52 protein-coding genes and 1 tRNA gene (2 of these 53 running past the window's edge) are annotated in these 57,671 nt (G+C 44.6%); 23 read left to right on the top strand and 30 right to left on the bottom strand.

Annotated features, from left to right (window positions below):
- The 6 genes from ACSAZL_RS19330 to acnA form a co-directional block, all read right to left on the bottom strand.
- Window positions 1-903, bottom strand: partial view of a site-2 protease family protein gene (locus tag ACSAZL_RS19330; protein ID WP_440946196.1) — the 5' portion only. It extends 204 nt beyond the left edge of the window; the window shows 903 of its 1,107 coding nt (coding positions 1-903); it begins with the start codon at window positions 901-903; the stop codon falls past the left edge of the window.
- Between the two features lie 144 nt (window positions 904-1,047).
- On the bottom strand, window positions 1,048-1,482 hold the full coding sequence (locus ACSAZL_RS19325; RefSeq protein ID WP_440946195.1) for a DUF126 domain-containing protein: 435 nt from the start codon (window positions 1,480-1,482) through the stop codon (window positions 1,048-1,050).
- On the bottom strand, window positions 1,469-2,674 hold the full coding sequence (locus ACSAZL_RS19320) for an aconitase X (protein ID WP_440946194.1): 1,206 nt from the start codon (window positions 2,672-2,674) through the stop codon (window positions 1,469-1,471). The genes ACSAZL_RS19325 and ACSAZL_RS19320 overlap by 14 nt, the downstream gene beginning before the upstream one ends.
- 230 nt (window positions 2,675-2,904) lie before the next feature.
- Window positions 2,905-4,173: a UbiD family decarboxylase gene (locus ACSAZL_RS19315; protein WP_440946193.1), complete on the bottom strand. Its 1,269-nt coding sequence runs from the start codon at window positions 4,171-4,173 to the stop codon at window positions 2,905-2,907.
- 216 nt (window positions 4,174-4,389) lie between these two features.
- Entirely contained in the window at window positions 4,390-5,457 is a 1,068-nt protein-coding gene (locus tag ACSAZL_RS19310) for a citrate/2-methylcitrate synthase (RefSeq protein ID WP_440946192.1), read from the bottom strand.
- 414 nt (window positions 5,458-5,871) lie between these two features.
- Complete coding sequence (acnA, locus tag ACSAZL_RS19305) at window positions 5,872-8,670, bottom strand: aconitate hydratase AcnA (RefSeq protein ID WP_440946191.1); 2,799 nt, start codon at window positions 8,668-8,670, stop codon at window positions 5,872-5,874.
- An 894-nt stretch (window positions 8,671-9,564) separates the two neighbouring features.
- On the opposite strand from acnA, the gene ACSAZL_RS19300 reads away from it, so the two are divergent.
- Window positions 9,565-9,711, top strand: coding sequence for a hypothetical protein (locus tag ACSAZL_RS19300; protein ID WP_440946190.1), 147 nt, complete (start codon window positions 9,565-9,567; stop codon window positions 9,709-9,711).
- Window positions 9,712-10,499: 788 nt separating this feature from the next.
- Here the strand turns inward: ACSAZL_RS19300 and ACSAZL_RS19295 are convergent.
- The gene (locus ACSAZL_RS19295) at window positions 10,500-11,879 is read right to left on the bottom strand and encodes a COG1470 family protein (protein WP_440946189.1); all 1,380 of its coding nucleotides are present in this window, start codon (window positions 11,877-11,879) and stop codon (window positions 10,500-10,502) included.
- 389 nt (window positions 11,880-12,268) lie between these two features.
- On the opposite strand from ACSAZL_RS19295, the gene ACSAZL_RS19290 reads away from it, so the two are divergent.
- Window positions 12,269-13,000 (top strand): hypothetical protein, encoded by a 732-nt coding sequence (locus ACSAZL_RS19290; RefSeq protein WP_440948908.1) that lies wholly within the window; start codon window positions 12,269-12,271, stop codon window positions 12,998-13,000.
- Window positions 13,001-13,012: 12 nt separating this feature from the next.
- Here the strand turns inward: ACSAZL_RS19290 and ACSAZL_RS19285 are convergent, their stop codons facing one another.
- Window positions 13,013-14,737 carry a vWA domain-containing protein gene (locus tag ACSAZL_RS19285; protein ID WP_440946188.1) on the bottom strand — a complete coding sequence of 575 codons (1,725 nt, stop codon included), beginning with the start codon at window positions 14,735-14,737 and terminating at the stop codon, window positions 13,013-13,015.
- Window positions 14,738-14,781: 44 nt separating this feature from the next.
- The gene (locus ACSAZL_RS19280) at window positions 14,782-16,296 is read right to left on the bottom strand and encodes an AAA family ATPase (RefSeq protein ID WP_440946187.1); all 1,515 of its coding nucleotides are present in this window, start codon (window positions 16,294-16,296) and stop codon (window positions 14,782-14,784) included.
- A 480-nt stretch (window positions 16,297-16,776) separates the two neighbouring features.
- Between ACSAZL_RS19280 and ACSAZL_RS19275 the strand changes: the two genes are divergently transcribed.
- On the top strand, window positions 16,777-17,520 hold the full coding sequence (locus ACSAZL_RS19275; protein ID WP_440946186.1) for a HesA/MoeB/ThiF family protein: 744 nt from the start codon (window positions 16,777-16,779) through the stop codon (window positions 17,518-17,520).
- Window positions 17,521-17,730: 210 nt separating this feature from the next.
- A complete protein-coding gene (locus ACSAZL_RS19270) occupies window positions 17,731-18,669 on the top strand; it encodes a hypothetical protein (RefSeq protein ID WP_440946185.1) in 939 nt (312 codons plus the stop codon).
- Here the strand turns inward: ACSAZL_RS19270 and ACSAZL_RS19265 are convergent.
- Both ACSAZL_RS19265 and ACSAZL_RS19260 read right to left on the bottom strand, forming a co-directional pair.
- Complete coding sequence (locus ACSAZL_RS19265; protein ID WP_440946184.1) at window positions 18,658-18,801, bottom strand: hypothetical protein; 144 nt, start codon at window positions 18,799-18,801, stop codon at window positions 18,658-18,660. The two genes, ACSAZL_RS19270 and ACSAZL_RS19265, sit on opposite strands and share 12 nt — an antisense overlap.
- A 528-nt stretch (window positions 18,802-19,329) precedes the next feature.
- Window positions 19,330-20,136, bottom strand: coding sequence for a right-handed parallel beta-helix repeat-containing protein (locus ACSAZL_RS19260; protein WP_440946183.1), 807 nt, complete (start codon window positions 20,134-20,136; stop codon window positions 19,330-19,332).
- Window positions 20,137-21,121: 985 nt separating this feature from the next.
- Between ACSAZL_RS19260 and ACSAZL_RS19255 the strand changes: the two genes are divergently transcribed.
- Together ACSAZL_RS19255 and thiC are read left to right on the top strand one after the other, a co-directional pair.
- Complete coding sequence (locus tag ACSAZL_RS19255; protein ID WP_440946182.1) at window positions 21,122-22,186, top strand: hypothetical protein; 1,065 nt, start codon at window positions 21,122-21,124, stop codon at window positions 22,184-22,186.
- Window positions 22,187-22,531: 345 nt separating this feature from the next.
- Window positions 22,532-23,779, top strand: a complete 1,248-nt coding sequence (gene thiC, locus ACSAZL_RS19250) for a phosphomethylpyrimidine synthase ThiC (RefSeq protein WP_440946181.1) — start codon at window positions 22,532-22,534, stop codon at window positions 23,777-23,779.
- Window positions 23,780-24,235: 456 nt separating this feature from the next.
- Here thiC and ACSAZL_RS19245 read toward each other — a convergent pair whose 3' ends face one another.
- Both ACSAZL_RS19245 and ACSAZL_RS19240 read right to left on the bottom strand, forming a co-directional pair.
- Window positions 24,236-25,318: a hypothetical protein gene (locus ACSAZL_RS19245; protein WP_440946180.1), complete on the bottom strand. Its 1,083-nt coding sequence runs from the start codon at window positions 25,316-25,318 to the stop codon at window positions 24,236-24,238.
- A 559-nt stretch (window positions 25,319-25,877) separates the two neighbouring features.
- Window positions 25,878-25,951: transfer RNA gene (locus tag ACSAZL_RS19240), tRNA-Thr, on the bottom strand.
- A gap of 194 nt (window positions 25,952-26,145) precedes the next feature.
- Here ACSAZL_RS19240 and ACSAZL_RS19235 point away from each other — a divergent pair.
- The 4 genes from ACSAZL_RS19235 (at window position 26,146) to ACSAZL_RS19220 (ending at window position 29,957) form a co-directional block, all read left to right on the top strand.
- On the top strand, window positions 26,146-26,694 hold the full coding sequence (locus tag ACSAZL_RS19235) for an aldolase (RefSeq protein ID WP_440946179.1): 549 nt from the start codon (window positions 26,146-26,148) through the stop codon (window positions 26,692-26,694).
- Between the two features lie 213 nt (window positions 26,695-26,907).
- Window positions 26,908-27,519, top strand: a complete 612-nt coding sequence (locus tag ACSAZL_RS19230; RefSeq protein WP_440946178.1) for a CDP-alcohol phosphatidyltransferase family protein — start codon at window positions 26,908-26,910, stop codon at window positions 27,517-27,519.
- 192 nt (window positions 27,520-27,711) lie between these two features.
- On the top strand, window positions 27,712-28,152 hold the full coding sequence (locus ACSAZL_RS19225) for an archease (RefSeq protein WP_440946177.1): 441 nt from the start codon (window positions 27,712-27,714) through the stop codon (window positions 28,150-28,152).
- A 302-nt stretch (window positions 28,153-28,454) separates the two neighbouring features.
- A complete protein-coding gene (locus ACSAZL_RS19220; protein WP_440946176.1) occupies window positions 28,455-29,957 on the top strand; it encodes an RtcB family protein in 1,503 nt (500 codons plus the stop codon).
- Window positions 29,958-30,112: 155 nt separating this feature from the next.
- Here ACSAZL_RS19220 and ACSAZL_RS19215 read toward each other — a convergent pair whose 3' ends face one another.
- The 9 genes from ACSAZL_RS19215 to mtrE all read right to left on the bottom strand — a co-directional run bounded on the left by ACSAZL_RS19215 (window position 30,113) and on the right by mtrE (window position 37,452).
- On the bottom strand, window positions 30,113-31,255 hold the full coding sequence (locus ACSAZL_RS19215) for a hypothetical protein (RefSeq protein WP_440946175.1): 1,143 nt from the start codon (window positions 31,253-31,255) through the stop codon (window positions 30,113-30,115).
- Window positions 31,256-32,513: 1,258 nt separating this feature from the next.
- On the bottom strand, window positions 32,514-33,464 hold the full coding sequence (gene mtrH, locus ACSAZL_RS19210) for a tetrahydromethanopterin S-methyltransferase subunit H (RefSeq protein ID WP_440946174.1): 951 nt from the start codon (window positions 33,462-33,464) through the stop codon (window positions 32,514-32,516).
- 12 nt (window positions 33,465-33,476) lie between these two features.
- A complete protein-coding gene (mtrG, locus tag ACSAZL_RS19205) occupies window positions 33,477-33,698 on the bottom strand; it encodes a tetrahydromethanopterin S-methyltransferase subunit MtrG (RefSeq protein ID WP_048131344.1) in 222 nt (73 codons plus the stop codon).
- Between the two features lie 18 nt (window positions 33,699-33,716).
- Window positions 33,717-33,941 (bottom strand): tetrahydromethanopterin S-methyltransferase subunit F, encoded by a 225-nt coding sequence (mtrF, locus tag ACSAZL_RS19200; RefSeq protein WP_440946173.1) that lies wholly within the window; start codon window positions 33,939-33,941, stop codon window positions 33,717-33,719.
- The gene (gene mtrA, locus ACSAZL_RS19195) at window positions 33,941-34,663 is read right to left on the bottom strand and encodes a tetrahydromethanopterin S-methyltransferase subunit A (protein WP_440946172.1); all 723 of its coding nucleotides are present in this window, start codon (window positions 34,661-34,663) and stop codon (window positions 33,941-33,943) included. Before mtrA ends, mtrF begins: the two co-directional genes overlap by 1 nt.
- 1 nt (window position 34,664) lies before the next feature.
- On the bottom strand, window positions 34,665-34,991 hold the full coding sequence (locus ACSAZL_RS19190) for a tetrahydromethanopterin S-methyltransferase subunit B (RefSeq protein ID WP_440946171.1): 327 nt from the start codon (window positions 34,989-34,991) through the stop codon (window positions 34,665-34,667).
- Window positions 34,988-35,791 carry a tetrahydromethanopterin S-methyltransferase subunit MtrC gene (gene mtrC / locus ACSAZL_RS19185; RefSeq protein WP_440946170.1) on the bottom strand — a complete coding sequence of 268 codons (804 nt, stop codon included), beginning with the start codon at window positions 35,789-35,791 and terminating at the stop codon, window positions 34,988-34,990. Before mtrC ends, ACSAZL_RS19190 begins: the two co-directional genes overlap by 4 nt.
- The gene (mtrD, locus tag ACSAZL_RS19180; RefSeq protein ID WP_440946169.1) at window positions 35,792-36,541 is read right to left on the bottom strand and encodes a tetrahydromethanopterin S-methyltransferase subunit D; all 750 of its coding nucleotides are present in this window, start codon (window positions 36,539-36,541) and stop codon (window positions 35,792-35,794) included.
- Window positions 36,538-37,452, bottom strand: a complete 915-nt coding sequence (mtrE, locus tag ACSAZL_RS19175; protein ID WP_440946168.1) for a tetrahydromethanopterin S-methyltransferase subunit E — start codon at window positions 37,450-37,452, stop codon at window positions 36,538-36,540. The genes mtrD and mtrE overlap by 4 nt, the downstream gene beginning before the upstream one ends.
- A gap of 779 nt (window positions 37,453-38,231) precedes the next feature.
- On the opposite strand from mtrE, the gene ACSAZL_RS19170 reads away from it, so the two are divergent.
- On the top strand, window positions 38,232-39,038 hold the full coding sequence (locus ACSAZL_RS19170) for a sugar phosphate isomerase/epimerase family protein (protein ID WP_440946167.1): 807 nt from the start codon (window positions 38,232-38,234) through the stop codon (window positions 39,036-39,038).
- Between the two features lie 195 nt (window positions 39,039-39,233).
- On the opposite strand, the gene ACSAZL_RS19165 is transcribed toward ACSAZL_RS19170, so the two are convergent.
- On the bottom strand, window positions 39,234-41,153 hold the full coding sequence (locus ACSAZL_RS19165; RefSeq protein ID WP_440946166.1) for a sodium:solute symporter family protein: 1,920 nt from the start codon (window positions 41,151-41,153) through the stop codon (window positions 39,234-39,236).
- Between the two features lie 482 nt (window positions 41,154-41,635).
- Here ACSAZL_RS19165 and wtpA point away from each other — a divergent pair, with 482 nt between their 5' ends.
- From wtpA to ACSAZL_RS19145, 4 genes are all read left to right on the top strand, one after another.
- Complete coding sequence (gene wtpA, locus ACSAZL_RS19160; RefSeq protein ID WP_440946165.1) at window positions 41,636-42,643, top strand: tungstate ABC transporter substrate-binding protein WtpA; 1,008 nt, start codon at window positions 41,636-41,638, stop codon at window positions 42,641-42,643.
- Window positions 42,644-42,756: 113 nt separating this feature from the next.
- On the top strand, window positions 42,757-43,575 hold the full coding sequence (locus ACSAZL_RS19155) for an ABC transporter permease subunit (protein ID WP_440946164.1): 819 nt from the start codon (window positions 42,757-42,759) through the stop codon (window positions 43,573-43,575).
- Window positions 43,562-44,608: an ATP-binding cassette domain-containing protein gene (locus ACSAZL_RS19150; RefSeq protein ID WP_440946163.1), complete on the top strand. Its 1,047-nt coding sequence runs from the start codon at window positions 43,562-43,564 to the stop codon at window positions 44,606-44,608. Before ACSAZL_RS19155 ends, ACSAZL_RS19150 begins: the two co-directional genes overlap by 14 nt.
- 14 nt (window positions 44,609-44,622) lie before the next feature.
- Window positions 44,623-45,210 carry a TOBE domain-containing protein gene (locus tag ACSAZL_RS19145; protein ID WP_440946162.1) on the top strand — a complete coding sequence of 196 codons (588 nt, stop codon included), beginning with the start codon at window positions 44,623-44,625 and terminating at the stop codon, window positions 45,208-45,210.
- Between the two features lie 188 nt (window positions 45,211-45,398).
- Here the strand turns inward: ACSAZL_RS19145 and ACSAZL_RS19140 are convergent, their stop codons facing one another.
- Genes ACSAZL_RS19140 through ACSAZL_RS19130 form a run of 3 tightly spaced genes read right to left on the bottom strand, consistent with a single transcriptional unit; the run spans window position 45,399 to window position 49,856 of the window.
- Window positions 45,399-46,460, bottom strand: coding sequence for a COG1361 S-layer family protein (locus tag ACSAZL_RS19140; protein WP_440946161.1), 1,062 nt, complete (start codon window positions 46,458-46,460; stop codon window positions 45,399-45,401).
- On the bottom strand, window positions 46,453-47,598 hold the full coding sequence (locus ACSAZL_RS19135) for a COG1361 S-layer family protein (protein WP_440946160.1): 1,146 nt from the start codon (window positions 47,596-47,598) through the stop codon (window positions 46,453-46,455). Before ACSAZL_RS19135 ends, ACSAZL_RS19140 begins: the two co-directional genes overlap by 8 nt.
- Window positions 47,595-49,856, bottom strand: coding sequence for a hydrophobe/amphiphile efflux-3 (HAE3) family transporter (locus ACSAZL_RS19130; protein WP_440946159.1), 2,262 nt, complete (start codon window positions 49,854-49,856; stop codon window positions 47,595-47,597). The genes ACSAZL_RS19135 and ACSAZL_RS19130 overlap by 4 nt, the downstream gene beginning before the upstream one ends.
- Before the next feature lie 332 nt (window positions 49,857-50,188).
- Between ACSAZL_RS19130 and ACSAZL_RS19125 the strand changes: the two genes are divergently transcribed.
- The 3 genes from ACSAZL_RS19125 (at window position 50,189) to ACSAZL_RS19115 (ending at window position 52,133) form a co-directional block, all read left to right on the top strand.
- The gene (locus ACSAZL_RS19125) at window positions 50,189-50,962 is read left to right on the top strand and encodes a TrmB family transcriptional regulator (RefSeq protein WP_440946158.1); all 774 of its coding nucleotides are present in this window, start codon (window positions 50,189-50,191) and stop codon (window positions 50,960-50,962) included.
- 104 nt (window positions 50,963-51,066) lie between these two features.
- Window positions 51,067-51,726 (top strand): MBL fold metallo-hydrolase, encoded by a 660-nt coding sequence (locus ACSAZL_RS19120; protein WP_440946157.1) that lies wholly within the window; start codon window positions 51,067-51,069, stop codon window positions 51,724-51,726.
- 83 nt (window positions 51,727-51,809) lie between these two features.
- Window positions 51,810-52,133: a ribonuclease P protein component 4 gene (locus ACSAZL_RS19115; protein WP_440946156.1), complete on the top strand. Its 324-nt coding sequence runs from the start codon at window positions 51,810-51,812 to the stop codon at window positions 52,131-52,133.
- Between the two features lie 23 nt (window positions 52,134-52,156).
- On the opposite strand, the gene ACSAZL_RS19110 is transcribed toward ACSAZL_RS19115, so the two are convergent.
- The 3 genes from ACSAZL_RS19110 to ACSAZL_RS19100 are packed head-to-tail and all read right to left on the bottom strand — an operon-like array spanning window position 52,157 to window position 53,021.
- Complete coding sequence (locus ACSAZL_RS19110; RefSeq protein ID WP_440946155.1) at window positions 52,157-52,426, bottom strand: hypothetical protein; 270 nt, start codon at window positions 52,424-52,426, stop codon at window positions 52,157-52,159.
- Window positions 52,427-52,485: 59 nt separating this feature from the next.
- On the bottom strand, window positions 52,486-52,791 hold the full coding sequence (locus ACSAZL_RS19105; protein WP_440948907.1) for a signal recognition particle protein Srp19: 306 nt from the start codon (window positions 52,789-52,791) through the stop codon (window positions 52,486-52,488).
- A gap of 38 nt (window positions 52,792-52,829) precedes the next feature.
- Window positions 52,830-53,021 carry a hypothetical protein gene (locus ACSAZL_RS19100; protein ID WP_440946154.1) on the bottom strand — a complete coding sequence of 64 codons (192 nt, stop codon included), beginning with the start codon at window positions 53,019-53,021 and terminating at the stop codon, window positions 52,830-52,832.
- A gap of 107 nt (window positions 53,022-53,128) precedes the next feature.
- On the opposite strand from ACSAZL_RS19100, the gene ACSAZL_RS19095 reads away from it, so the two are divergent.
- The 5 genes from ACSAZL_RS19095 to ACSAZL_RS19075 all read left to right on the top strand — a co-directional run bounded on the left by ACSAZL_RS19095 (window position 53,129) and on the right by ACSAZL_RS19075 (window position 56,782).
- On the top strand, window positions 53,129-53,386 hold the full coding sequence (locus ACSAZL_RS19095) for a hypothetical protein (RefSeq protein ID WP_440946153.1): 258 nt from the start codon (window positions 53,129-53,131) through the stop codon (window positions 53,384-53,386).
- A 245-nt stretch (window positions 53,387-53,631) separates the two neighbouring features.
- Entirely contained in the window at window positions 53,632-54,492 is an 861-nt protein-coding gene (locus ACSAZL_RS19090) for a DUF5803 family protein (RefSeq protein WP_440948906.1), read from the top strand.
- A gap of 140 nt (window positions 54,493-54,632) precedes the next feature.
- On the top strand, window positions 54,633-55,277 hold the full coding sequence (locus ACSAZL_RS19085) for a type IV pilin (protein ID WP_440946152.1): 645 nt from the start codon (window positions 54,633-54,635) through the stop codon (window positions 55,275-55,277).
- Window positions 55,278-56,111: 834 nt separating this feature from the next.
- Window positions 56,112-56,282 (top strand): hypothetical protein, encoded by a 171-nt coding sequence (locus tag ACSAZL_RS19080; protein ID WP_440946151.1) that lies wholly within the window; start codon window positions 56,112-56,114, stop codon window positions 56,280-56,282.
- 119 nt (window positions 56,283-56,401) lie between these two features.
- Window positions 56,402-56,782 carry a hypothetical protein gene (locus tag ACSAZL_RS19075; RefSeq protein ID WP_440946150.1) on the top strand — a complete coding sequence of 127 codons (381 nt, stop codon included), beginning with the start codon at window positions 56,402-56,404 and terminating at the stop codon, window positions 56,780-56,782.
- A 312-nt stretch (window positions 56,783-57,094) separates the two neighbouring features.
- Here the strand turns inward: ACSAZL_RS19075 and ACSAZL_RS19070 are convergent, their stop codons facing one another.
- A protein-coding gene (locus ACSAZL_RS19070) for a class I SAM-dependent methyltransferase (protein ID WP_440946149.1) crosses the window boundary here: on the bottom strand, window positions 57,095-57,671 show its 3' portion. Its footprint extends 191 nt past the window's final position; only the last 577 of its 768 coding nucleotides appear in the window; the start codon falls outside the window, past its right edge — the gene reads right to left on this strand; its stop codon occupies window positions 57,095-57,097.

Raw genomic sequence — 57,671 nt, 5'->3', positions numbered from 1 at the left:
ACCTATCAGGAAAAGGACCTTGGGCATCATTGAAGACACCCAATCCGCTTTTTTGCCGAGCATTGCCCTGAGCACGTGCCCGCCGTCAAGCTGTCCTGCAGGAAGTAGATTTAGAAGGGTTACGAACATCCCCACCCAGCCTGCAAAAGCTACGGGATGCAGATTGCTCCCCGTAACCCCGACAAGTTTCTGAAGCATTACAAAAAGAGGGGGTAAGCCAAGCTCAAACATCAGAGAGTCTGGCAAGGGTTTGACTGCAGGCGCATCAAGAGTTAGCCCGATTATGGTAACTGCAATTGAGACCAGGAGCCCTACCAGAGGCCCTGCAATTCCCACATCAAAGAGAGCTTTTCGGTCAGGGATAGGTCCCTTGTAACGGATTACTGCTCCCATCGTGCCAATGAAAGTCGGAAACGGGATAAAGTAAGGGAGGGAGGTTTTCATCCCGTGGTACCTCGCCATTGCATAATGGGCCATCTCATGAGAGCCGAGCACAGCCAGTATAGCAAAGGTGAAGGGTAAACCCTGGTAAATCTGCAGGGGATTACTCCAGATGTCAACCTCGGACATCCAGGCTCCGCAGATCATGGTTGTAAACACCGTTGCTAGGAAAAGTGCAAGGTTTACCCAGACCTTTTCCTTTGCCTTTTTTACAGGAGTAACAATCAAGACGTGCTCCCCAAGCTCGTACTTCAGAGTGACTCCAAGCCCTCGCTGTTCGAGGGGAGCCCAAAGTTCTCCCATTATATTTTCGGCATCAGTTTTAGGGGTGCCGAAAAAATAAAGAATCTCTCTGGATTTCTGGATCTCATATACGTCAAATACCTTCGCTATGAAAGGGTATATGCGTGAAATCATCTCTTCAGTATCCGAATTCCCCTGACCTTTTCTTCCCTGTTTCATTTTCGGTTTCACGTCTCTGAAGCTTGAGGTTTCTTTTAGGCTGTATCAGTACAATTTTCATGTTTTTAAGCTTAAAGGCATGGTGTTCGGGTTTAAAGTTTGACCTGCCTTATCATGGTGTTCGGGTTTAAAGTTTGACCTGCCTTATTCTTCTACTTTATTGCTTTTCGGTTCAAGCAATTCGATATATCCCTCACTGCCGTTTACCTGGACAACGTCCCCATCCTTTAAATACTCATATGGGCTTTTTTCCAGCATATCAACTAAGGGGATTTCAGATATAATTGCTCCTACCGCTACGATCGGTTCGGTTTCCAGATTGATAATCGCCACCGGAGCAGCTCCGTTTTTCTTCAACTGGTACATCACATAGGAACCAACAGTCGAGCCCTTCCCATGAGGAAAAACAAGCACTTTCCCTTTGATTGCTTTTCCTGCAAGGGAGTGTTTTTCCTCGACAACAATTCCGGTTTTGGGATCCACACTGCCAAGGAAGGATATGGGGTCTCTGGAAAGCAAAACTTCCCCTTTCGCACATCCCCTGGAAATTGTCCTGCCTTTGAGTTTAATAGGAACCACCTGCCTTATTCTCTTTCCCTCCGGTTGCCTCCTCGATGCAGGCTTCCATATTTCCGTATACACTTTCAGCCCCGCACATGCCGGGCACGTAGGCAAAGGCTTTTCCCGAATTCACCATGACGCAGGAGTAGCTATTGGTTGCCGGCGAGACAACCATACAGGTATCGCAGACGACCTTAGCCCCGCTTTCCTCAATGGTCCTGATATATTCGGGATAGCGTTTTGCAAGTTCCCGTGAGGTAAAGATCCAGGTTTCCTTTGAAACCGTTTTTCCTTTCAGGAGTTCAGCCGCTTTTTTAAGTTCCGCTGCAGAACAGTGGGGACAGCCGATGGTAATCAGTTCGGGGGCTTTTCCGGCTTCTTTTCTGCTCTCATAAACTTCATCAAGCTGGCTTCTCTCAATAATTATCTTTTCTTCAGGTTCTTCAAAGCCCAGCCTGCAGGCTTCGGGAGTCACTCCTTCCACATGATAAAGTGCCACTGCCCCGGATGCCGCCATTGCAGCTCCAAGGGCTTTAAGTTCGTCCTTTTCCGGAGTATCCTTCAAACGGAAAATAGGTACCTCGCTCCCGATTATTTTGCCTGCAACATACCCAAGGGCTCCGTAATCCGATTCTTTAAGTGAGCACTCCACACGAATGGAGACTTCAGGGACGCGGTTTTCCTCAAGATGGAACCCATAGTTTGCGGTTTTTCCCAGAAGTGCGGCCGAAAGGGCTGACGGTCCTCCTTCCCTGTTCGTCCGGGCTCCTATTACGGAATTTGCATATGAGATTGCTGAGGATTCGCTCCATGCCAGGTGGTCGCCGTAGCCCACGGAAAAGCCTTCGAGGGTATAGGGAGTGCAGGTACATTCACAGCGGATCCCGAGCTTTTTGTAAGCCTGAACAATTGCCTTCTGCTTTTCTGCAAATTCAGGGGAGATCCTCAGTCTTTCCCAGTCTTCCAGGTCCATCCCGGCCGGGTTCAGGATTGCCGGAACCTTTACCTGCCCCTTGAGGTCCGAGATCCATTCTAGCCCGGCATCGCCTATGGTCTTATAAGAGACTCCTGCAATCTGGGCGCTTTTGATAGGTATCAACCCGTCTGCCCCGTAGATGTCCCCGAGAGCCACAAGGATTTCAATTGCCTGCCTGAGAGTCTCTCCAGCCTCTCCGTTCAGGATTTGTTCTTCTTCTTTTGTAAGGTACATGAAAATTCACTCTTTAACTGCCAGATCGTAAACACAAGGTGCAAAATATTAGAGCAAACATATATTGAAGCAGATATAATTATTGATATACAAACTATTAAAGCAAATACGGAACACTGGGATGAGTATAAAATATTAAAGCAAGATCAGGGATTCTATACCCTGATTTGCAGTCCCTTAAAGTTTATCTGCCCTTTAAAAGTTCCGTATTTTTTAAAGTTTCATCTCAGTTATTCTTCAGGAATCACTGCCCTTTCGAAGTTCTCTTTTTCAATAAGGACCTTTGTAGCGTCGATTCCCACTTTAGTAGTCGTCCCGTCAGGGGCTCCTCTCGGGTCAAGGGAACTGCCGCGGACATTAGGAATAATGAGGATATCCATATCCCCTTTTACCCTTGTAGCAACTGCAAACTCGACATCGGCAGGGTCAAAGATATTTATGTCCTCATCCACGACCACTACATGCTTCAGGCTCGTATGGGCTGCAAAGGCTGCCATGATAGCGTTTTTAGCATCCCCTTCGGTCTGCTTTTCGATCTGTACGACTGCATGGAGGTAACAGCATCCTCCTTCTGTTAAGACCACGTTTTTGACAGTCGTAACTTCCCCTACGGCCCTGTATATTCTGGGTTCATAAGGCACTCCCATCATCAGGAGGTGTTCGGGACCGGCCGGCAGAATTCCATGATATATCGGGTCTTTTCTGTGGATTACCCGGGTAATGCGGATTACAGGTTCTTTCCTTACCACATCGTATGTCCCGGTGATGTCCACAAATGGCCCTTCATCAACTTTTTCCACAGGGTCAACGTACCCTTCGAGCACGATCTCGGAGTGAGGGACTTTTACCCCGTTTGAGCACTCAAAGAGTTCTATCGGAGCTCCCCTCAGGGCGGCTGCGTATTCGAACTCCTTTCCGACAGGTACCCTTGTAGAGGTTGCGTAAATAATCGTGGGGTTGCAGCCGATAACAATTGCGACAGGCAGAGGCTCGCCTTTTTCCGCAGCTTTTTTATGCAGGAGGTAGGTATGCCTCGGGGGGACAAGACGGACCGCGAGTTTGTCCTTTCCGATAAGCATAAGACGGTGGATCGAAGCATTCATAACACCTCCGTATTCGGAAACTACAATTCCTGCAGTTATATAGGGGGCGCCGTCTTTTTCAAAATGGGTAAGAATAGGAAGTTTTGTGAGATCAACCTCGTTTTCTATGACCTCAAGGGTAGGAGATTCTGAAACTATCCGGACTTCACCTTCAGGAGGGACTTCCGAAAGCTTCTTTATGATTTCTTCTTTAGGGACTCCGAGCATGGAAGCAAGCTCGTCCCTGGACCCGAGCAGGTTCATAATGACTTTTGAACCTGAAATGTCGTGGAAAAGAACAGGGGCTTTCGTTTTTCTTGCAATCCTTGAAGCCTCAAATCTCGGGGAAACGGGCTGCGGAATTTCTACCAGTTTTCCGTTTTCTTTTAACTGGTCTATAAAATCTCTATAACTCATGGGTATCTGGATATCAAAAAGCTGTCAGATGATAAAAAGATTATCTGATTCCAGGGCTTAACAGCTTCATGCCCTGTTAACCGATATCAATATTTTTTCGACTCAAAATATAATGAAAGAGGGTTTCAGTCACTGAAAAACCCTATTTTCTCTTTAATATCCGTCTATTGGCCTGTGCTGCCGGTACTGAGGCGTAACCAGGCTTTTTCTGAGGTTTCAACATTCATCGAGCATGAAGGCTCTGGGCCTTATGATCTTTTTCCTCTCATACTGGTCAAAGCAATGGGCTATCCAGCCTGAGATTCTCCCGATTGCAAAGATCGAGGTTGCAAGCTGCGGAGGAATTTCCATATATTTGTAGATGACTCCGGAATAGAAGTCAACGTTCGGATAAATCGGCTTTCCTCTCTTTTCTACAAGTTCGCGAACAACAACATTTTCGACTGCTTCGGCGGTTGCGTACCAGTGCATGTCCCCTTTGGATTCGGCCAGCTTCTTTGAGAGCTGCTTGAATATTACGCCCCTGGGATCATATGTCTTGTAAACTCTATGCCCGAATCCCATTATTTTTTCTCGCTGTGCGATTTTTTCAAGGACAAATTTCTCGGCATTTTCAGGACTGGCAACTTCTTCAAGCATGGTCATAACCTCTGACCTTGCTCCTCCGTGAAGGGGGCCTTTAAGGGTACAGAGCCCCGAAACAACTGCTGAGTAGAGGTCGGACATGGTCGAAGCCGTAACTCTGGAGGAGAAGGTGGAAGCGTTCAACTCATGCTCGGCACTGAGAATAAAGTCTTTTTCTATGACTTCGGCATCCAGGGGGTCTGGCTTACTGCCTTTTATCATATACAGGAAATTGGCTCCGTGGGAAAGGGAAGGGTCCGGGGGTAAAGGTTCCTTTCCGTTTGCCATTCTATAATAAGTAGCAACAATGGTTGGGACTATAGCAATTAACCGTATGGCTTTTCTCATATTTCCTTCGGGAGAACTGTCATTCAGGTCGGGATCGAATTGCGATATGAAAGAAATAACTGTACGCAGCGCTTCCATGGCATCTATATTGAAATTGCACATGCGGATAACGTCTATAACCTCCCTGTTGATTCCACGTTCCGCATGCAGGCGGGCTGAGTACTCGGCAAGTTCCTGTTCTCCGGGAAGCTTTCCCAGGATCAGCAGATAGGAAACTGCTTCATAAGGAAGTTCTACCAGCTCGCCGATGTCTACTTCCCTGTATTTCAGAACGCCCTCCAGCCCGTCGATGAAACATATATTTTTACTCATTTTCTACCTCACAGTTATGCCTAGAGGATTTTCAAAAAACTTTGAAATTGGGGAATCCTCTGATTATACGTGAAAGATTTAGCACGAGGACCTTTTCGAGTCCAAAAATAGGGTGACAATGCAATTGTATTATCATCGAATAAGTATATTAAATTTGTTGAAATTGTAAATTTAAATCGTTTTAAATATATTTCCTTAAGTCCAAATTCCTGCCTTCTGAATTTCTCCATCTACTTTAACTGTGAAGTCTAATATTTTTCGTAATGTATCCCTCTTCGAAATACCTCTTTGAACTAAAATAACAATGTCTCAATAAGGATAAAAAGAAAGGTTCCGGAAAAAAGAAGGAACCTTATTAAGGCTTGCTGAGCCTCTCTAAAAATCTTTTCACATCATCATGGCCTGAGCAACCTGTTATTTTTTCTTCACCGAATCCCGCAGGAACTTATGTAAAATTCCTCCGTTCCTGTAGTACTCTATCTCCACGGCAGAGTCCAGCCTCAATGCTACCCTGAACTCCGTTTCTTTCCCGTCATCGTCCGTTGCCCTTACGGTAAGCTCTCCGTGGGGCTCAATCTTCTCAATACCGAGGATATCGTAGCTTTCCTTTCCTGTAAGCCCGAGGGTATCTGCGTTTTCTCCTGTTTTATACTGCAGGGGAAGGACTCCCATGCCCACAAGGTTGCTCCTGTGGATGCGCTCAAAGGACTCGGCAATAACCGCCTTTACTCCGAGGAGGAAGGTGCCTTTTGCTGCCCAGTCGCGGGAACTGCCCGTTCCGTACTCTTTTCCTGCAAGCACTATCAGGGGGATCTCATTTTCCGCATAGAGCAGGGCTGCATCATAGATCGGGATTCCCTCGCAGGCTTCAGGCGGGAAGTCTTCTCCCTTGAGGTGGTAGACAGTCCAGCCTCCTTCCCTGCTTACAAGCCTGTTCCTGAGCCGGATGTTTGCAAAAGTCCCGCGCATCATTACCTCATGGTTGCCCCTGCGCGAGCCGTAGGAATTGAAGTCCTTCTGGTCCACTCCCCAGGATATCAGGTATCTGCCTGCCGGGCTGTCTGCCGGGATATCTCCCGCAGGGGAGATGTGGTCTGTGGTGATGCTGTCTCCGAAAAGGGTAAGGACCCTGGCGTTCCGTATATCTCCGGGCAGAGGCAAAGTAAGCGGGAAATCCACAAAATAGGGCGGCTCCTGAATGTAGGTGGATGTCGGGTTCCAGGCATAGAGGGTACCCTCAGGCACATCCAGCTCTTTCCAGAGTTTTGCGCCTTCCAGAACTCCAGAGTACTCTTTTTTGAACATTTCAGGCTTAACGCTGTTTTTTTCGACTTCCCTTATCTCATCGTTTCCGGGCCAGATGTCCCTGAGGTACACAGGGAGCCCGTTAGGGTCATAAGCTAGAGGGTCGGTTTCGAGGTTTATGTTCACCGTGCCCGCGATTGCATATGCAACGACAAGCGGCGGGGAGGCAAGGTAGTTTGCTTTTACATGGGGGTTGATCCTGCCCTCGAAGTTCCTGTTCCCGCTGAGTACGGCTGCAACCGTAAGGTCTTTTTCTTCAATTTCCTTTGCAACTTTTTCGGGCAGAGGTCCGCTGTTCCCTATGCAGGTCGTACAGCCGTACCCGACCTGGTGGAAACCGAGGGCTTCCAGATAGGGCAGAAGGCCTGCGGCTCCAAGGTACTCGGTAGCCACTCTGGAGCCCGGAGACAGGCTTGTTTTCACAAAAGGCTTAACCCTCAGACCCCTTTCAACCGCCTTTTTTGCGACCAGCCCTGCTCCGATCAGGACCGAGGGGTTGGAGGTATTGGTACAGGAAGTGATAGCTGCAATCACTACGGACCCGTGTGTGACCCTGAAGTTTTTCTCGTGGGGCTCAACCTCTTTTGCCTCTTCCATTTCGGTTTCTTCTACAGGGGCTCCTCCTTCTCCCAGCCAGCGAATATAAGCCGGGTCTCTGGTAAGCTCGGCGCCTCCAGCTTTCTTTCTTATAAAGGCCTGTCTCATTGTTTCACGGAAATTCTCCGGGACCTCGTTCAGGAAGAGCTGGTCCTGAGGACGTTTCGGGCCTGCAAGGCAGGGTTTTACGGTCCCCATATCAAGTTCGAGGTTGCTGCTGAAAAGAGGCTCGGGTTTGTGGATCGAGTAAAGCAGGTCCTGGGCTTCCAGGTACTTTTTAACAAGGTCAACCTGGTCGTCGCTCCTGCCTGTTCTCTTCAGGTAGTTTAAGGTCTCCATATCAGGCGGGAAAATCCCGAGGGTTGCCCCGTATTCCGGAGCCATATTTGAAATCGTTGCCCTGTCCGGGAGGCTTAAGGAGTTCAGGCCGGGTCCGTAGAACTCGACAAACTTGCCGACTACTCCGTGTTCTCTTAACATTTTGGTGATCGTAAGGACAAGGTCCGTGGCAGTTACTCCGGGTCCCAGTTTCCCGTAAAGTTTGAAGCCCACGACCTCAGGGACGGGCATATAGTAAGGCTGCCCGAGCATCACGGCTTCGGCTTCTATGCCGCCTACTCCCCAGCCAAGCACTCCTATCCCGTTGATCATTGTTGTGTGGGAGTCAGTCCCTACAAGGGTGTCAGGGAATGCAAATAACTCGCCTTCCTTCTCCTTCAGATGCACGAGCGGGGTCAGGTACTCAAGGTTAACCTGGTGAATAATCCCTCTTCCAGGGGGTACGACCCTGAAATTGTCAAAAGCTTTCTGTGCCCAGCGGAGGACGGTATAACGCTCCCTGTTGCGTTCAAACTCCTTTTTCTCGTTTTCCTCAAGGGCATATGCTGTCCCGTAGGAATCAACCTGAACCGAGTGGTCAATTACCAGGTCGGCAGGGATTACAGGGTTGATTTTGGCAGGGTCTCCTCCAAGGCGCTCCATTGCCGAGCGGAGAGCTGCCAGGTCAACTACCGCAGGCACGCCCGTGAAGTCCTGCATGATTACCCTTGAAGGAATAAACGGGATGTCCCTCTCGCTTATATTTTCAGGGCTCCAGCGGGCAAGGGCTTCCACATCCTCTGCAGCTATCAGGTGCTTTTCAGTATCCGCATGCCGGAGCAGGGATTCCAGCAGAATCCTTATAGAGTAGGGGAGCAGGGAAATCCCTTCAAAGCCCTTTTCTTCCAGTTTACCCAGTCTGTAAATCGTAGCTTTTCCGGCAGTTGTTTCGATGCTATCTCTTACCCCAAAGGGGTTCAGACCTTCTCTCATTGTACTTTTTACCTCCAGCAAAAATATGAAATTAAAACTATGATTTTATATGAATTTCTTTTTATCCTGTGAAAGACCCGTCTTATCTTTAAGACTATTTTATTCCTTCGGGCTTATTATCCCCTACTTTACGGATATGAAATTTTATGCATACTTAACAGATTTTTCTTTACTTTCTCATGAGTCCCAATAAATTTATGCTTCACCTAAATTATATGTCCCCTTCTATAATAACGTTGATTTATAATCTCGAAGCCTGAAGCATGCTGGCTCTTCAATCAAAATTCTTTAACATCCATTCCCTCAGCCCACGGCAGGAATATTGATCAAAAAGAAAGAATCCGGTGATCCGGGTGTTGTACCCTGAAATGATTTTGCAGATTCAAAAACATTCAAAGTTCAATACACGATACAACAGCAGGCGACGCAAAAGGTTAAACGCTGAGCAAATTCCAATTCCATTCCGGTACTGCGGAATGATAATGTAAAATGAAACAGATTTGAAGCTGAAGTAAAAAGTGAGTCATCTGTATACGATATATAACTGCATATAAATATAACTACCTATAAATATAGCTGCATATAAATATAACTGCATATAAATATAACTACCTATAAATATAGCTGCATATAAATATAACTGCATATAAATATAACTACCTATAAATATAGCTGCATATAAATATAACTGCATATAACTGCAATAAAAGAAATTAAAAAAGCGAAATAATTTTGGGATAAAACATTGTCCTTTTCAATCGTATTAGTAGCGATACGGGCGCCAACGGTCACATCTCCTCACCCAGTGCCAATGGATACACCGGTGATGCGGGCCCCAGCGGTCACACCTCTTCTCCCAGTGCCAATGAATACACCTGGGAGGACGTCTTCTTTGTGGTGGCGGCGATGTTATTTTTTTTGGGTTATCTGACGGTGATGGTGGCGTTATTTTTTTATCTGTTGGTGTTACTTTCTCGTTTGGAGGAGCTGCTGCGCCTGTTAACACGGCTGTCACTGATATTACAAAAAAGATTCCCATGAAAATACACAGTATTTTTTTTGTTCTGTCAAATATTTGTTTTCCCATTTGTATATGCCCCAAATTTTTATTCGATTTGATACAATTTTAATTTGACTTTCAGTCCACTTTCCGTAGGCAGATACATTGAGTAAATAATATTTTACCAATTAACCCCCATATTTTCTCTTAAAAAGTATGTTATTGGTAGATTCCATCTTATTTTATGTGCTGATGATTTATCTGCTGGCGAAAGGATTCATAATTGTATCAAAAGGGTATTATTATTCGAAGCATATAATATTTAGAGAAATATAATTAAGAACCCAATAATAATTATAAGTCGGAATCCTCTAGTCGAGTTCCCGTAGATATTTCTTCAACAATAGTATTCTTCGCAACTCTGCTCCACTTTACACAGAACTCCTCAAAAATGACACATATCTACTCAATCAAATAATGGGGTAAAAATTTATATCGCCTTATATAAATTATAATGGACATATCCGCAAATCTATTCGGCAACTGTGTACATTTTGTGGAGTGTGGCCTCTTTATCCTCAACCGTATACCTTTTTCTTAACTTTGATACTTTTTACTCTCTCATGGGATTGATCAATATTTAGGTTAATTTTCAGTATTTAGCAACTGCAATTATTCGCAAACTCCGAAAACCAACTTCACGTCGATGAATATTTTCCGGAAAACTGTACGGAAATAGGGCGACTTATAATGATTTTTCGCTAAGTAGAGGATGCAAGAATTCAAGTTGCAAATTAGTGAAATTGAACTGAAAAAAGATAGGGGCCGTTTATTCCTCAGCAGCCCCTATTGTAATGGAATATTCAAAGTTTTCAGTGTTTTTGGGCAGGATTGAAAGCGTCCATTCTCCTTCAGTTCCCGGAACCGTATAGGTCTCGACGAAAGTTGTAGTCCCTCCTCGGTAGCTTCCCTGGTTGGAAGTTTCCATGCCGCCTGCAATTCTTGCGGAGACATATGAAAGATAGGGCTGCGGGTATGTGTCATCTATTATGTTTATCGAGCCGCTGTATTTTGTGCTTATGAGAGTGGGCGTGACCTCCTTTCCTGAGGGGTCTTTCAGGTTTACCTCAAAAGAGGGAGTGCGGTCCCGGTTTCCTTCTGCGGCGTAGAGGTCGTATCCATACTGGTAAGCACTGATCTCTATGTCGATAGTCCCATTGGTCCCGGCTTTAAAGTTGGTCTCGTAAGGCTTTTCGGGAATAGGCAGAATACGGAAATTCAGGGAAACTTTCCCTTCATAGTCTCTGATCCCGGGGTCATCGATGTTAAGGTTGAGGCTTCCGGTGTAGCTGCCCTTTGCGTCAGCCGGAACTTTAAGTGTCAGCTTTACGGTGGCAGTTTCCCCTGCTTTTACTTTTTCCGGAGCATCAACGTTTATTGCATCATTTCCGAAGGCATACGTTATCCCTCCGTAAGGGGAGATGCTATCGTAATAGATGATGTCGCCTCCCTCTGTAAGTTCGGGGGAGATTGCAATATCCGTACTGCCCGTGTTCCGGAGTTTTATTTCATAAGTATAGGTCTTTCCCGCCTCTACAAGGTCGTTGATGTAAGGTGTAAGGATCTGGACTGTGGGCGGGACCCAGACCTGCAGGTTCAGCTGCATTGTGCCCGGAAAGTTCGGATAATAGCCTGCTACATCTCCCTCCGGCACATTTTCCGCAAAGGCGATGAGGACGGCATAGTTTCCGAGGTCCGCATCTTCAGGTATGTTTACCTCGACCTCAAACTCCTCTTTTTCCCCCGGAGCCAGGTCTTTTGCGGAGGGGCTTATGCTGACCCAGCTTTCATCTATGAAGTTTTCAGTATAAGGGATGATTACAAGTCTGGGATCCAGTGCGATGGTTTTATTGTCTTTGTTTTCAACAGTTACGGTAAAGTTTCTACTGTCTCCCGGTTTCAGTTCAAGGTACTGGTAGGCCGGATCTACACTGATTTTTTCAAATTCGGGATAAAAGTCTTCAGCATAAATCGCGGATGCAGCCACCGAACTGGCTGCCACTTTCATTTCCGTAACTTCAATCTCTGCAGGCTTCGCGGACACGGCTCTGTTCTCTGTTCCCGCCCCTGCGCAGGCAATCGAGAGAACGGATACGAGAAGGAGCCCGCATATGACTATTTTCAATGTCTTCATATTCTGTATGCTCATGCTTTTCACCTCGCCTGATACTCACTAAGGTATGGGACTTATAAAATAATTACTTAAACTACGAATCAATTTGCAGTTATTTTAAAAAAATAAGGATTTTAAATGCTTTTTCAGGATATATGTTTCTTTTATCTGCTTATTTGCGGAAAAAACTGTTTTTTCGCTCTTTTTTGGCTTCTATTTCCTTTTTAATATGATGTTTGCAATATATTCGTACTATGTTTCGATGTTTATCCCTGCAAGTGTTCCGGTATACAGTCTCCGGTTTACAATATTTCGATACGGTATTCCGGGATTTGGCGGCAACGTAAACAGAAAAAGATATTAATCCCGGAATGAAACCTGTTCTATAGAAATCGTATAGTTCTTGTTTATAAACAGGCATGGATGTGATTTTCTTGCTCAAAAACAAACAGGACATATTCAGGAAATTTTCAAGCTCTGGCTGCAGGGTCAGGAAAGCCCCCGGGTCCGGGAAGGGTTCTTTGCGCGACTCTCTCATGTGGTCCTGTCCTGTAATTGACGCCGATTTTGTCGAGGTCAGCGAAGCTTCTGCCTCTGATGAGGATGATTCTCCCGAACTGGATCCCGAATTGATAGCAAATCTCAGAGAGTACCTCCGAACGAGGTCTAAAGAGGAAATCGCCGAAATCTTTGAAGAAATTCGCAAAATTTTGGAAAGCAGAACATCCGGAGGCCGGTTTTCGAGAGACTCAATGGGAGGTTCTTCTGCTTACGAAAAAACACGGATGAAAGAGATCCCGGGAAGAGCTTTCAGAACATTTACGAAAACAGCTTCCTGCGGAAAGGCCAGGGTAATAAATATTTCAAAAACCGTCTCTTCAAAAGCTTCAACAATAGCATCCGAGGGCAGGGAGTCGGTAAAAGTCTCTTCGAAAAAACTCAATGATAGGTGGAGTAATCTAAGTCCCAATGACCGCAAGATGATTTCTGAGGTCCTGATCACGGTGATCGAGATCGGGTTGCTCAGGAATTCCTCTCGAGGCAGAAGAGCGGCATTTGTTGTTTTATCAAGCATTTACCGGCATCAACCGCCGGGCAGGAAAGATCTGGAAGAGTTCATAGACGAGGTGAGCAGGCGCTTTAAGCGCAGGCATTAAATTCTGCTCCGTTTAAAACACCCTCGCAGACCTGCTGACTGTTCTTATAAACCTTGCAGGGCTTTCCTCAACCTGCCAGCTCCCTGCATCATGGATAATATAGGTCTGGTCCGAGACCTGATCCAGTCCTCCTGCATCATAGTTTCCTATTATCAGGGAAAAGATGCGGGCTTTTCTTTCGGCTTTTATCTCATTCCATTCCCGGATAAGAGGTCTTTCCGAAAGTTCGGAAGCCCCGTCGGTCAGGAAAAGGAGGTCTGCTCCCTGAAAGACCTTTTCCTCTTTTACCGCTTTGAGCCCTGAGCGGAGTGCTGTGTTAAAGTCTGTCCCGCCCCCGAAAGTATATCTAAGAAACTCCAGAAACTCTTTGCCCATACGTTTTTTATCCGTAAGCTCTATCTCAACCGTCTGCCATTTCGATGAGAAGAGAATTACTTTAACATCCCTGTTTTCTCTTAACATCCTCCTCGCAATTGCCAGGACTACGGCTTTTGCAAGAACCTCAGGAGCTCCCCGCATGGAAGCCGAGGTATCGACAAGGGCGACAACAGGGCCTTTTCTCCTTTTGCCTGCGGAGTTCGAGTTCCAGTTTTTCCCTCGCAGCTGGTATGTAAGGAGCTTTTCTTCGAGCATGTCAGCATAGAACTTGCGCTTCAGGATGGGGTTTTTGAGTTTTACGGCTTCTATCGGAAGGAGAGTCTGGATTTCCCCTGAGAAAGTAATTGAGTGCACTTCAGTTCTGCTATGTGGTGATAACTGCAGTTTCTTTGAGCCGTACTCAAGCTCGATTCTGCCAACCTGTTCGAGAATCTCCCGCAGGTCGGAACTTTTCCTGAGAATTGCCGCATATTTTTCAAGGTTTTCAAAGTATTCCCTGTGCAGAGCCTGTAAGGAATAGTCCCACATTCTCCCCGGAAAGAGCATGGAGAGGATCTCAAGCATTTCAAGGTGGCCTTCGAGGGCAGGGATAAGGTCCTCAAACTTTGCAACTATCGTTTCCTCTACTAAAGAGTCAACCGCCTCTCCGGCCTTTTCACTGAACATGAATTCCCGCGTTATTGAGGCAAGTCTTTCCGATTCCTCTCTGTTTTCGGGCTCAAGGTTCGGGTCCTTTTCTTCCCGGGCTCCCAAATTTTTAAGAAAATTTTCCCGGTTATTCCCACCTTCTTTCTTTTTTTCCTGGAATTCGTCAGAATTTCTCTGCCATTCAGGGTATTTCGGGCTTTCAGGCCTTTCCAGCCTGTTTCTCTCCCATGTGGCCTGAGTTTCACTTATCAGCTCTTTCAGGGCTTTCAGGCTTTTTTCGAGCCCTTTCTGAGATTTCCTTAACAGATCAGGTTCTACTTTTTCGTATTCTCCGAGAAGCGTAAAAAGATGTTCCAGCAGGGTTCTCAGGATAAAAACTCCTGCCATCCGGTTGCTTCCTGCAAGGGTTTTTATTTCCCCCCAGACCTGCTGGTTTCTCATGTTGAGGAATATCGGATAAAAAACCCCGAATTTTTCCATAAAGCGTTTTTCGTCCTTTATTTCATAATCTTTTCCTGAGAGGAGTTCATAAATAAGCACCTCTGTAATTTCTTCCCTGAGTTTGTGAGGCACTTTTCGGGGGGTTGCCAGAAATTCCCGAAGTTCGATATTCAATATAGTAGACGGATTAAATGCCTGATCAAAAGATAATGCCCTGCCTGATCCTAACAGGTCTTTGAAATCTCTTTTCGAGCTTTTCAGGTCCTGCATATTTTCCTGTTTCCTTTCTTTTTCGGGCTTTTAAGAGCCCTTTTTCAGGCAACCTCTGCTTCTTCAAGTTCCACGTCAAATATCTTCGGTTTTTCGAGAAGAGCCCGGATTTCATTAAGATAATTTGCAATCTCGTAAATATCCGTGTTTTTGGAGCGATATTTCATCAGGATTTCCTTACTGTCTTGCCCGGAAACCCAGATGTTTTCCCTGAGGGTTTCCTCAAGGGCTTTTTCTTCTTCTTGCACATGCTTTCTGAAGTAATTCAACTTCTCTTCAAGGTTTTCATACTCCTTTTCATAGAGCTTCTTGTCTCCGTAGTCCAGGCTGAGCTTGAACTCAAACCCGTACTTCCGGCGGAACTGCTCTGCTACTGCTTCGAAGCTCAGTGAACCGTTAATGTTGTTTCTGTATTCAAGCCCGAAACTGTAGGTGTGGGTAGGAAACTCCGTATGGTGCTTTAGAAAATCAAGGGCATTATTGAATGTGAGGCTCTTCGGGGTTTTCACTCCTGCAAACCTGGAGCTCTTCATGCCACCGGTTGTCTTTTTCTCCTCTTCGAAGCATTTATTGCAGGATATCAGGTCCGGAAGTTCCTGCTGCAGGCAGCTGTAAACGGAATTTCTCAGGTCAAGCACATTCTGTTTGAGCTTCCCGGTATCAGTGCCTCCGGAGACGACCCTGTCCAGGATTAGTTTCCTGATAGTTTCCTTCTGCTCGGGGAGATCCCAGAGCATGTGCTGGAGCAGGACAACGGTCATCCTGTTTACGCTTGCGTGCCCGTTTACGGCAGAAGCGACCCTGAGCACGTTTATAATCTTCTTCCAGCGCCTGTCCGAAACGAAGATATTGGCGTTCTTAAGCTCTCTTCTTAACCCTCTTATAATTGCCCGGACCTCAGGGTCCACATGCATATCCCTGGATTTTTTCTGGATTTCCTTTATGTCTTCGACCGAGAGTTTTGTTGAGGGCAGGAAATCCTCGGTATTTTCGAAAATAAGGGCTTCGAGGTTTTCTTCATGCTGAATATAGTCTACGCTATACCTGAAAAGGAACCTGTCGTAAAGGGCTTCAAGGCTTTCGTCTTCTTCGGGCAGTTCGTTGGACGCCCCGAAAACGGAAAAGAGAGGGACATCCATGACTTCCTTGCCATTATGGTATTTCCTCTCGTTCAGGACTGTCAGGAGGCTGTTCAAAATAGAGCTGTTCGCCTTGAAAATTTCGTCCAGAAGGGCTATATGGGCGGTAGGCAGGTAACCTTCTACCTTCCGGCTGAATTCGTCCTTTTCAAGTGCCTTTAGAGAAAGAGGTCCAAATACTTCTTCCGGTGTGGAAAACCGGGTAAGGAGATAATGGAAAAAATTCCCTCCCTCGATAGTTTCGCAGATCTTGTTTGCAAGCAGGGTTTTTGCAGTTCCCGGCGGACCCAGCAAAAGAACATGTTCTCCTGAAAGCAGCGCCAGCAGAGAACCGTTGATTTCGGCGTCTCTTTCTTTAAAGTAACCAGAGAATTCCTGTTTAATATTGAGGATGGTATTTTTCAAATCCAGAACTTTCATGAATTTCAAACCTTTTTAAATCTCTCTTTTCCAGCATCTCGTCCGTAATCCTATAAAATGGGCTTTGCAATAATGAGCAGCAGTACCCGGTTCAAGAAATCTCAAAAATGATTTAACCATTTTTATGGGTCTTGCCTTAATTAATTTTTCCAAAAAAATCTAGTTCGCAATCCCTTACTTATAACCCTTGTTCGTAATCCTTATTATTACCCTTGTTCTTAACCCCGGATATGCCTGCGGGTTATACCTTTTTCTCAGTTATATGCTTTTCTGCTTTAAAGTAATGAAATCTGGAGTATCTTATCGATGCCCCTCAAAGTTCACTCGAATGCTGTCCGAAGATGTTATGCATAAGGAAGTCAATCATTATTGGAATGTTCTAACTTTTCTGGATAATAGAGTTGTTAGGAGACCAACCGGCGTTATCCGAAGCTGGCCGGTAAAATCAATATTCGAGAGGAATATTCTGGAAGATCTTAAATGAATGATTTGGAACGTGAAAAATACAGCAGGCAGATCCTTCTTTTCGGGGAGGAAGGGCAGGAAAAGCTGAAGAATGCCAGAGTGCTGGTTGCCGGTGCAGGAGGACTCGGGAGCCCTATTTCCACATATCTCGCAATAGCCGGGGTCGGGAAAATAATTCTTGCGGATTTTGACTCGGTGGAGCTCAGTAACCTGAACAGGCAGTTTCTCCATCACGAAAAGGATATTGGGAGAGCCAAGATCGAATCTGCAAAGGAAAAGCTTCTTTCTATGAACCCGGGGATTGAGGTTGAAACCATTGGGGAAATGATTTCCGAATCGAACATTGAATCCCTGATTCCCGAATGTGATATTATTGTCGATGCCCTTGATAACATTGAAACCAGGCATCTGCTCAACAGGCTTGCCGTAAAAAGGAAAATTCCTCTGGTCCATGGAGCAGTTACCGGATACGATGGACAGGTGACTACGATAATTCCCGGTAAAACTCCCTGCTTTTACTGTATTTTTCCACGGATTTCCAGAAAAGAAGTTTTTCCGGTTTTAGGGGCGACTCCGGGAGTTATAGGTTCTATTCAGGCAAATGAAGTAATTAAATTCCTGACAGGAAAAGGAAAACTTCTCGAAGGTCGCCTCCTGTTCTGGAATGGATTTTCGGGGAATTTCAGTGAAATCTCTCTCTCAAAGTTAAATAGTTGTCCTGTCTGCGGGCTTTTTGATGAATTAAATGAAACTAAATGAAAATAAGCGAAACTAAATGAATGTGGCTAAGAATAAGCGGAAATCTCTGAAAATAGCTGGGAATATCTGTTGATAACTTAAAATAAGTGAAAAAATGCGTTTTTTTCCTTTTCTAAGGATGTATAAACCTTTATTTCCTCCCTATTGATCATTTTTTATATATCCTCAGTAATAATATCTTATGAGTTATATGTCCTAGGAGGAGATTTCATGAAAAGGAAGGCTCCGTCAGTTGAATCCGGAGGTTTTAACCGGCAAGACTGTTCAGGTTCCCTGCCTGAAGGATTTCACGACCTTAACCCATCTGCCCCGTATTTCTCTTTTGCTTCTGCCCCGAACGTTCCTTATCTTGACCTTGGAATCTGCAGGGAATCCCAGGTTAAGTCTTTGATCAGGGCCCACAGCAAGGATATGTACCGGCTGCTTGAGAAGGTCCATTTTGATGGAAAATACTACACGGTAAAGTGTGTAAACTCCGGGGATCGGGAATACTGCTGGGACCTTGCAGTCAGGATTCAATTTTTCGGGAAAATGCAGGGGATTGTTCTTTATCCCAAACGTCTGGTTTCCCTAAATGAAAAAAAGATTGTTTATAGATCCGTAATCCTTGTTAACCCCTATCAGCTCTGGGATGAAGCTCTTGTAACCCGATTCTGGAACTTGCAGGAAAGAGTTGAATTCCTTATAGCCAGAATCCTTTTTCATGAATGCATTCATCTTATGATCTCGCTTGGAAATACCCTACCCTCAGGTTTTGGAGATACGGATATCTATCTTGAGTTCAGAAAGATGCTTGAGGTCTCCTGCTCGGAAAAACTTATATCCGAACTTCATGAGGTGCAGTTCCGCCTCTGGAATCTTGTCCTGTTTGGAGCTGAAGGGTCCGAAAGTGAGCAGACCCTGCTCGAAAGAGCTCAGGAGATCTATGAATTTCTTATTAATGAAAAATACAGTAATCAGAAAACGGGAAAGGTTTTTCATTCCCCTTCTAACAATGAAAAATTAGCCCGGAAATATGCCTGGGTGGCAGGAGTCAAAGCCGGAGGTGACGTCCGGGTCAGTAAAAATGTATGGAAGGTCGAAGTCCGCAGGCTCAGCATAGCCCTGAGAGGGCTATATAAAGGGATTGATAGGCTGTCAGGCAATTGAGCAGGATTGACTTCTTATCTTTTCCTTATCTTCTTCTTCTTTAATCTTTTCCTCATCTTCTTCTTTGATCTTTTCCTCATCTTCTTCTTTCTTAATACCTAATCTTTCCAGGACTTTTGCTCTTTTATCCATGTCGGGAAGTTATGAACCAGATATCTTTTGAAGAATATCGCTCTGTTGTCCGTCAATAATGATGTTTTCCTGTCAGAGACTCCCTCTTCTTCTCTGGATACTCCATATGCTCTGGTAACTTCACCATGCGGCCAGAAACCGAAAAAAGCCCGAAAAACAAAGTCTTCAGAAATGATTAAATCCAACAAAACGATCGAATCCAACGATAATGACTGAATCCAACGATAATGACTGAATCCAACGATAATGACTGAATCCAACGATAATGACTGAATCCAACGATAATGACTGAATCCAACGATAATGACTGAATCCAACGATAATGACTGAATCCAACAATAATGACTGAATCCAACAATAATGGCTGAATCCAACAATAATGGCTGAATCCAACAATAATGACTGAATCCAACAATAACGATCGAATCCAACGATAATGATTGAATCCCGGAATTTGTTCCTTTTGAAAAATAAGTGGATTAGCTCTCAGTCAGAGAACTGAGAGTCTTCCCAGGTAATTAAGTTTCCTTATCCACAATTTTCAATTCTGTTATCGTGGATATTTACATTGGTTTCTTTCGTATTCAAATGTACTACTGCAGGAGCAGGCAAGTCATGGAAATAGTTTCCAGAGGCTTCTATGTTGTTAAGAGTTCCCTGTAATTCCAGGCCTGCATATCCGCCGCCGGATGTGGTGCATTCATTGTTTTTCATGACTCCGTCGGTAACGGAATCGAACCTAACGGATGAATTAGTTCGGTTAATAAATTTAGAGTTCTTAACTGTAATGCCTTTTACATGATAGGCATATACCCCGTCATGTCCACATTTGTTTACGGTTACCGTATCTATCAATATGTTGCTGGAATTTGAAATAAGCATGGCATCATTACATCCGTTCTGGAATGTAACGTCTTTTACTGTTAATCCGTTGCAGTTTACTATAGTTGCCATGTTATAACAGGAAGTTCCAAGCCTTACGCTAGAATAATAGTCACTCTGACTACCATCAACGGTTAAGTTTCTTATTGTAACATCGGTTGCAGAATTGCCTCTGATCATAAGCATGGCTTTCTTCTCTGCAATACTGCTATCACGCCCACCCCATACGGGTAATCCTGAGGCAAGCTTAATTGTTACACCGGAATCTCCTTCAAGGATTGTTTTGCTGCCTATCCGAAGACTGTCGCCTATCATATATGTGAACGGACCTTTAAGGTGGACAGTTGTGCCCGGGTTGTTTGCTGCATATTCCAGTGCCTGGTTAATCTGGACGTGATCGTCCTTCCCGTCACAGTTGTAGTCTCCGCTTCCGTCTCCGGCAACAGTTATCACCTTTGTGTTCTCACCGCCTAATACAGTAGGTACGGTTGTTAAAATAAGACATGTTACTAGGAATAGGGTTCCTAGCTGTTTTTTCAGCATCGTATCACCTTTGGGTTGGATTTTCGTAGGGATTTAAGTAAAATCGAAATTTATAGGGTAATTTTTTACTTTCCCCAAATATTTCTTCAAAATTCCATATTACGTACTCGTAATACTCTTTTTCCGACATATCTAATTAGATTGGGTTAAATTCTCTAACCAGGTCGGCTCTATGCTTTTATTCAAAAATTTATACTACGTCTGCGTAATATTTTTGAACCTATCCAATTCGGTTCTCTGCGATTTATGTAGGGCGGACACGTTGCACACAGAGTCTCCACTCTCCAATTACATTATAGGGATCAGCACTGGAGGTGGCGGAGTTAGAAGTTTTGACTTCTACCAATCAAAATTTGCTACTGACCATCCGGGTATTACTCCTCCGGTCAATACCTCCTGTTTCAATTAGTCATGGCGTTTAGCCAGGCCAACTCTTCTCTTTAAGAAGTTTTCATTCACCTGTTATTGAATTACCGAGCTGACATCAAAAGTCTATGCAATCCTATTATAAAATATTTTTGGTATTTTAATAATAAAATTAAAACAGTTGCTTGCTTTTTTCGACAACGGTAGGCTTTTGAGTGGATTGTTGGGTAGAACTTTGGATGGGTTATTACATGTATTATTAAACCAATTCTATAAATTTGTCCTTATTCTCTGCAGAGCAATGGATGTCAAAAAATCTCTGTAGCTTTCTAAAAAGAATTGTACGTAGAAACGAAATATTGACCCATATCAAAATTGGCGACTAATTCTTCCAATGTTATCTGTGGCAAGATAAGTAGATATGTAAATCGAGTTTTTATAAATATCTTAATATTAAATATTGGTTTATGCTATCATCATAAGCGAGGAGATTTGGACTTATTATCCTATGGTGGGAAAAAGATGAACCGTGGGTTTTCCTATCTCGTCGGCTCTTATGTTTTTTATTCTAATATTGACTGCGGCGTCAACCGATCAATGTACAAAAATTGATAGCGGATCTGAGCCTGCTATTGATGTTAATAATGTAGTGTGGATAAATGGGGAAACAGTACACGTTTATGACCTGTTCTCCGGAAAAGATATTATTATCAATTCTTCTGCGGCATCTCATCCGGCTATCTCGGGCAGCATCCTGGTGTGGCATGACGAGAGTACCGGAGTGCCGAGACTTACTTTATATGGCCTTGAGACCCGGGCCAGGTCTTATGTTACAAAAAGCGTGGACTGCGACAGCGTTCCCGCTATCTCCGGCAGCGTTCCCGCTATCTCCGGCAGCAGAATCGTGTGGAGTGCAAATTCCTGTGTCTACATGCATGATATCTCCACCTCCACACAGACCGGAATAGCAGCTGGGAACAGTCCTGACGTTTATGGTAGCAAAATCTCATATGAATACGCTTCTGCTAAAAATACCCCGCAGATCTATGTATATGATACCATCACTAAAAAATCAATAGATGTCAGCCAGTATGGCGATAATATGTTTTCATGTATTTATGGCGATAAAGTCATATGGTCGGATTTTTACACCCTGCTTGGCAATATTCGCATGTATGACTTGACTACCTGTCAACAGACAGAAGAAGTCACTACCGAGGACGATATAAACGGCTATGACACAGGAGGTTCGACTGATATTTACGGCAATAAGATTGTGTATCTAAAACACAATTGCTCAGATAAGGATTCGGGTGACTTATATATCTACGACATAGCTACAGGAAAAAGCCCGCAGCTGTCTTCCGGCAACGTCGTTGTCTGGTCAAATTGCGGTAGTATAATATGTTACATTCCTGGCAGGAATATGTTACATTCCTGGCAGGAGTACATGCTTAAAAACGGACTCCTGTATCGGGACTTCGGCGGCGGAGCAAACTCTGAAAATACCGTCACTGAACTTCATATCTTTACCAAAGCTGGAAAATCTACTTTCAGCTCAACAGTGAAAAAAGAGTCTGAAGCATTACCTTAGCGAAGATGTTGAGCTGAATCAAGAGTAAATAACTCGCGATGAAGTAAGGTAACGATAACGATTTCGCTACTTGCATTTTTTTATTTGTGGGTGCAGGTGGGAAATATTCCTTTTTAAGTGGCCTGTTTGATTCTTTTTTATGTTAGATCCCGCCACCCAGCTTATCGGAACCAATAAGCTTGAAGTCTATTGTTAACCTACTTTTGGCTTATTGTTAACCTATGCCTTAATAACCAGGGACTTGTTTCTCATATTATCTTCTTAATAAATATAATACCAAACTTGTCCGGATGAACTGCCAGGCCGGTATTTCTACACTATTTAATATAGAGAGCGGAAAACCCCATGAGACACACACAGATTGATTATGCCCGTAATGGAATACTTACTCCCGAGATGAAACAAATTATTGGGAAAGAAAATATTGATGAGGATACGCTGCTTTCCCGCGTGGCCGAAGGAAGTCTTGTTATAATGACAAGGAAAGACTGTCCTCCCGTAGCTATAGGAAATGGTGCCAGCACTAAAGTAAATGTTAACCTGGGAACATCTGCTGCAAAAATCGATGTGGATGCCGAAATAGAAAAGGTAAGAATTGCGGATAAATATGGAGCAGATACGATCACCGATCTTTCTATGGGAGGAGATATCCGGGCCATACGTACAGGCGTACTGGAAAACAGCAAACTCCCCCTTACCACGGTTCCGGTCTATCAAACGATTGTTGAATGCGGGATGAAGGAGGTTACTGCTGATGATATTTTGTCATATCTCAGGGCTCATGTGGATGAAGGTATGAGTTCTGTGGTCTTGCATTGTGTGGAAAAAGCTACCCTTGAAAAATTGAAAGGCATGGGCAGAGTAATGGGGATGGTATCCAAGGGAGGTTCCCTTACCAGTGTTTATATGCTCATAAACGGTTGTGAGAATCCCTTCATAGAGAACTTTGACGAGGTGATTGATGTTCTCCGGAAGAAGGATGTGGTCCTTTCCCTTGGAAACACCATGCGAAGCGGCTGTATTCATGACCTGAGAGATGGTGCCCAGATGATGGAGATCAACACCAATGTCCAGCTTGCAAAAAGAGCTAATGAGGCAGGTGTACAGGTCATAATAGAGGGCATGGGTGGGCACATATTGGCAGCCGATATTCCTGCTCACGTTAAGTTATATAAGTCAAAATCAAGTTTTCCTCTATTTGTTGCAGGTCCCCTGCCCACAGACATTGCCCTTGGGTATGACCATATTGCAGGTGCAGTGGGAGCCAGCATGGCAAGCGGGGTAGGAGCCGATTACCTGTGCTACATTACACCCGCAGAGCACCTTTCCCTTCCAAGCCCTGAGCAGGTGAGAGAAGGGCTGATAGCCTTCAAGATAGCTGCCCATATAGGGGATTCCATGAAATACGGGATGAGCAACAGAGATTTGCTGCTTGCACAAAAACGTGCCCGCTTTGACTGGGAAGGACAAATGGAGCTTGCCCTTGATTCTGACAGGCCAAAAGATATGTGTCCAATGAAAGGCCCGTGCTCAATGTGCGGCGAATACTGCGCCATAAAAATCATGAGAGACTACCTTGAAGGCGATGAATAGCTGAAGGGTTACCTGGTTAATAGCTGAAGGGTTACCTGGTTAATAGCTGAAGGGTTACCTGGTTAAAGCTGAAGGGTTACCTGGTTAAAGCTGAAGGGTTACCTGGTTAAAGCTGAAGAATTATTATGGCTCCTGTAGAGTTATATGTAGCTATAAAATTAAAATTACATCTTATCCTCTATATGATTTGCCCGAATTTTTTTAATCTATTCAAGCGAGCAATCACATCAGGAGGATTTTCAGCCAATCTACGGAATCTGTTTTCTCTCCTGACCCGGGTTTTTGTCTCCACTTAACCGTGAGCTACGGGAGAGTATTTTTCGAAAACAGTGATTTTTGTCTATTATAGATTCTGTTATTGATTACGATTGTTGACTTTTCAAAAGTGAAGTCAGAAACCAGGATATCTGAAAAGAAAATATGTAAATATTATATTGATAGATGAAATTTTTCCTTTTACCAGACCCCATTGTTTTTCAGTGTAGCTAGAATATTTGTGAACTCATTGCTGAACTTACATTTCCGGAAATCAGGATTTCCCAGAATATTTTTCTTTATTTCTTGCAGTGCGATTAAAAGGCTCATATCGTTACTGTACTCGAATTCGTCTTCTGATGAGGCTATATTCTCGGCAAGGATTTCGATAAATCTCGGATCAAGGTCATTTGTAATATAAGTATCCAGGATCAAAAGATCTGCAATTCTTTTATAAAACTCGATTAGTCTCTGGTAGTTTGATAAGGAGTAAACTTTTGCTGTATGTTTTTGAATGTTAAGATAAATCAGGTAGCGCGATATTGTGTTTATCAGGGTCTCTACGGTCTCACATCCAGGAAATACAATCGGAAACCTTTTGAGTACTTTGGGATACAGGTTGCTGTTATCTCGCACTTTTTCGCGGTTCCATATCTCCGGAAAAACCCTTGATATCGAAGAGTTAAGTACCGCTGTTACATAATGGTAGATTGTGGGGTCTCCGAGGACAATTCCAATTCCGTCTGCAAATACATAGTTTCCGGCAAAGTCATATGAAGCCTGCAAACGGTAGTGGTTAGTAATGATAATTTTAGGCGTGTTAATGTAACGCAGGAAGCTTTCATTTTTCAGACGGTAACAATCAGCCGAATCCAGCTCTTCTCCATCTGTCCTGAACTTATATTTGATCTCCACAAGCCGTTTATAAGCCACCGGAAACCTTGTTTTCATCTCTTCTGGCTGAAAGATTCTGTATTCTTTTCTTATATTGTTACCGAGAATTTCATAGGGGAGCATAAACCGGTACTGGCTAGAGTTAATGGCAAATTCATTAGACAGAGAGGCGTCCATATAAGGATACATAAGTTCCTGTTCTATATTTACACTCCTTAGCAGATCCCTGCAGATATACGAGGCGTTTGCGGAGTCTCCCCTTGGGTGATTTACTTTATGTATGAAATCATTCGTTGAGGGTATGCCTTCAAAGATATCTATTGAAATATCCTCCAGAGTTCGAGGTATTTTGCTCAACCTTTCGATAATATTGTCTTTACTCCAGAACATCTAATCCACTCCTTATTCTAATATAACATCTCGACAAAGTCCTCTGGATACGGGTTGTAATACTCCTGTAAAACTTCATTCATACCGTTAGATTTTGAGATCCGCATACTGCTTCCGAAACTTCTTGTTAAATTGTATATACAATTTTTATATAATAAGTTTTTTTATATAATAATCTTCTCAAGCAGGTTCACAATTAAATTGCTTTTCTCCGGATTTTGATCTCAATAGGGTTCGATCTCCTCATACCGGGCACTTCCCTATTTTCAACGGGAGTTTTAAAATCTGGTCTGAGTCCGGGTTAACAAATCAGGTCAAAACCGTGTCAGGGCAGTTGAACAGAAGGCAACGGTTGAAACCGGACTACAAAGTATAAACTTGGAAAATTCTACTAATTATGCGGCAGTGAAAAATATCTCGGAACCAAAAAACAGATTCAGAATATTGTCAAAAACGTTCCCGAAACTTTCCAAATCGTAAACAAAAGAAATATTATCATAAATGCCTGTTCCCATCAAAGGAACTCCTGTAGCAATAGACTCCGAACAAAAAAGTGAAAAGCCCCGTGCGTGATTCGAACACGCGACCTAGTGATTACAAGTCACTCGCTCTACCGGGCTGAGCCAACGAGGCGCAATGAAACTGATTGCAGACTTATCTAAATACAATACTCACAGATAAACTTTATGGCAGAATCCCCCTTTCTCAACATATTCTAAATTACTTTGACTGTAGGCTTCTGATCTGCTTTTGAAAGGTTCTGCGGTTCTGACCGTGCATAAGCTTATGGCATTCTTTATCCATATCTCGCATAGATGTGGCAGGAAATGGCAAAATACGGACGCAAACTGGTGGAACACGGGCTTGTGGAATCAAACTTCGGAAATATCAGCGTCAGGGCCGGAGACCGGATGCTTATTACCCGGAGCGGGACTGCCCTTGATGAAATCGCCGGGGATAACGTTGTTGAGGTGGAGATTCAGGATACCTCGTCCCTGGATATAATTGCGTCTTCCGAGACGGTAGTACACAGGGAGATCTACAGGAAGACCTCTGCCCTGGCAATAATTCACGCTCACTGCCCTTATTCGGTGGTTGAGTCCCTGCTTGCCGGTCCTGAGGGATCGATTGCTCCTGCGGATAGTGAAGGTCAGTATTTCCTCGGGAATATTCCGGTTGTAGGCGGTGGAATCGGGAGCCTGGAACTTGCCGAAAACCTGGCAGATGCGCTTTCAGAGCACAGGGGAGCTGTTGTTTTCAGTCACGGAACTTTCGCCGTCGGAAGGACTCTCGGAGAGGCTTATATTGTGACCACGCAGCTTGAGCACTCATGCAGAATAAAGTACCTGTATGAGCTTGCAGCCGTAAAAAAGTGAAAATAAGAAGTAAAAAGTGATATAAGTAAGTATTATCTATGGAGTGCACTGATAATCAAGCATAAGGACTTAAGTATAAATATCAAAAGACAGGTACACAAAAGAATAATAATAAGTAGATCCACCCGGCATAAGACGCAGGATAAAGCTGCTCTTCTTTCAGGCCTGTCTTCTATAACGGATATACAACTAAAAAGGAAGATTCCAAGTACCATGACGTTTAATGCCCTGAGACCATTTGCCTCGAGAGTTATCGACCCGCTGGCAGATTTTTTCATAAGATATGAGGTCTCTCCTGATACGGTTTCCATAGTGTCCCTTATCTGTGCTTTCTTTGCGGGGCTCAGTTTTTATTACTCTCCTGTTTATCAGGAATTTGCCCTACTAGCAGGCATTCTGGTAGTGTTTAACTCGCTTTTCGATGCCCTTGATGGGGTAATTGCCCGCAAATCCAACAGGGCAACTCCGAGAGGGGATTTCCTCGACCACGTAATCGACCGTTATTCGGACGTGTTTATCATCTGCAGCATTTTTTTTGCAGGTTATGTGTCCTGGCAGATAGGGGTTACGGCAATCGTGGGCGTGCTTCTTACGAGTTACCTGGGGACTCAGGCCCAGGCCCTCAATCTCGGCAGGTATTACGGAGGGATCATGGGCAGGGCTGATCGTCTTGTAGTTATTATCCTTGCCGCTTTTTCCAACTCGGTTTATCCTGCTTCTATTGCAGGCTTTACCATCCTGGGCTGGGCTGTTATCCTGATTGCTGTGACCAGCCATATTACTGCAATCCAGCGGATTATGTATATCTGGAGAAGGCTGGACTGATACCTTTCAGTGTTTTTTGTTCAACCTGTTTTCCGGGCCCATCGTGCTTAGGTTTAGCCTGTTAAGGTTTAGCCTGCCAAGTTTCAGCCTGTTAAATTTCAGACTGCAAAATCTTTTTAATTCTTTTTTCTGCCTGAATGCCGGTTTCTGAGGCGGATAGCTTAATGTAAGACAAAACCCAATACTTGGACTATGCCGTCTCAAGGAAAAAAGTACGAGTATCTGGAGCATACCGCAGACATAAAGTTCCTGGCATATGGAAACGCTCTGGAAGAGGTATTTGAAAACGCAGCTCTTGCCATGTTCAATGTTATAATTGACACCGGGAAGGTTTCGGGAGAGACGACAAGGGATGTTTACCTTAAGTCCCCTGATCTCGAATCTCTGCTTGTGGACTGGCTTTCCGAGCTGTTGTATCTTTTCGAGGTCGACGAGATTGTTTTCTGGAAGTTCAGGGTAGAGGAAATCCGAGAAGAAGAAGGGGAATACTCAATAAAAGCCGTAGCATCCGGTGAACGATATTATCCTGAGAGCCATCCCTTTGAAACCGAAATTAAGGCTGTCACTTATAACCAGCTGGAACTCGAGAAGACTGCCGAAGGCTGGAAGGCTCAGGTTGTTGTTGATATCTAAGAAGCGCAGTTGTTTTTGATTTTCCTGTGTACGGCTGGAATGTGGCTACTTCATGTATGTGAATTATTATCCTATCCTGCACTATAAATCCGGGGCAAATTTTGATATTCCAAATTAACCTCTCACGCTTTAACCGGTTAAGTGAGTTACACAGTCTGAAAATGTACCTTACGGGTTTCCGGAGTAATCTGCGGGTGCTCAGGGGAACGCAAGGTAAATGAGTAATTTCATGATTATATTATATCAGGGTTATAATATTCAAATTATATTCATAAAACGTAAAGGAGCAGGGAGCATCAATTATGGTAGACAGTGAAGATATTTCCAATGAGGAATCTAGCACGGAAAGTGAACATCGGGACGTAAGAGGCATGGTCCGGAAGCTTTCCGATAATAACTGGGAAATTCCAAAAGGGCATATCCCCAATATGAGGGTTCCAGGACGCCTGTTTGTATCCGAAAGTTTGCTTGAAGGCATTGAGCCCGGTACTATCGACCAGATTGCAAACGTTGCAACTCTTCCTGGCATTCAAAAGTATTCCATGGCAATGCCTGATGCCCACCTCGGTTATGGTTTTGCTATAGGGGGCGTTGCAGCTTTTGATGCCGAAGAGGGAATTATCAGCCCCGGTGGGGTGGGTTTTGACATCAACTGCGGGGTTCGGCTAATCCGCACAAACCTCCGGAAGGAAGATGTGGTTCCTGAAATCAAAAAGCTGACCGACGAGCTGTTTACTAATGTGCCTGCCGGGGTCGGGTCAAAAAGCCGGTTCAGGGCTTCTGATCGGGAACTGGACAGTGCGTTTCTTGAGGGGGCAAAGTGGGCAGTAGATGCCGGATATGGTGTGGATGCGGACGTGGAACACTGTGAAGGGAATGGCTACCTTGAAGGGGCAGATACTTCTTATGTAAGCACAAAGGCAAGGAACCGCGGAAAACCCCAGTTAGGGACTCTCGGGAGCGGCAACCACTTCCTTGAAGTCCAGTATGTGGACGAGATTTATGACCGGGAAGTAGCTTCGGCTTTCGGGATTGAAGAGGGTCAGGTTACGGTAATGGTTCACTGCGGGTCAAGGGGTGCAGGGCATCAGATCTGCACTGACCACCTGAAAGAACTCTCTCAGGCTGTGAAGAAGTACGGGATTGAAATTCCGGACAAGCAGCTTGCCTGTGCTCCGGCTCAGTCAAAGGAAGCCCAGAACTATTTCAAAGCCATGCTCTGCGCTGCAAACTATGCCTGGGCGAACAGGCAGATGATCACTCACTGGACACGTGAGTCTTTTGAAAAGGTATTTGGCAGGGATGCCGATGACATGGGAATGAGCCTCCTGTATGACGTTGCTCATAACGTGGCAAAACTGGAAGAACATAACATTGAAGGCAGGAAAAAAGAGGTTTACGTGCACAGAAAAGGGGCAACAAGAGCATTTCCCGCCGGGCATCCGGAAGTTCCGGCCGCATACAGGGACGTGGGACAGCCGGTTTTAATTCCCGGAAGCATGGGCACTCCTTCTTTCATACTCTGCGGGGCAAAAGAGGCTATGGATGTTTCTTTCGGCAGTGCCTGCCACGGGGCCGGGAGGGTTATGAGCAGGGCACATGCAAAGAAAGAGTTCCACGGGCAAAGTGTAAAAGAGAACCTTGAAGCCCACGGGATCACTGTAAGGGCAACTCATCCCTCCGTAATTGCGGAAGAAGCTCCCGGTGTGTACAAGTCCAGCAGTGAGGTAGTAAATGTCGTGCACGAGCTTGGTATTGCCCGCAAGGTTGCAAGAGTTATCCCCCTTGGGGTCGCAAAAGGTTAAACTGGCTATAACTCCAGAATTTTTTGTTTTAGAATTCCTTTTTTTGAATTCCTTTTTTTGAATTCCTTTTTTTAGAATTTCTTGTTTTCTCTTTTTTAACCTTCTTTTTTTCAATTTTTCCTAATTCTTTGAGCAGTCCTGCTTTCTCAGGGGTTTCATTCTTTTGAGAAGAAGTCGGGTTCTTCGAATTCTTCTACTCCAGCTAAGTCGGAGCTGTCTTCAGGTTCGTGCTCCTTATAGAACTTGAACACGATCATGCTTGTATATGAAGAAGTTACAAAAGGTGTGCCCTGCTCTCTAAATATATTTGAGAAGTATTCAACAAGGGTATTGATTACTTTTTCATTTTTGAAATCATGGAAGATGGTTACCGATTCTCTCCCGGGTTCGAGGCTGATTTCTATATTCTTTACCAGCTGGGTTGCCAGGTACATTTTCCTGAAGTACATCAGTAAATCGGGAAGATCCATTTCGTTTACGGATTGTTTGCACAGGCGTTCCAGTATCTTTGTCGGGTTCGGGACTTCCCCGGCTGCAAAAGTTTCGAACTGGCTTCTATGCAAAGTTACAAGGTTGTACCTCTCAACGTTATACGTGTACATTAGCTGGGTCCAGAACTCCGTATTATCGTCAAGTTCTCTGCATACGATGTCAAGGTAACCGAAGTGTTTTCGGATCCCTGGCATGGTCTCATTAAGAGAAACTGAGAGGTTCTTTTTGAATGAAATCTGGGTTGAATTCGCCCGCCTGAAAATGTGTTCCACGTCCAGCTGTTTCCATCTGGCCAGAAAATGGGCTATAAGCTGGGCAAAAAACTCCCTGCTGTTTATGGTAGAATTGGAAAGGAGTAAAAGAGCAGAGTCAGGGTTGTGGATATCCTCACACTTGATTGATGTTCTGATTGTCCACTGATAGTTTTTGGAAATCCGGTTAAGGTGGTCCTCGAGTTCCTTCATATCACTGATTTCAAAAGGATTGATGAGCTCGTTGACCAGCTCTTCGTCCGTAAGTCTTCCTTTTGTATACCTGAAAAGCCATTCGAGCATTGTTCGATTTATTATTGTATTTTCCCCGTTTTTGATCGTGTCACTCAGTTCTTCTTTTGCGGGGGTTTCTTTTAAAAATTTGATTGCTTCGTCAATGCTTTTGTGATATGTAAGTGCTGTGTCTGCGATTTCAATTGTATCCCTGACTGCGGCGCTAAGATTCCCATCATTGGCGTCCAGGAGGGGCTGCAACTTTTTAAGGTACTTATCATCAAGGGATATGTTTTTTCTGATCAGCATATTTTCACCCAAGATGGTCTGGTTTTCCGGTCCTTTATGCTACGATCCATAATCTGTGCCCCTGATATAATGGCTTTTTTATCTCTTCCGGCTCAAAGCTTAGAAAAGTTGTTTTTTTCAGTTTCAAAATATAATTTGTAAGCTTAAAAACATTCGTCAGTAGCTTATATATTGGTAAGTGCTACCGAATATTAAATGTTTCTGTTTAGTGTCATTATCTTGGGAATTTTTGTCAATTCATATCATTTTTCAGGTAGGTCAATTATCTGCAGTTACACATAATATTCTCTGTTGGAAACTCCCTGGAATTTTTCTGATTAATGCTTTTCCGTTCGTTATTTTGTGGTTTGTCTCAGGCATAACTTTCCTCCTATGTACTGAAGTGGAGAAGTGGCAAAGTGCCCAAAACAGGTAATATCGGTTCACAATTCTTTATATATATATGTAAGACAGTGTACGCAATGTAAATCAAATAAATTAGAATGTGAATAGGGCACAAATAGCCTTGAAAATCAGGTTACTGATTTCCCGTATGCTCACAGTTTGAGTGTCTTTATTGTCTTCTCCATTACGGAAGACATTGATTAACTCTAACAAATGGTGAGCCTGGAAATGGATTTGTATGCCTCTGATTGAGTGGGGGTTCTGTATACATTCGGTCCGGCCTCTATAATATCCTTAATAACCTGATTTTTTCCCGGGTATATGTGTTCCCCCTGTAAAAAGCGAGTTGGGAGTGGATTCATCGTATCTGGCAGGTTCTTATACTTCCTCATCTGCCAGATACTTTCCTTCCAAAAAAACAACATGGGAGCATAAAAATATTTTTTAAGTCAATTCATTTTTCTTTATTGTTTTTTTCTTATTGTTTTTTCTTCAGTTTTCCCAATTCTTTTCTTTAGTTTCTTTATCAGTTTTTTCAGTTTCTATTCTGGTTAATTTTCTTTATCTTTACTTTAATTTTTCTTTAGAAATTATCGGGGACAAAAAGCAAGAGAAAAACACGTTTAAAGAGTTTTTAGGGCTGGTATGACTTCACAACCACATCTACTGCGAACTTTGAACTAATGATGAGGAAACTAATGCTGAGAAAACTAATACGAGATAACTATTGATGAGAAAAATGATGATGAGAAAAATGATGATGAGAAAAATGATGATGAGACGAATTTGAAATTAATTACAGAATCCACGTAAAACAAAAAAGAAAGAGCAAAGAGAAAATGTCTCTTTGCTTCGGGATCTTGCGATCCTTTTATGAATTTTGAACTTACGTTAGTCTGGTAACAGGGTGGTTTTCTGAATCTGCGATCTCAACACCGAGTTCCTTTGCGGTTTCTCCGAGCATGATGTCGACCATTGCGACAGCCGGGAATACCTTCTCGACGTTCTCGATCGGACCGTAGAGCAGGAAGTCAGAACCTGCAATCTGGGCGACAAGGTTGGTGCCTATGTCAGCAGGCATGTAGATTGCCTTCGGGTCAGGTTGGGTCTTCTTGAACTTACGGAGCCAGTCCCAGGCAGAAGCCATGTTGTGGTATCCGCCGCCGACAGGCAGGCCGAGCTTCCCCTTAATTGTTGGGATTGAACGGATTGTTGCACCAGAACCAGCACCGAGGGGCATTGCTGCAACGTCTATCAGGGGAATCTTGATTCCACATTCCTTGGCAACCTGGAGCATACCCTTTGTCTGTCCGGAACCGCCTACTTCAAGGATGTCAAGTTTTCCTTTTACGGTTGGGTCGGTTGCGTTGAAAGCCAGAACGATGGCAGCTTCCACATCACTCTCGGTAAGTATATCGATTTCGCTCTGTTCGATACTTGCGTTGATGGAGTTGTGGATTGCCCTGTTAGCAACACCGATTTCGGTACAGTACTGGGCAGCGGCTGCACGCACTTCTCCGGCTGAAGAGTCGATAAGGAAGGGGGTCTTGTTATCGATCTCTACGAACCAGTCGATGTACTTCCTGATGGATTCAGGGGTTTCTCCCACAATCTGGTTCACGTAGGGGTTTCCTGTGGCATCGCTCAGTGATACCTGGGTGTTCCAGAGAGTTTCTGCGGCTGCCCTGTCGAAAATCCCTTTGTCCTCATCGGTCACGATCTTGTGCCTTGCGTAGAACATGGTACTGACTAACACGGTTGGGTATTCGCCCGGCTGTCCGCCGAACTTAACTCCACCTACTTCGTAAACTTCCTGTTTCCTGTCAAACTTGAACATTTTGATCCCTCATTATATTGTGAACATTGATGATACCGAGACGTAGATCAGGAAGAGAAGCAGTCCTACAACTGCACCGTACAGAATTCCGATGTCTCTTCCTACCTTCTTTCCGATTCTCTGTGCAACTTCACTGTTGACGAACTCAACCTTTTCATCGATCTTTTCGAGCCTTTTCATTACTTCGTTAAACTCAGCTGGATCTACAAACGCTGCTGGTGCTTTTCCATCCATAATCTCACCTCTCAAGCTTTAGAGACCCGCCATTAACGGGAGTATAATCACCATCAGCAGTGAAAAGAGGAAGCCTGCTGCAAAGCCAATTATTCCGGTAGCCATTACCCCAGAATCCAGCTTCTGGTTCCTCGCAATCAACTGTGCTCTGTACCGAATGCTCTCAACAGTGGCGTCAATCCCACCCATCTGAGGGTTGAGCACCATTGGCACTCCTTTTCCGTATTCTTCTGCCATTCTCATTACCTCCCGAGCAGTAATAACCCAAGCAGGGATATGGTTACTGTCAACCCGATCATGGCACCTTCAATCTTTCCTGCATGAACCCCTGAGTGGAACTTGTTCAAGTTTCCTATGTCAAGCATCCTGGCTTCAATGCCTTTCAGCCTGCTGCGGATGACTGCAATCTCACCGGAGACCGGCCTGACAACACCGCCCTCTTCTTCTTCTTCTCCCTCTTCGCTGATTACCACGACCATTGGTTCTGCGTCAAAAGCACCCGGGTCCTTTGATACAAGTTCCCTTACCTTGGCTGTGATTGCACCCATGTCTTCTGTGTCCAGCAAGTTTACGGTCTCGACCTGCTGCTGGAAGCGGGCAATTACCTCATCGTTCAGGTTTTCGACATAAGGGATAGCACCTACCGCACCTACAATTCTGTGATCTTTTACACCATTTTCATGGATAGCGAGCATTGCCTGTCCTGTAACGTGCCCTTTGACTTCAGCTCCTGTTACGACCAGGAACCTGATATTGGGGTTTGAAATTATGTCGGCAACGACCTTCTCTATACCCAGATTTTCGGTTTTACAGGACCCTGTAATTGCTGCGCCTGCATCGAGTACGGGTTTTCCGGGGAGGTGCGATGCGCAGGTGATTACTGCAACACAGCCCTTTACATCCCCTACTTCATACTCCCCTTTCAGGATCGGCCATCCAGGTGCGGGTTCTCTTTTGTTTACCATTTTACATACCTCCCTCGATCAGTCTCTGTATGAATATGATCAGGGCAAGCAGCCCGCTAAAGGCAAGACCTACAACAATTCCATAGAAGGCGTTCCCGTAAATTCCTGCCAAATAGGAGGTGTTCTCACGGCCGGGCCAGGAATTCAGGAGCGGTTTGCTGGGCGAAAGTGAGTTCAGCAGATCGTCTGCAATCCCGTCCAGTTTATCCATTCTCTCAAAGACAGGGTCCATGGAATAGAGAATCGAGTCTTCCCTTTCTTCTGCTACAACTGCAGTGTCAGGGTCCATGACCAGATGTACTTCGGGAGCTATGCGAATCATGCTCATTCTAGTTCCTCCGCGCTTGGCAGCAGCCCGGTTCCAACGACCGCATGTGCATCTCTCTTAATAAACCCATAGTACTTCATAAAGGCCCAGGCCCAGATAATAACTCCTACAGCGATGTTTAATCCGGCTGCCATCAGTCCTTCATGGAGTGAAGACGCAAAACCCGTAATTATCACTGCAATGGCCGCTTTTTCAACAGCTACAGAAAGAGTCCTGTCCTGCTTCTCGTCAGGGCCGAGGTTTGCGTTGAAGGGGTGAAGGATTCCCATACCGCCTATGATAAAGATCAGTGCGATGTATCCGTTGGCGACCACGTATTCGACGACAGATGCATAATCAAAGGTTCCGGCAATGACTACGCTTAATCCGATAATCGCCAGAGTTCCCGCACCTGCAATTTCCACCATGGCCTGTTCCATAATAGGGATGCCCATCCCGATTACTTTGTTTGCAAGGACACCTATAATTGCACCTATAATTGCGGCTGCAATAAAGGATACGATAGGTCCTGCAATACCTCCTACTGAAAGCCCGAAGAGGGCAGCGACAATTCCCATACCAAGGGAAATCATACCGATAGACGGGACACCTGTACCAAGTCCGTAGCTTGCAACACGGCGAACCGCATCAGCGCCCCAGACAATAGCGCAGATTGCTCCAAGCCCTCCGAAGAAGGAAAACTGTGCTCCCATGAAGTTGCCGAGGTAAATCCCTGCAAGGCCGCCTATTGCACCTATAGCCATTATTGTTTGTGGAGGATACCCGCCTTTGGCTTCTCCTCCTGCTCCACCTGCAGACATTTAGACCACTCCGAGTTGTGAAATTGCGATTACTGCCACGATGGCACAGAATATCGTTGCTACAAAGGAAGATATTACCGCTTTTGGCCACTTCTTCCACTTAGGGTCGTGGAACCCTTCGATTGTACCTCCTATGTTATAGGAAGGAATCACAGCGTTTACGAAGAAGATACCTATTGCGAACATTGCAGCAATTCCTACAAGTTCATGCCCTGTAACACCAGAGCTTGTGCCTGCAGTAAGTCCTGCAGAAAGGCCAACTTCTATAAGAGAATAGTATACGAGGGCTCCGCCGATTCCACCAAGTAAGCCGCCAATAACACCACTTACAAAAGAAACTGTTGGAAGTCCGTGTCCCTCAGTACCCTGGGATACATACAGGTCCTGTCTGTATTTTGTAAGAGGGTCATATTTTACTTTTGCTGAGGAAGGCACACAGCCCACACCATAGACATAGACCCAGGTTCCGACGATCATGGTTACAGAAATCATGATCATTGCTCCCACCGCACCCGATGCGAGAATCAGTGGAAGGTTATCGGTTACGTTCATCATGAACCCGGCACTGACAAGTCCTGTCAGACCCGCTCCGGCTGCCAGCTGCACAGTACCTGTACCGATACCGGTTGCCTGAGCCATAGCTGCAGGCGCACCGCCCACAGGCACGAAGTGGACACTCCAGGAAATCAGGACGCCACCAATTACAATGAATACCATCCACAGGATGTTTGCCATGAGAGCATCAATCATGCTGAAGCCTCCTCGGTTTTGTCTTCCTTGTAGGGTCCGAAAGCACTACGAGCTTTGACTTCAATCTTCCAGTTCCAGATAATTAAGATAAGGACAATGATGACACCTGCAACAACAGAGAACCAGCCTCTGGTAATGCTTACTGCAGGATCAAAAACAGTGGTTACCCAGCTACCAAGGAATACGGTCATACCAAAAGCAATACCAGTAACAGGGCCTCCGAACTTGGCACAGAACCAGGAGTTATCATACCCGTCCCTGAGTCCGGATTCTGCATATCTGACAATATTTCCCGAGTTTGAAGCGTTGAGCCCTGAACCGAACTCGAACTGCTGGAATTCGCGCTCTGCACCGTAGTGGACATCACCAGTGGATGAGCCGATTGCGCCTACCGTGATACCCCAGATAAAGGCAAGCATGGTTAGCGGGAAGGGGTGTCCGAGTACGACGGTCATCAGATACGACACCACAAGGACACAGAAAGTCGTAATAAACGCGTATCCCATAATTACCGGGGTGTGGCTTCTGATCATATCCAGATAAACTGGCTGTTTGAAGCGCCTCTGACTGGCTGCACGCCCCATTGTAGATGTGACGGCAAAGGTACCGTGGACACATGCTGCAATAAGAGACCCCAAGACCAGTGCAAAGAGCGGAGACAAAGTGAATTCACTTATTAATACTGTAGCGACGGCTGCACCGACCGAACACATCAATGCATTTGAGGGTGGTTCCCCTGATACCGCTTTGTTATATATTCTGTGCGGAAACATCATTTGGGGAGCTAACTGGACCTGTGAGTTCGGGTTACTCTGGGATCCGACATCGGATTCTAGGTCTTCTGAGGCACCTGCAATGGTTGCAGCTACGCCAATAAGTGCCAGCACTCCCATGCCTATGAGTGGTTCCATTCATTTTCCTCCTTTATAGTTATTAACATGTTAATAAGCTGGATTCAAAAACGCCATACATTTTTTTAAAATCGTCTGCCACATCATTGCAAAGAAAAATGATGATGACGAGCGTTAAAATTTGGATTAGAGAGGATCATTCATAAACCTTTCGAAATAAGGATGCTTTTAAAATATTATTATATATTTATACAATATACAATCAATTTTATAAGATGTGTGATACCGGTTAAAATAAACAAAATCCTATATATATAAAAGAAAATAAATTATACTTCTTTCAGTCTCATATAAAGATTCCGATTATTACTAATGAATTTTTTTATTTATTTTTAAAAATATATTAACCATTTTTATAATAATCAGTTTTCCTGATGTGGTTTTTATATTTCTAAATTTTATATAAATTAAATCCCCGCAATTTCCTTCATTTCTTCAGGGACAAAAAGGACATTTCCCCCCACTTCCGAAATTATAATTATTTTTTATTGTCCTTCTTTTCTTTGGGAATATATTCTTAATGATTCAACTATATATTTATTCAGAAACTATCTACTAATTTGTTTTGGAAGTTGATCTGGTAACACTTTATTATATATAAATATGTTGGCGATTTTCTGGTTTTTATTGAACTCTTTAAGCTACTGCCCCGAGTTAAATGTAAATCGAATCTTCGTTTCTTTCAAAGGTCATTAAATTTTTAATAAATTTGTACAGTTCTTGTTCGGTTGTTATGAGCTCCGCAAAAGAATTTTATATTTAGTCTCCTTGCTTAATGCGTGATTTTCGGAGCATCATCCTTTGCTGGTCCCCTGCCGGAACTGAAGGAAAATGTGAGGTCTATAGAATTATATGTCCCCAAACTGGGAATTTACAATGGTTCGGCACTTGAAATGAAAAAGCTTGAACGTATCCTTGACGAAATGTCAGCATATTGTTTTGCAGGCACTGTTCACGCTCCCTATTCCGCAGCAGACCCCAGGTATCCTGCAGCCCTGCAGGTGGATACTGCAAAAATGGGAAACAGAGAGTTTACTCTCCTTGAAGAGTCCATGACAATTGCAAACAGGATAGGAGCTCATGTAGTGGTGCTGCACCCTGGCAGGATCGGACCTGATAGGGAAAAATCCTTCGATTCAATGGTCAACAACCTCAGCTTTCTCGCTTCTCGAGCTGAAGACTATGGAGTTATGCTGGGCCTGGAGAATAAGGAGGGTACAGACCCCTCAAACTTTTGCTGTGAGGCAGAAGAGCTTTCCAGGACCATCGAAATTGTGAACTCCGATCATCTTAAAGCTACTTTTGATATCGGGCACGCAAACCTTACCTGTGGGGGAGACTCTGAAAAACTCAGGACGTTTGTCCGGACCCTGCAGAAACATATTATTCACCTTCACCTGCATGACAATGGCGGGCAGTGGACTGAAAAATATGATGGGGACGAACACATGGCCCCAGGGAAGGGATGCGTTGACTTTACGGTCCTTAAACTGCTTTCCGGCTACAGAGGCGTCTATAACCTGGAGGTTTTCTCCCTGGAAGATGTCCGACTTGGAAAAGAAGTCGTTGAGAAAGCTCTGTATTAAAATTAAACCTCAGAATTGGAATTAAATTTCAGAATTATAATCAACTTCAGAATTGGAATTATACCTAAGAATTAGAATTAACTTCGAATTAGAATTAACTTCAGAATTAGAATTAAATCTAAAAAAAGAGATTTATGGCCGGGTTCCCCTGAGAACCTCAGCCTTTTTCAATACTTCACCTTCTAATTATCTATTTTAGTAGAAGTCCAGATTAACCCCTTTCTGGCCAAGCACTTTTTTCAGCTCTTCATAAGCTGTAAAAAGCTCTTTTTTCTGCCTTCCCACGGTTTCAAGTCTTGGTTCGGCTTTGAGCCAGATATCGCTCTCTTCGCTCCCTCTTGTAACAGTAACGCAGGCGAGCATATCTCCGTGAGTTAGCCTGTATATGGAATCCAGCCCTGTTGGTGTGACCCATGCCGGAGAGCTGCTTTTCAACTTTTCTACAAGTTCGTGCCAGCTGAGAGCCCCTGAAGCCCGGAGGTTGAGTTGAAGGTGGGCGCGTTCTCCTGCAACTTTCTCGTCAACATTTTTGAGGAAAGCGCTGTATGAGGGGTCTGTTTCGCTGATCTCGCGTGTCTCGTAGCGGGCAAGTTCATCTGCTTCTTCTTCGAAGAATGGTGCAAGGTTAATTCTGCTTGAGGGCTTTGTCATAAGGGAAACTCCGAAGAAAGCAATAGCACTCAGCCCCATTCCCACAATAACTCCGTGGCTCATCAGTGCCGGGTGGACTGTTTCAAGATAGTTTGCCTCCATAGGAGGGGTCTTTATAAGGTCTATGGCTACAAGGGATACCTGAACAACAAATCCGACTACCATCCCTGCAAAAGCTCCTTCTTTAGTAGCTCTTTTCCAGTACAGGCCTCCCATGAGGGGGAAGAAGTAGGAAGCGCTTGCAATAAAGGTTGCAATATGAATTGCATCGATAATATTGGGGATAACAAATGAGCCTGCAACTGCAGCAAGCACAATAATGAGCACACTGATCCTGTTTACAACCAGCATCTCCTTCATTGTAGCATCAGGCTTTATGTACCTCTGGAAAATGTCCCTTGAGATACAGGAAGCCCCGGAGGTTGCAAAAGTATCAGTACACGACATGGAAGCTGCTGCAAGCCCGATTGCGCTGAGGGCTATTAACAGGGGAGCTGAGGCGAAACGTTCACTGACAAAGGCAAGGAGTGCAGGTTCTGCCTGAGCCATGCCAGCAGGGAAACCCATGCCTGCGATGTCAGGGTAAATGTTGTTGAGGGCTATTGCAATTATAGCACATGCCGCGAAAACTACAGTGATCATGAGGGACCCGAGGATCATCCCCAGCCTGGCTGATTTAGCATCCCTTGCAGCCCAGACCTTCTGCCAGGGGTCCTGTTCCGTAATCCAGCCCGGGATGATTGCAAATACAAAGATAAGGACCATGGGGATGCCGATTGAGAAGGGGTTCCACCATACATCAGGTACATTTCCGAAAAGCTCGGAGCTGCTTATTGCGGGGGTATTGAGACCACCGTCAGCTACTGCTCCTACTGCGGCAAAAGCCATTGCTATTGTGAATATGGCGAGGAAAGCAAACTGGACGACATCGGTCCAGACTACTGCCGAAAGCCCTCCCAGGGTTACATAAAGGGAGACTGCAATTGCAACGATAGCTGCAGCGTAAAGAGGATCAATGCCGTAGAAGACCTGAAGCACTAGGGAGAGCCCCGTAACATCGGCCACTGCGAAAAGAATCATCACCACAGTAATAATAAGGGCAATTGGCCATCGGACTGCACTGCCATAGCGCTGTTCCAGAAGTTCGGGTTGTGTGATTGCAGGCAGGTTTTTGATTTTTCCCACAAACATCGCAATAATAAGGAGGGCGAGGATATTCGGGGCGACAAAAGCCCATATGGACCCCATTCCCTGTAGCATGTAATATCCGATAACTGCCAGGATTCCTCCGGCCGTCAGCCAGGAGGCTGCAGCTGAAAACCCAAGGGCCGATGGTCCGATCCTGCGTCCTGCAAGCCAGAAGTCCGTAACAGATTTCTGTTTTTTATTAAAGTACCAGCCAATAGCTACAAGCCCGGCTATGTAGACTGCAAGCAACATTAAGAAGATATTATAACCATCCATAAGGACACACCACGAAAGGTTAATTAATGTTTTCCAGTTTAATTCTTATCGAAACTAAGAATATTATTTCTATTTCCTAAATTTACGACCAGTTAAATATCCTCATTGTATCGACTTATATATAAATAAACTTTTACTCTACTTATAGTTTTTATTTACTTCTTTTCTGCGCAGTGAGCCCTTTTTTCCTCTCTGTACAAGTTAACTTGATTTAAAATACTTCTTATTTTTTTACTTTTATTTTTTATGTTTTTGAAATCTTTTTCAGGTTTTTTTTCCTTCGTTTTTTTATTTCTGCAGTTTATACGGGTAAAAAGGTATTATTCTTCCTTTAATTTCCACTTTTTTCTTTAATTCTACTTCTTTAATGTAAAGAAATAGTTTTCTTTACTTCCAAAGGTATATATTGTTATATTCAAGAAAACATAACCATGAATGTTAGCTCCAGAATTTTCAAGTTAGTTTTGGTTTTCTTAATTCTGGTGGTAGTTGCCGGCCACGGCTGTGTTGATAACCAGTCAGAGACCGGGAATACCTCTACAGGTGAAGGGGAAGTCCTTACCGTTTTCCATGCGGGAAGCCTTAGTGTGCCTTTTGAGGAACTTGAAGCCGAGTTCGAAGTCCAGCACCCTGGTGTCGATGTTCAGCGGGAAGCTGCAGGCAGTGCACAGAGTGTAAGAAAGATCACCGAACTTGGGAAGAAGGCTGATGTGCTTGCATCTGCGGACTATGCCCTTATCCCGTCCCTGATGATGCCTGAGTACGCTGACTGGTACGCCGCTTTTGCAAGGAACCAGATGATACTTGCTTACACGAATGAAAGTAAGTACAGTGACGAGGTCAGTACGGACAACTGGTATGAAATCCTGAGACGCCCTGATGTCCGCTATGGTTTTTCCAACCCTAACGATGACCCTGCAGGCTACAGGTCGCAGATGGTAACTCAGTTAGCCGAGTCCTATTATAATGATGATATGATCTATGATGACCTGATGCTGGCTAATACGGGGATGACTCTTACGACAGAAGAAAACGGGACAGTTCTCATACATGTTCCTGCATCCGAAGAAATTTCTCCGAATACCAGTAAGATTATGCTCAGAAGCATGGAAGTTGAACTTTCTTCTGCCCTTGAGACCGGGGAAATAGATTATCTCTATATTTATCGGAGTGTAGCTGAACAGCACGGCTTTGAATACGTGGAGCTCCCGTCTGAAATTGACCTGAGCTCTCTCGAATATGCTGACAATTATTCGAAGGTCCAGGTTGAAATGGTAAACGGGGAGATAGTTACCGGTTCTCCTATCGTGTACGGTGTAACCATACCCACCAATGCCGAAAATCCGGAGCTTGCTACCGAGTTTGTAGCACTGCTCCTTGGTGAGACCGGTCAGCAGATTTTCATTGAGAATGGGCAGCCACCCATTGTCCCTGCCATTGCCGAAGGAAAGGAGTCAATGCCTGAAGAATTGCAGGCTCTCGTGGTGTAAAGCAAGCTTTTCCCAGGGTCCGAAAAGCTGTTTCAAACAACTGAGCTGAACGTCAGGCAGCAAGACCCCGGGGAATCACTTAATAATAAAAACGGCAGTAAAAAGGTATAAGAATGAAAGCCACAAACCGAAAAACCCGTAAATTTGAGCCTCTGACTTTCGTTTTCTCCCTTCTATTGCTGGTACTTTTTCTTTTTATTTTTCTGACTCTCTCAAATATGATCTTCAGTCAAATCCTGGAGGATTTCTCAGGTCTTGTAAATGCCGCAGGAAACCGCTCAGTTATCAGTTCTATCTTTCTCTCTCTTTATGCGGGTTTTCTTGCAACACTTCTTGCTCTCCTCCTCGGAACCCCGACAGGTTATATTCTTGCAAGGTTCGATTTTCCCGGGAAAAGGCTGGTTGAGAGCATAATTGATGTACCGGTTGTAGTCCCGCATACGGTTGCAGGAATCGCCCTACTCACGGTTTTCGGGTCAAGGGGACTTATCGGCGGGCCCCTTGAACCCTATATCCAGTTTCGTGATGCTCTTCCGGGGATTGTTGTCGCAATGCTTTTCGTATCCATGCCCTATCTGGCAAATTCTGCAAGGGAAGGCTTCAAAAGTGTGGACCCCAGGCTTGAAAATGCAGCCCGTTCTCTGGGAGCTCCTCTCTGGAAAGCCTTTTTCTTTGTAACCCTCCCTCTTTCGGCAAGGCACCTCCTGATAGGTTCGGTCATGACCTGGGCCAGGGCTATAAGTGAGTTTGGGGCAGTTGTAATTATCGCCTACTACCCGATGATAGGGCCCACGCTTATTTATGACCGTTTTATTTCCTACGGGCTTTCGGCGTCCAGGCCTATAGCCGTACTGCTTATACTGGTCGCGCTTTCGATATTCCTTGTGATAAGAATCCTTTCCGCAGGCTGGAGTATATATGATAGAGATTGAATCCCTTTCCCGGAAGTGGAAGAACTTTTCCCTGGATAATCTTAGCCTGAAGGTTGAATCCGGGGAATATTTTGTGATTCTCGGCCCTACCGGAGCCGGAAAAACCCTCCTGCTCGAACTGATCGCGGGCTTTCATGTCCCTGATTCCGGAAGGATCCTGGTTGACGGAAAAGAAGTAACCGATCTGCCTCCGGAAAAACACGACCTCGCTTTTGTATACCAGAATTACTCGCTTTTTCCTCACATGAATGTGAAAAAGAACATCGAGTTCGGGATGCGGATGAAAAAAATAAAAGACCCGAAAAGGGTTCTGGATACTGCCCGGGACCTGAAAATCGCACATCTTCTTGACCGCAACCCTCTGACACTCTCAGGAGGAGAACAGCAAAGAGTAGCCCTTGCAAGAGCCCTTGTTACTGATCCTAAAATTCTGCTCCTGGACGAGCCCCTGAGTGCGCTTGATCCCCGTACGCAGGAAAATGCCAGGGAGCTGCTTTCGGTTCTCCATAAAAAGAATAAACTGACCGTGCTGCATATTACTCATGACCAGACTGAAGCCCGCATAATGGCTGACAGGATTGCAGTCATAATGGATGGAAAGCTTATGCAGGTGGGGGCTCCTGAAGAGATCTTCGAAAAACCGGTTAATACCCAGATAGCCAGTTTTGTAGGTTTTGAGAATGTGCTGAAAGGCAGGGTCATATCTGCCGATCAGGGGATGCTCCGGATCAAGGCCGGAGAAGTAGTGATCGATGCTTCAGGAGACATGGAGGCAGGAGACCAGGTATATGCTTTCCTGAGGCCCGAAAACATAGCTTTAAGTAAAACCTCCACACAATCCAGCATCAGAAACTCTCTGCAGGGCAGGGTTACGGAAGTCTGGGTACTTGGAGCTCTCGTGCGGGTGAAAGTCGACTGCGGGATCCCCCTGAACGTCCTCATAACCCGGCAGTCGGCAGAAGAGATGGGAATCTCTCCGGATGTCCAGGTCTATGCCCAGTTCAAGGCAAGTTCTGTCCATGTGCTCCGTTGAAAAGGTGAAGGTCTGTGAAAGCGAAAACAAAGCTCTGGTTTACTGAAGATGGAAGAACGGTTATGGGTGCTGGCAGAGCCGAGTTGCTGAAAACAATTGATGAGGAACGATCCCTTCGGAAAGCCTGCCAGAAACTCGGAATCTCGTACAAGCACGCCTGGATGATGCTCAAAAAAATGAATGAAGCTCTCGGCGAGCCGGCGGTAATTACTATTCGCGGGGGGAAAGAACAGGGCACCTTCCTGACCGACCTCGGAAGAAAACTGCTGGCTGAATACGATGCGAACAAAAAACTGATTAATGAAGCCGTAGAAGACGAGACCTCCTGGGAAAACGTGGGTTACAAACTTTCAGCCCGAAACAAGCTTCCAGGAAAGGTACTTAACGTAGAGAAAAGCGGGCTTGTGTCCAAGATCACTATTCAACTGGAACCTTCAGTCCTGACCTCCGTAGTTACGGAGGAGGCCGTGGAAAAGCTGGATGTAAAGCCCGGAGACCGGATTTATGCGGTCATAAAGTCCACTGAAGTAATGGTTGCAAAAGCTGTCGGAGGAAAAGAGTCCGCAAACCCGGATTTGAAAAAGGCCGGTCTCCCAGACTGAACGTCTCTCTGACTGAATATTTCTCTTCATATCCTGTGTATTTTTGATCTGTACTCAAATAACAAAAATTTGTGATCAAGATCTTCAGTTTAAGATCTGCAATCAAAAAGGACCTGTGTGCCTGTAAGACTTAGATTTACAGGCACCTTTTGCTTGATTTCTCCGTTTTTCGGTTTCCAGCTTTTTGCTCAGTCTTTCTGCTGTTTCTTCCTGAAAAGGACGAAGCAGGCAGCAAGAACCATGAATGCGATCCCGGTTCCAAACTGGTATCCCGGAAGGCCTTTTTTTGCAGCCAGGACTTCTGTATTGATCTTTATGCTGTCTGAGACCTGGTCGTGCCCGTCAGCATCTTCATAGAGGATCTCACTGTTAAGGGAATACGGTTTGGGGGTTGCATCCTCGTCCACATCCATATCAAAAATGGCAACAGCGGTTTTTCCCGGGTTCAGGGTTCCGAGGTAAGACTGGTCATCGGTTGTACTGAAGGGGTCTCCTGCACTGACTCTGACGGTTGCATCCTTTGCAGGCTCTTCTCCCGTATTCTTATATGTAACATAGAGCAGTCCGCCTTCGTCCGGATAGAGGTCTCCCTTTACTTCCGTTACCTCAAAGTAAGGCTCTTTTTTGACCTGTACCTCTATGGTCCTGGTCTGGGTCTTGTTTTCGTACCAGATGCCTACTTCCTTGTTTGTCACAAGCCCAACGGTACTGTCAAAATCGTCTCCACCAACCTGCACATTATTCTGATACATGTATGAAAGCTCAAGGGTTAAGGGATAAGTTCCGGCTGTGGCGTTCTTGTTAATTTCAATGGTGAATTTTGTCGGGCTGGAGCTCTGTTTGCCCTGTTTGAGGGTGCCTGCTTCCTGAGGTCCGGATTTCACCTTGATATTCGGGTCATCTGACTTGAGGGTTGCAAGGATGCCTATGGCTGTTACGGCCTGTGCTTCGTACTGCATTTCAGTCTGCTGGAGCATCTCCTCGGTATAGTCTCCCAGATCTACATCACTTTCCGACTTAAATCCGGTGACTGCGCCTTTATTCATCATGTTTATGTTCAGAGTTACCGTATCTCCCCTTGAATATTCGTTGTCTCCAACGAGTGTTGCATCAAGGTCAGGCCCTCCGTAGACGGTGTAATAGTTCTCACTGATATCGAAGTTCTCGGGTAAAGCTGCCTGCGCGGGCAGGGCAGCAGAGCAAAGGATCAGAAGGGCTGTGATAGTAGCAAAAAGTCCATTTTTATTCATTCTCATCACCTGACGCGTTCTCATCATCATTCTGGTTTCTTTTCCGGTGCATATTTACGATCTGGTAAAGGGCGATAAGGATAATCAGTATAATTGCTATGCCCGTTGTGCTGATTTTTTTCTCGGCGGCTTCAAGAGGCACATGTACTTTCAGGTTATCTGAAAAGGAGGTTTCTCCGTCTTCATCAACATACTTTATCTCGCTATCGATTCCGTAGTTTTTTACGGTAGCGTCTCCGGTTGCAGCGATTTCGAAGCTGGCAGTCTTATTCTCTCCGGGTCCTATGTCACCGAGCCTCACTATGGACTTCTCCGTGCTCAGGGGGGTCATCACGATTATTCGGGCCATTGCGTCCTGCGCTACACTTTCTCTTGTGTTGGTATAGGTAATCTCAATGACTCTATTTTCTCCCTGTTTGAGAGTGCCGGTAACATCTGCTACCTCTAACTTCGGTTCGCTTTTTATGGAAACAGGTATTCTGAGCGTCTCTGTTTTTGTTTTATATTCTCTGGTATATTCCATATCCGTAAGCCCCAGGTTCATTACTTCTCCGGTTGCAGTCCGAACATTCGCCTGGTAGTCATAGCTTACAGGTAGAAGGAGTACATAATTCCCGGCAGGAGTATCGCTGTCGACACTTATGGTGTACCGGAGGTTTGCGGTATCCCCTGTTTCAAGCTCTTCCACATTCTGGATATTGGTCGCAGATTCGATCTCAATATACTCTGTTTCGGAAACAAGGTAGGCATTGATGTTTTTTGCTGTTGTGCATTCTTCTTCTTCTTCTTCCATCTCCGCCACTGCAAGCTTTTCTTCAGAGGAATCGCTTATCCAGGTCTGATTTACGTTCAGCCTCTGAAAACCTTCTATAACTCCCTTATTCGCAATTTTTATCTGCAGGTCTGCAGTCTCTCCCCTGTTTAACTCGGGATTTCCTGTGACTGATGCCTGCAGGATCGGCTCTCCGTAACTCCTGTAATAGTCTACGGTGTACCCATAGTCAGGAATAATGAAGTCGGTTTCATCATCATCTCCGAGAGCTGGAAATGCAGTGACTGAGACTATTAGCAGGATTAATACAACTATGGAAGTTTTTCTCAGTATTTTCTGTCTGGTTTTTCCGGGTGCTTGAATCATATTTCTGCCCCCTGAATTTGTTTTTTTGTCTCTTTTTCTACCGTCACGGCTCCTCTTCTCTTGTCCCTCCAGGTATCAAGCAGGACTATAAGTGGCGGGAAGACTACAAAGGTTGCCAGGAGAGCCAGCATGACATCTATAACCGTAACTTTTCCGAAATTGCTGATCATCGGGAAGGGGGAAGCAACCAGGGCCAGGAACCCGAACACAGTAGTGGCTCCTGAGGCAATGATTGCAGTTCCTATTTTGGAACTGGTCATATGGATCGCTTCCATAGGACTTGCCCCGGCATCCTTTTCTTCAAAATAGCGTTCCATCATAAGGATCGCATACTCAGACCCAACTCCGAGAATCAGAGCCCCAAGAGTTGCTGTCATGGGAGTGTACTCGATGTTAAGGTAGTACATGACTCCGCCTGACCAGCCGATCACTATGAACATCGGGATGATGGGGACTATCGCCTTCAGCCAGTCTCTGTAAATCACATAAAGCCCTGCCAGCACAAGAGCAAGCCCCAGGAAGGTCATTGCTACTCTCCCGCTGGTAAGGGCGGTAATGACCTCTGTAAATACAACGTTATTCCCGGTAATCGTGACCGTCGTGCCCGGTGGGGCAGGCATCCACTGCATGTCTTGCTTGACAATATTTGTCAGTTCCTGGATTCCTGTAACTTTAATATCCGAAACCGCATTTCCTATGTTGAAGTTCAGGAGAAGCATGTTCTTTCCGTACATGTAGCGCTCTTTCTGCGCTTCCGGGATCTCGGCATAGATCTCTTCTACTTCCTGGCTGGTATCGGGAATTGTTCCCCCGTTCTTTTCCTTTACCAGGGATACGATGCTTGATGCGCTGTAAATATGCTTTCTGCCTTCAACTTCATGCTCGGAAAACTGGTCCATCCATTTCAGGACATCCGGGTTGGCGGTATCCTCAACCTTGATGATAAGGTTTAATTCATCAGTTCCGCCCATGATATCTCCCATATGCTGGAGATCTACAAGGGCAGGCATGTCCTGCGGCACGAAGGTTTCGACATCAGTTTGAATAGCTACGGACTGATCGGCATAAAGACCCCCAAGACAGAGCAAGCCCGCAATCCCCAGTACAATAATATCGTATCTGATTGTCAAGTCCGTAGTTTTCTGGAGAAGTATTTCTTTTCTGTGTCCTGATCTCTTTTTTTCCAGCTTCTCCTTTTTCCCTATCCCTGCCGGTTTTATCCGCTGAGCAACTTTCCTTAAAGGATTTTTTTTCGAATATTTGTCAAAGAGCGAGACTGTTACGACTCCTACAAATATGGACGAGAGGTAACACATAATGATGCCTATCAGGAGCAGTTTTCCAAAGTCCCGGATCATTGGCACCGAGGATGTAAAAAGCGAAACAAAGCCAAGCCCTGTCATCCCCAGAGCTATTAAAACGGCAGGCCCGGTGTTCTTTATGGTTTCTACAACTGCTCTTCCTTTACCCCCGTTTTTCTGCAGTTCTTCTTCGAGTCTATTGTGGAACTGGATGGCATAGTCTATCCCCACGCCTATAAGGATTGGAAACGCAGCCATAGAAACCATGGACAGAGTAATCCCTATATATCCCATGGCTCCGAAGGTGTAAACGATCCCGAGGAGAACCACCGGCAGAGGGAGAAGCCCCCAGCGGACGTGCCTGAATACGAAAAAAAGTACGATAACCATGAAAATGCCGGAAAGCCCCAGCAGTATGCCCATACTTGAATTCATTTCAGCGTTCATGTTGACGCTGAAAGCCGGATCGCCTGTGACGATAATGGTGTAAGAAGGTGGAAATTCCGCAAATGAGACTGCATCTTCAGTAGCATGAAGGATGTCTTCCTGTGCAGTGTCACTGGCGGAGCCGGCCATAACCACCGAGATCAATACATGTGTATTATCGGGAACGATCTGGCTGAAGATATCAGGGTTCTGATCTATGATAGCTTCGATTTCTTCATCGCTTTCGGGAATCACGTATCTTCCTGTCATCTGGTAATTAACCGTTTTGATCAGGGAAGCAGGGCTTGTGGTTTCTATGACCCCTTCCGTATCCTGGACCTGATGTTCAAGCCTGTCAATGGCTTTCATCAGTTCAGCGTTTTTAACCTCATTCCCCTCTACCATCACCACAATCGACTGCGTCTGGAATATTTTTTGATAAAGGTGGTCGTAGTCCTGGTAAAGAGGGGAGTCTTTCCCTACAAAGGTCTCTGTTCCTGAAGCCATCTCTATTTTCTGCGCGCCCTGCATTGAGATGACTATAAACAGGAAAGCTACCAGGAGTATGGAAAAACGGTTATTCTGAACAAAAAATCCCAGTTTTTCAAAAGCATTTTTAATAGTGGATTCCCCTCATAATTTTCAGTATGAAGTACAATTTTGAGCCCTTGATACATATCCTGACCGACAGTTCTTCCTTCGGGCTGGAGATTTGTCTTCCGAGGCTTATTAACTACCCCTCAAGGCTTATTAATATCCATCTTTTTGTTTCTTTACTGTATGAATAGTTATTTACTGTTCTCTATCTGCTTGGTATTATATGTAGAAAAGATTTAAATCTATTGTTACTTTAGGGGTAACAGATGTTTTCGCCACTTAATCCTCAGTTAATTTGTAATCTGGAGAAGTTAGGGCTGACTGAAAACGAGGCAAAAGCCTATGTCGGGGTTGTTAGCCTGAAAGAGGCTACAGCTCGGGAAGTCCACGAACTTACTAATGTGCCGAGAGCCAAGATATACGAAGTCCTCAAACTGCTGGCAAAAAAGGGTTATCTGGAAGTCCGCCAGGGCTCTCCAACCTATTTCCGGGCTGTCGATCCCAAGCATGTAATAGGCAAGATAAAAGACGAATTCATCAACTGTGCAATAGAGACGCTCGACCAGCTCAATGAATTGAGTTACGAACTTCCTAAGACTTCTCCTGTCTGGTGTATCCAGAGTGAGTGGGGAATTAAAAACAGGATTCATGAAATTCTCAGCGGGGTTAAGGAAGAGTTGATTGTTTTTTCATCCAGCCCAAAGTTTCTGCAGGAATTTGAGGCAGACCTTAAAAAATTGGAAAAAACCCGCCGTTTAACTCTTATTGTGAATGATCCGGAAATGTTCAAATCCCTGCCCTTTGAGTTTAGAGTTACTACAAAAGAGTTTGCTGACTTCATAAGTAATATAGTAATTGATGGGGTTCAGTATGATGAACAATTCTTTATGATTGCGGACGGAAAGGAATCAATAGGGGTCCACAGTGCAGGAAACACAAGAGAAGCAGTCGTAATCAAGCTCCCGGTTGTTTGTTATATGCAGAAGATGATCTATGACAGAGTGCTTGAGCCGAGTTTTATTAAACAGGATCTTCATTAAAAAGGATCTAAACTCTGTCTGAAAACCTTAAATGATCGAAAATAGCGTTCTCTAACAGGGCTCTTTTCACAGATACGGGGAACAGAGTTAGCAGGTGTATAAATATGAATAATGTAAAAATTGAAGGCGTCAGTATTCAATGGTTTGGAAATTCCGGTTTTCTGCTTGAAGGGGATGGCAAAAAAATCTATATCGACCCGTATCAGATAGGTGCGGAGCCGGCTTTTGATGACAGGGCAGATATTCTCCTCATTACGCATGAGCACTTTGACCACTGCAGCCCTGAAGATATACGGAAGGTCCGGAGGTCGGACACAACCACATTGATCCCTGAGAGCTGTTCCCTTGAATTCAGAGGCGATGCCAGGAGGGTTGCTGAAGGGGATGTCCTTGCTGACGGGCTTGAGATCAAAGGGATCCGAATTGAGGTGGTTCCCGCCTATACCCTTGACAAACCCTACCATCCCAGAGAACTTGGAGTTGGGTACATCGTAGAACTAGGCGGGCTGAAGATTTACCATGCAGGAGATTCGGATTTTATCCCTGAGATGGAGACTATCAGGGCCGATATAGCTCTTCTGCCCATAGGGGGGACGTATACGATGGATGAAGAAGAAGCTGCCAGGGCAGCTGTAGCTATTTCTCCGAAGGCTGTCATTCCCATGCACTACGGTTCGGAAGGACTCGATGGAGATCCCGAAAAGTTTAAAGCTCTTGTGAACAGCAAGAACCCGGATATTAACGTAATTATCCTTGACTTCTGAGCTTGACTCCTAATTTTTACTTCTTGAAAAAAGGGTTGAAGCAGGATTACCGTTCCAGTAAAAATACCAGGATAGATCTACAAATGCCTAAAGCAGCCAGGAAACAGCAAAAAAACCTTATTCAGAATATAGCAGTCCAGCGTATGTGGCGACTTTTTGAGCTTGCGAAAGCCGAGTTTCCGGAAAACCCTGAGCGCAGCAGGCATTACGTGCGGCTTATAAGAAATATATCTATGAGGAACAGGATTAGCATCCCAAGGGAGATTAAAAGCAGGATCTGCAAGCACTGTTATTCATTCCTGGTACCCGGGAGTAACGCCCGTTACAGGTTGAAGGACGGGTATATTGTCATATCCTGCGAGCAATGCGGAAAAGAAATGAGATATCCTTACAAAAGGTTAAGGTAAAAGGTATGCTGCTACCTTTTAGGTCAAATAAGCAGCGCTGTCAACACTTCTTTTACAACGTAGGTAGCAATTAGGATCACTACTACAACCATAAGGTATGCAAAAACATTTCTGTAAACTACATCCTTCTCCGATCCAGCCTTCATCCCAAGGGCTCCGGGACAGTTCGCACAGGAAGCAGCTCCGCACCCGCATCCGAGATTTATTTCTTTGTATGGGGGATGGACCACATTTTTGGGACTACCTGATCCGTTATCTATGACAGGCAGTATTTTTTTGTTATTTTCAGACATATCTGCTGGTTTTGTTTTCAAATGATATAAACGTTCTTTTTAGTTCTCAGCATTATAATTCATGTTTTTGCAGGTACTCCCTGCCCTCTCTTTTTTCTTATTTCTAATGCGATCTGCTTTGCAATAACGGATTTTGGTCCCTTATCGTCCACGAGAACTCTCCCGCTGACCTCCCACCAGGATTTGGGATAGGCTTTTTCAGGCTCCACTTCTGGGTTCAGGCCCAGCTGCTTTGCAGCTTCTTTAATCTCATTCAGGTGTGGCTCCTTTACGGCATTTTTTCGAGAGATTATCCTTCCACTGCTTCTGGATCTGGTCTGGTCGATGTACGCAGGCCAGATTACAAGTTTTCCCCTGTCTTTCATCATCATGCTATCTTCGTTCTAAATTGCTTTCATCAAATTTAAAACTGCCCGGCAGCTTCTGAAGTTCCGGAGGTTCTTTTTCCCAATAGTTCTTTTTCCCAATAGTTCTTTTTCCCAATAGTTCTTTTTCCCAATAGTTCTTTTTCCCAATAGTTCTTTTTCCCAATAGTTCTTTTTCCCAATAGTTCTTTTTCCCAATAGTTCTTTTTCCCAATAGTTCTTTTTCCCAATGTAAGTATTAATATGAAGGTCCCGGGTTTTCTCCTGATATAATAATCCGTAATGATAACCTGTAACTATTTATCTTCCCCGAACAATTTCTGCACGGTGTATTAATATGATTCCGGCGTTTTCAATTGACGAAAAGGTCAGAGCTTACATAAGGAAGAGTGGGCAGGACTTCAGGCTTTCCACCTCTCCGGACGGCCCTGTGCTTCTCCCGCTCGGGGAATCTTCCTCCAAGCCCTCTGACATGAAAATCCTTGTTGGAAGTAATGTTCTTTACGTTTCCAAACTTCAGGCGAAATATATCAAAAGAATCGACTGGCCTATGGTAGAAAGGTATCTGAATGCTTCGGGAGAATCGGAAACCTGAACTATTCTTACATAATAAGCTTTTACTTTTCTGTCAGCTAAACCGAAGCTATTTTGTGTTTTTCTTCTGTGAGGTTATCCGTTTTGTTTATTAAGAAGAGAGAGCATAGGATAAAGGCTGACCTGTTACAGACCCTGCAAGCTTCTCTCTGTATGGGGGGAAATCTCCATTAAGAGGATCAAGAGGAAAATCACTGCAGGCTGAAAAGAGATCGCTTCAAGTCCAAGGGAGAATTTTCCGTGAAAATGAGAACAAAAAGTATATTTATGCTCCTTGCCCTGCTGGTGGTCTTCATGTCGGGCTGTATTGATCAAAAAAAGGAGATCGTTCTGGATGAGCCAGGCAATATCTCGAATTATGAATTTGAGGTTTTCCTGGATGATTGGGATAATAATATTCCGGCAAATACCACCACATATTATATTCTGGAAGACAAAACCGAGGTACAGGTCGTCCACATTGTCATAAATAGCAGCAAGCTTGAAATTTTCCCTCCTGATTCCCTTGGCGGCGGGTCCAATGAGGAGCCTATTCGAAATTTGGTGCTTCTGGCGGAGCCTGCAAATGAAACCGTAGCAAGTTCAAAAACTTTTATGCGGCTTGCAAACAGCAGCAACGTTTCGGATCTCAATTATACACTCACGCAGGAAATTGCCCGGAACATGAAGGTAATAAACCTTGAGTTTGAAGAACCTGTCACGGGTTTTATTGCATATACCCTTGATACCCCGGGAACTCAGAGTTTTACCTTTATGAAACCTGATTCCGAGTTCATCCGGGTGGTTCTTCCGGTAGGTTTTGTCACAGGGAACAGGGTATTCGGGATAGCAAGACCCGAACCTTATGACGTAAGCTTCGATGAGGAAGGAAGGCAGACCCTTCTGTGGATCTCCTCCAGAATGGGAGAACGGGAAGAAGCTATTCAGGTTAAATACTATGCCGAATCCGCACCCATGTATTTCTTCGCTGCAATTGTAGCTCTGCTCTTTGGGGTTGGCCTGGTGCTTTCGCGTTATTCTCGAAGCAAAAAAGAACTTGAAAGTGTTCGGGAGATTTTTGAACTCGAAAAGGAATATGAAACTAAAGGACGTCGGAAAAATAAATAATCCGGGATAAATATTCTCACTATTTTTTATAGCATGTTCTTCTCAAAAGACGTCTATTTCTCGTCTAATACTAAATTATTTATTCAAGTTAGACGTATTATACCAATGTGAAGGAGTGGGGAAGTCTCCGGCATAGAAATTTGCATTCTCTAAAATCTACACCCGAAGGTCTCTCTCCTGTTGTCGGTTCCCTTCTCCTTCTGCTAATAGTCTTTGTGTTTGTGGGCGCAATTGCCAGCAGCATTGATCTCTCCGGCAGCAGGACAAATTTTCAATATCCTATGGCAAGAATAACTCTTGAATCCTGTGAAGGAGGACTTTACGGGGTTGGGCCGACGGCTGAGAGAGCCCGGCTTGAAGAAAATCGGATTGTCCTCATGCATGAAGGAGGAGATCCCCTCCCGTTAGATTCTGTCTCGATAAGGATTTACGGGTATGGGAACTCTTACAGGCCTGTTTTTGGGCAGGGTTCTCTAACAGGCGACATTTCCGTCTTCTACAGGGACCTGGGTCCCGGAGGAAAAAATTCCACCTGCTACGTTGTTCACAACAGCGCTACTCTTGAAGACGGCATGTGGGATGTCGGAGAAAGGCTTGTGCTCTGCGGACAGGACAGTGCAGTAGGGGCTGTAGAATCCAGCGTAAAAGTGGGTGTGGACGGGGACTATAGCACTTCTGACAACTACGGTTTTAAAGCAGGTACTGAAATAACTTTGAAGGTTGTTGACAATAAAGGCAGAAATGTGATTGCCAAAAGAAAAGCTATTGTCAAACTCGCCGATTGACATCTCAGAAACTGCGGTCGGAAATTAAACGATAATGTAAAAATGGCAAGGTCAGATCCTTTTTAATTTCCCGTTTAATTGTCTGGCATTCGGGTAATAAGATTGAGTTTCCGTTGAGTTCGGTCCGGGAGCAAAAAATGCTTTCCGGAAGTTCAGTAAGGAAGTTCAGTAATAATCATCGTATTCTTTTCGTTCATGCGCATCACTGAAAACTGCCTGCCTGGAATGTGGATGGGACTCGCAGCTCCACTGCCCTGTCCGTCTGTCAAACTCCTGGTCTCCGGTGCCGGACGTAAGGATATTGGTCGGAAACTCTGCTTGTTTCTTACAGGGATTCCGTATCTGGATTTGAAAATAAGTGTACGCTTTCTTTTTCAGGTCCGTTCCTGGGTTAAATTTCAGATTTACTCTTTAAGGGACATTTTTTTCCTTATCCAGCTATTTAATTCTCTTTAACATTAGAGTTTCCGGAACAAATTTCTCTAAAAAGCTTCACTGGTATTATTCCGGGCTTTTATCTTCAGTCTGCCTCATCTGAGGGGATGAAAATTCTACTGAATTAATAATTACCAGTTGAAGTAAGACGTCAGGTCATAATCTCTATTGTACTTGATTTTTTGTTTCATATGTGCAATTGATACTGAATTTAAATTCTTATCCTGGACCTCAAAATTTACTTCTTTGAGTCTTTTCTCCACTTTCCTGTTCAAACATAGGGCATTTAAGGGCTTCGATAAGGGTTAATCCCGTTATTTAAAATCAGATCCCGAACTAAACGTATTATAAAGCTTATTTTATAAATTCATCCAGCTAAAATTCCATGTTTTTATAAGTATGCTTTTATTTTACCCGGATAATTTCAGGAATGTCAGCCGGCGGATAGTCGGCCAGACAATCGGGGCAAAGCAGGACTATATGCTTCTGAGTTGGGGAAACGGTAGCATAAGACTCCATAATGTCGAAACCGTAGTATTTGTGACAGAATTGTCTGTGCTTTCTTTTTGAACTCATATGCATATCCATGAGTCCTATGGGTCCTGTGAGATGGAGTCCTAAGAGACGAAAACCACTCAAAAACGTACCAAATTGTATTAAATATCACAAAAATTAGGGGGTTAGAACATATGGGTAAACTGACATTTGATAGGTTAAAAAAGATTCTGTGTATGTTTACACTGGTCTTTTTTGTAATGTCACTTACAGCTGCGTCAGTAAGTGCAGAGTCAAATGATGCCAACAAATGGAACCAGGAGAAGAAAAAATGGGATGCAGAGAAGAAGACGTGGGATAAGGAGAAGAACACCTGGAGCAACGAGAAGAAAAAATGGGATGCAGAGAAGAAGACGTGGGATAAGAAGAAAAAGGGCAACGAGTATAACAGCTGGTTAAATAAATATAATGCCTGGCTATCTAAATATTCCGCGTGGTCCAGCAAGTACAACAAATGGGAAAGCAATCACAGGAAATGGGAAGCAAATTATAATAAATGGAGAAACAACCATTGAGGATTGATGCGGAAAACCGTGAGAGTTGACTTGTAAAATATACCGAATAACTGCACTATGAAATAAACTGAAGAATCCGGGTGTAAAATAATCCAGGTTCCTGAGGAATTTACGCTCCCGGGGAACAAAGATAAAGCATGAAGATCTGTCATAGACTGGATCCGAATAGATGAGATCCGTCATAGTGTGATCCAGACTCTTTGACATTTCATGCTACTTTACCCAGATTCAGGTACGTAAGCCCTCTTTAACTATAAATTCTTTTGTTAAGCCCGGCTTTTTCATTTTTTCCGCTCTTTTCTACTTTTTTCTTCAATTTATTTTTCTCCCGCAGATTAAATGATATTCGTAGTTATAGGCTATCCGCTTTCGGAACGGCATCTTCTTTTTCTGGATTTCCCTCACGTCTTTCAGATCAAGATCCTTTACATTTTTTAAACCTGCATTCTTAAAGTATTCGAGCGTTTTTTCCGGCGGGACTCCGTGACGGTTAGGAAGTTCATCATTTATCTCTCTGGAATAGTGCCCTTTTCTGGGATTCTTTCTCTCGGCGAGCAAAGTGCAGAAATCACTCACAAACCTCCTTGCCTTCGTTTCAAGGGTCCCGTCATTCCAGACCCCGTCAACAACAATAAGTACCCCTCCTTTCTTCAGCACTTTTTTCCAGTTAGTAACTGCGGTATCGGGGTGCGGAAGGGTCCAGAGCAGGTGGCGGTTGACAACAGCATCGAAGGTGCCTTCCTCAAATGGAGGGTTTTCTGCATCTCCTTTTTCGAATACGCTGTCAAACCCTTTTTTTGATGCTTTTTCCCTGGCTTTTGCAAGCATTTTTTCCGAAAGGTCAAGGCCGGTAACGTGGTGTCCCATTTCCGCAAACAGCAGTCCGATT

Source organism: Methanosarcina mangrovi (assembly GCF_052057765.1).
Taxonomy (GTDB): domain Archaea; phylum Halobacteriota; class Methanosarcinia; order Methanosarcinales; family Methanosarcinaceae; genus Methanosarcina.
This window is presented reverse-complemented; position numbering and strand designations above follow the sequence as displayed.

Excerpts from the sequence above, each read along its gene's own strand:
- ACSAZL_RS19320 (WP_440946194.1), bottom strand. The coding sequence starts at position 2,674 with ATGTACCTTACAAAAGAAGAAGAACAAATCCTGAACGGAGAGGCTGGA.
- ACSAZL_RS19315 (WP_440946193.1), bottom strand. The coding sequence starts at position 4,173 with ATGAGTTATAGAGATTTTATAGACCAGTTAAAAGAAAACGGAAAACTG.
- ACSAZL_RS19310 (WP_440946192.1), bottom strand. The coding sequence starts at position 5,457 with ATGAGTAAAAATATATGTTTCATCGACGGGCTGGAGGGCGTTCTGAAA.
- acnA (WP_440946191.1), bottom strand. The coding sequence starts at position 8,670 with ATGAGAGAAGGTCTGAACCCCTTTGGGGTAAGAGATAGCATCGAAACA.
- ACSAZL_RS19295 (WP_440946189.1), bottom strand. The coding sequence starts at position 11,879 with ATGAGCATACAGAATATGAAGACATTGAAAATAGTCATATGCGGGCTC.
- ACSAZL_RS19285 (WP_440946188.1), bottom strand. The coding sequence starts at position 14,737 with ATGCAGGACCTGAAAAGCTCGAAAAGAGATTTCAAAGACCTGTTAGGA.
- ACSAZL_RS19280 (WP_440946187.1), bottom strand. The coding sequence starts at position 16,296 with ATGAAAGTTCTGGATTTGAAAAATACCATCCTCAATATTAAACAGGAA.
- ACSAZL_RS19275 (WP_440946186.1), top strand. The coding sequence starts at position 16,777 with ATGAATGATTTGGAACGTGAAAAATACAGCAGGCAGATCCTTCTTTTC.
- ACSAZL_RS19270 (WP_440946185.1), top strand. The coding sequence starts at position 17,731 with ATGAAAAGGAAGGCTCCGTCAGTTGAATCCGGAGGTTTTAACCGGCAA.
- ACSAZL_RS19265 (WP_440946184.1), bottom strand. The coding sequence starts at position 18,801 with ATGGATAAAAGAGCAAAAGTCCTGGAAAGATTAGGTATTAAGAAAGAA.
- thiC (WP_440946181.1), top strand. The coding sequence starts at position 22,532 with ATGAGACACACACAGATTGATTATGCCCGTAATGGAATACTTACTCCC.
- ACSAZL_RS19245 (WP_440946180.1), bottom strand. The coding sequence starts at position 25,318 with ATGTTCTGGAGTAAAGACAATATTATCGAAAGGTTGAGCAAAATACCT.
- ACSAZL_RS19235 (WP_440946179.1), top strand. The coding sequence starts at position 26,146 with ATGGCAAAATACGGACGCAAACTGGTGGAACACGGGCTTGTGGAATCA.
- ACSAZL_RS19230 (WP_440946178.1), top strand. The coding sequence starts at position 26,908 with ATGACGTTTAATGCCCTGAGACCATTTGCCTCGAGAGTTATCGACCCG.
- ACSAZL_RS19225 (WP_440946177.1), top strand. The coding sequence starts at position 27,712 with ATGCCGTCTCAAGGAAAAAAGTACGAGTATCTGGAGCATACCGCAGAC.
- ACSAZL_RS19220 (WP_440946176.1), top strand. The coding sequence starts at position 28,455 with ATGGTAGACAGTGAAGATATTTCCAATGAGGAATCTAGCACGGAAAGT.
- mtrH (WP_440946174.1), bottom strand. The coding sequence starts at position 33,464 with ATGTTCAAGTTTGACAGGAAACAGGAAGTTTACGAAGTAGGTGGAGTT.
- mtrG (WP_048131344.1), bottom strand. The coding sequence starts at position 33,698 with ATGGATGGAAAAGCACCAGCAGCGTTTGTAGATCCAGCTGAGTTTAAC.
- mtrF (WP_440946173.1), bottom strand. The coding sequence starts at position 33,941 with ATGAGAATGGCAGAAGAATACGGAAAAGGAGTGCCAATGGTGCTCAAC.
- mtrA (WP_440946172.1), bottom strand. The coding sequence starts at position 34,663 with ATGGTAAACAAAAGAGAACCCGCACCTGGATGGCCGATCCTGAAAGGG.
- ACSAZL_RS19190 (WP_440946171.1), bottom strand. The coding sequence starts at position 34,991 with ATGAGCATGATTCGCATAGCTCCCGAAGTACATCTGGTCATGGACCCT.
- mtrC (WP_440946170.1), bottom strand. The coding sequence starts at position 35,791 with ATGTCTGCAGGTGGAGCAGGAGGAGAAGCCAAAGGCGGGTATCCTCCA.
- mtrD (WP_440946169.1), bottom strand. The coding sequence starts at position 36,541 with ATGATTGATGCTCTCATGGCAAACATCCTGTGGATGGTATTCATTGTA.
- mtrE (WP_440946168.1), bottom strand. The coding sequence starts at position 37,452 with ATGGAACCACTCATAGGCATGGGAGTGCTGGCACTTATTGGCGTAGCT.
- ACSAZL_RS19165 (WP_440946166.1), bottom strand. The coding sequence starts at position 41,153 with ATGGATGGTTATAATATCTTCTTAATGTTGCTTGCAGTCTACATAGCC.
- ACSAZL_RS19155 (WP_440946164.1), top strand. The coding sequence starts at position 42,757 with ATGAAAGCCACAAACCGAAAAACCCGTAAATTTGAGCCTCTGACTTTC.
- ACSAZL_RS19150 (WP_440946163.1), top strand. The coding sequence starts at position 43,562 with ATGATAGAGATTGAATCCCTTTCCCGGAAGTGGAAGAACTTTTCCCTG.
- ACSAZL_RS19140 (WP_440946161.1), bottom strand. The coding sequence starts at position 46,460 with ATGAATAAAAATGGACTTTTTGCTACTATCACAGCCCTTCTGATCCTT.
- ACSAZL_RS19135 (WP_440946160.1), bottom strand. The coding sequence starts at position 47,598 with ATGATTCAAGCACCCGGAAAAACCAGACAGAAAATACTGAGAAAAACT.
- ACSAZL_RS19130 (WP_440946159.1), bottom strand. The coding sequence starts at position 49,856 with ATGCAGGGCGCGCAGAAAATAGAGATGGCTTCAGGAACAGAGACCTTT.
- ACSAZL_RS19125 (WP_440946158.1), top strand. The coding sequence starts at position 50,189 with ATGTTTTCGCCACTTAATCCTCAGTTAATTTGTAATCTGGAGAAGTTA.
- ACSAZL_RS19120 (WP_440946157.1), top strand. The coding sequence starts at position 51,067 with ATGAATAATGTAAAAATTGAAGGCGTCAGTATTCAATGGTTTGGAAAT.
- ACSAZL_RS19115 (WP_440946156.1), top strand. The coding sequence starts at position 51,810 with ATGCCTAAAGCAGCCAGGAAACAGCAAAAAAACCTTATTCAGAATATA.
- ACSAZL_RS19110 (WP_440946155.1), bottom strand. The coding sequence starts at position 52,426 with ATGTCTGAAAATAACAAAAAAATACTGCCTGTCATAGATAACGGATCA.
- ACSAZL_RS19105 (WP_440948907.1), bottom strand. The coding sequence starts at position 52,791 with ATGAAAGACAGGGGAAAACTTGTAATCTGGCCTGCGTACATCGACCAG.
- ACSAZL_RS19095 (WP_440946153.1), top strand. The coding sequence starts at position 53,129 with ATGATTCCGGCGTTTTCAATTGACGAAAAGGTCAGAGCTTACATAAGG.
- ACSAZL_RS19090 (WP_440948906.1), top strand. The coding sequence starts at position 53,632 with ATGAGAACAAAAAGTATATTTATGCTCCTTGCCCTGCTGGTGGTCTTC.
- ACSAZL_RS19080 (WP_440946151.1), top strand. The coding sequence starts at position 56,112 with ATGCTTTTATTTTACCCGGATAATTTCAGGAATGTCAGCCGGCGGATA.
- ACSAZL_RS19075 (WP_440946150.1), top strand. The coding sequence starts at position 56,402 with ATGGGTAAACTGACATTTGATAGGTTAAAAAAGATTCTGTGTATGTTT.